The sequence below is a fragment of the Escherichia sp. KS167_9B genome (assembly GCF_030295215.1).
GTDB classification, from domain to species: Bacteria; Pseudomonadota; Gammaproteobacteria; order Enterobacterales; family Enterobacteriaceae; genus Escherichia; species Escherichia coli_F.
On the sequence record NZ_AP025754.1, the window covers coordinates 5,220,059 to 5,277,729 of the forward strand.

Below are 57,671 nucleotides of genomic sequence, written 5' to 3' on the forward strand. Positions count from 1 at the left end.
GAGTTTCTTGAGTGCCCGAAGAAAAGAGCTGATTAATGTTTGCTCGTGCCAGATGCGGCATAAACGCCTTGCGCTCCCTACAAAAGCATAAAAATTCAATATATTAGAGAGATAGTGTAAGCCTGATAAGCGTAGCGCATCAGGCAATTTGGCTTTTGTCATGAGTCTGAAAGGATACCCTCGCAAAAGGGTATCCTTTAATAACTACTTCAGAAATTAAAGTGATTTACGGCAGGCAGTTAGTTGAGCGCTGGAATCTGCGTCGCTTCCAATCCTGCCCGTCAGCATCTGCACATAGACGTGACTATTGTAATCATCCTGTTGATTGGTCCAGTAATCACCCGCGGTAAATTGCGAATCACTGGAAAACTCCCCAACGTTCCCCCACTCACCATATAGCGATCCCAACGTGCGTTTGTTTTCGCCAGACGTTAAATGTGCGACGCCAGGAAGATTATATCCATCACTTTTCGCGTTGCAGAACGCATTGGCAGTTAGCCAGATATTGGTTTGATTCCCATGATTCACCCACCAGCCTTTCAGCTTAATTAATGTCTGGTAGGTTGTACCTCCTTGTCTGGGAACAGCGCTTATTACGACTGAAGTTTGGTCGCCGGTATTTGTGAAAGAAACTTTACCTGAAGCATCGACAGACACCCAACTCTGTGAACTTGTGAACATATAATCACTAACGGTTTAGACTGGCCCCCTGAATCTCCAGACAACCAGTATCACTTAAATAAGTGATAGTCTTAATACTAGTTTTTAGACTAGTCATTGGAGAACAGATGATTGATGTCTTAGGGCCGGAGAAACGCAGACGGCGTACCACACAGGAAAAGATCGCAATTGTTCAGCAGAGCTTTGAACCGGGGATGACGGTCTCCCTCGTTGCCCGGCAACATGGTGTAGCAGCCAGCCAGTTATTTCTCTGGCGTAAGCAATACCAGGAAGGAAGTCTTACTGCTGTCGCCGCCGGAGAACAGGTTGTTCCTGCCTCTGAACTTGCTGCCGCCATGAAGCAGATTAAAGAACTCCAGCGCCTGCTCGGCAAGAAAACGATGGAAAATGAACTCCTCAAAGAAGCCGTTGAATATGGACGGGCAAAAAAGTGGATAGCGCACGCGCCCTTATTGCCCGGGGATGGGGAGTAAGCTTAGTCAGCCGTTGTCTCCGGGTGTCGCGTGCGCAGTTGCACGTCATTCTCAGACGAACCGATGACTGGATGGATGGCCGCCGCAGTCGTCACACTGATGATACGGATGTGCTTCTCCGTATACACCATGTTATCGGAGAGCTGCCCACGTATGGTTATCGTCGGGTATGGGCGCTGCTTCGCAGACAGGCAGAACTTGATGGTATGCCTGCGATCAATGCCAAACGTGTTTACCGGATCATGCGCCAGAATGCGCTGTTGCTTGAGCGAAAACCTGCTGTACCGCCATCGAAACGGGCACATACAGGCAGAGTGGCCGTGAAAGAAAGCAATCAGCGATGGTGCTCTGACGGGTTCGAGTTCTGCTGTGATAACGGAGAGAGACTGCGTGTCACGTTCGCGCTGGACTGCTGTGATCGTGAGGCACTGCACTGGGCGGTGACTACTGGCGGCTTCAACAGTGAAACAGTACAGGACGTCATGCTGGGAGCGGTGGAACGCCGCTTCGGCAACGATCTTCCGTCGTCTCCAGTGGAGTGGCTGACGGATAATGGTTCATGCTACCGGGCTAATGAAACACGCCAGTTCGCCCGGATGTTGGGACTTGAACCGAAGAACACGGCGGTGCGGAGTCCGGAGAGTAACGGAATAGCAGAGAGCTTCGTGAAAACGATAAAGCGTGACTACATCAGTATCATGCCCAAACCAGACGGGTTAACGGCAGCAAAGAACCTTGCAGAGGCGTTCGAGCATTATAACGAATGGCATCCGCATAGTGCGCTGGGTTATCGCTCGCCACGGGAATATCTGCGGCAGCGGGCTTGTAATGGGTTAAGTGATAACAGATGTCTGGAAATATAGGGGCAAATCCACGGTTTTACCCGCTTCAAAGTTGTCATCATTAAGTGTGTAGTACGCCCCTATAAAACCTTCACTGGGGAATGTAGCCGTTGTGAAGGTATGGTTGTTGACTGTTACATGACCGTGCATGTCTTTTATTGAGCGGACAAGATCCAGTGATATGCTTAAGTTTGCTTGATGAACACCGTTCAGCATAGGAATGAGAGTCGCTCTGCCCTCTACGCCGCCAGTGACAGTGACGGTGTACTCGCCATAATTTCTTTGGCTGTAATCAATATTGCTCAACTTCAGGAGGTTCACGTAGGCACCTGACTGGACAAATTCCAGATGATCAGACGTCACTATCGGGTTACCGTACTTGTCTTGCAATATTAACGTAAGTGTCGCGCTCTCCTGGAAGTCAGCCATAAAAGAGCTAACGCTAGATTTCAATGTTGATTTACTTTCATCTGCCGTACCAGGAATCAATGTAATGGCTGCGGATTTGTGGACTGTGCCAGGGACCTGAACATTGACAATTAGAGCTTCTGCCAATGTACCTGTTATTGTCGCCGTGACTTGCCCGGACTGATCGGTACGCGTAGTTGGATTATTAATCACCGGGCTGCCTTTGGTGTCTAAGCTGTAACTAACGTCGACACCTTCAACCGGGAATCCATAATCATCTTCTACTCGTGAAGTGATGGTGCTGCTATCAACCCCGTCGGCGATTATGGTGTCAGGAGAAGCCACGACACTCACAACATGTGCCGTTTTAGCATCAGCCTTAACCGCAACCGTCACCTGGCTCTGAACGGGAACGTCTTTGCCCATTGTGGCCGTAACGGTATATACATTGACTTTGTCACTGGTCAGCGTCACTTTGGCCTGACCTGACTGATCAGTCAGGATTTCCCCTGTATTGCTTAGCGTTGCACCATCAGGTGTTACGCTAAAGGTGATAATTTGCCCCGGCATCAATTCACCCTGAATATTTCTTGCCGTTGCGGTCAGTGTAATACCTTCACTGTTATGGACCGTGGTTTCTGGCTTCGATGATGTTAACTCGAGTTTGCCCTTTGCCACACTCACGTCAACTTTACGACTACTGTTATTGTCCAGCGATGCTGTCACCTGATAGACCCCAGGCTGGGTGCTGATAAGGTTAACGTACGCATAGCCGTTATTATCGGTGTAAGCCGTATCGTCTATCGTAATGTTAGCTGTTGGCTGCGCACTTAATCTGACGCGTTGACCCGATATTACATTGTTAAACGCGTCCTGGACGAGTATCCGTAGCGTGATGTTTTCGCCAACCATTATCGTTTTTTCGGCTCCGGTTATACTTATTATCTTCGCCGAACTTTCATCCGGGAGCACTGATAAACTAAACGTTTTATTATCGGATGATTGCGCTTTCCGGCTCACCACGACGTTATGTTGTCCGGCAATATTGCTGGTCATTATTACCGTCGCTTGACCCTGCGTATTGGTGGTGACTTCTGTTCCGCTTAGTGTGACATCGTTACTCTGGAAAGTGACCTGTTGGTCTTTAAGCGGATTTTGGTAAGCGTCCAGGATCGTTGCTGTCAGGGTACTCCCCGTACTGTTGCCAGCAACTATGGTATTTAATGAGGCAGTCAGCGGCTGGAGCTGCGCGCTGCTTGTATCCCCAATAAAAGTGACTAGCTGATTAGCACTGGTATTATTTCTGCTCAGTGTCGCCGTCACTGTAAACTCACCCGCTTTTGTGCCTCGCAATGTGACCACGGCATTGCCGTTTGAATCGGTGCGAGCGGTGTCACTACTTAGCGTGAAGTTCCCTGTCATAGATGCTGGCAAGGTAAATTTCACATCCTCATCCGGTAGTGAGTGTCCATAAACATCTTTCACACTGGCAGTCAGGGTAACGGTATTTGTATTGTTAGCAATCGTACTGCCCGATCCGGCATTCAAAATAATTACCGATTGTTCCCTGTTTGGGACCACGGTAACCGTAACCGACTGGTGAATATTTTTATCCGCCTCAAGCGAGGCATCGACGGTATAGTTACCTGCTTTTGAACTGGTCAGGTGCACCCGCGCAATCCCGGACTGGTCAGTTGTGGCGGTCGTGTTGTCCAGTTGCGAGTCAGTTGGTGCCACAAAATTCACTTTCATATCTTTTAACGGGTTGTTATGAAAGTCTGTGACGGTGGCGGTCAGGGTACTACCCTGGCTATTACCAGCACTAATGGTATCTGGAGCGGCAACCAGTTGTTTGAGTTTTGGCGTATTCGAATCGCTAACAAATTTCGCAGTTACCCGTTGAGTAGAACCATTTGGCAGCGTAGCGCTAATCGTATTTTCTTCCGCAACCTGACTTATCATGTTGATTGTGGCAACACCATGTGCATCAGTATTTTGCTGCGTCGGTTCTACAAATTCCGCGCTTCCTTTCTCATTCTTAAAGGTGACCTGATGATTTCTCAGGGGATTATCACTCTCATCAGTGACGTTAATAGTGATGGTATTAAACGTCTTTTTATCGGCGTAAACGTCATTATTCGTTGCGGATAATGTGGCGACGTGAGCCTTATTCTGGTTTGCTTCGATATTATAAATATGCGATTGCAGAGGAGTATTCCAGTTGTGAAGGCTAAGTTGTGCCCTCAGGGCTGCTCCTTGCTTATGGGCCGGATAATTCGCTGCATAAACGCCCGGATGCTCTTCGTGCCAGACAACCGTGGCGCCAGGTTTGCTGTTCTCGACAGTGACGGCTTTTACCAACGCGTCTTCTTGATATTCAACCGGTTTATTTTTGTCGTCTTTCAGTTCTACCCTGACTTTGATGTCGTCTCCGGCATAATACAATATGTTATCTATGGATATTGAAGAATGGTCGCGGGATGAGACAACAGGGACGATATTAACGACGATGGATTCTTTTACCGCACTCTCACCGTTAAGTTGCGGTGTCAGTGTTACTGAACCTGAAGTCGTTCCTGCAGTCAGCATCTGTGTGTAGCTACCATCCCCGTTATCTGTCCAGTCAGACAGAGTGATATCCTGAACACCTTCACTGCGGGTTTGCAGTGCCAGCCCCGGAACCGGGGTACCGTCGGAATCGTGCGCAGTCACAGTCAATGTGGTAGTCGATTTTTTATCTGCTGCCAGGGTTAGCGGATTAACGGATAACAGAGAATCTTTCTGGCTTAATGCCGGAGCCTGGATGACGACCATGCTTTGCTCACGATGTGACAGATTACCTTTTACATCCTCAGCGGTAACGTCTATCGGCCACGTATTATCGGTTTCCGGGGTGTTAGTGAAGCGGTAACCAGGCAGCGTGACCGTGATATCTTTTCCGGAAGTGCTGACTTTTCCTCCAGCAGATTCCAGCGCAGCAGCGTCGATTTTATAGCCTTTCAGGGCATATTTGGTCTGTAGCGAGGAAACCAGCGATTTTATTTCTCCCGATTTCCCTTTCACTGGGTCCAGCAGACTCAGGCGGATAAGCTCTTTCTTGCGGTATTCCAGAACGATGTTGTTGTTGCGATCAATCAGGTCATAACGACTACCGGCCAGACTGCGCCGTCCGGCCACTTCGTCCGGGTTAAGCTGTTTCTGCATTGAGCTGCTGGGTTGCCAGGTCAGATCAACGGCAAAACGTGTGTCATTTTCACCTTGCTTCCCCTGACGCTGTTCCGCACTGAGAGTCAGAAGCGGGAAGGGGGTATAGTTGAGGCCCGCGGTAATAGCATGGGGATTACTTTGACGATCATTCTTGTCAAACAGCGCCACTTCATCACCATAGTATTGTTCATAGACTAGTTTTCCACCCAGTTGTGGCCAGGCTGGTAACCAGCCTTCCGCGCGTAAATCCCAGCCGTTGGCCGGGCGGGCTTCGTAGTCATTATCCAATTCTGGTGCGCTACGCCAGCCGGTCAGGCCGATATAAGCATTGCTGCTCAACTTCAGATAGTCACGCCAGTATTCTGCGCCAAGTCCCGCGCGGGAGTGATAGCGGCTCAGGTCGTGATCAAAAAACAGGTTGATGCCTGACATCCAACTGGGGGTGAAGTAACGCCAGCCTAAACCGGTGTTGATCTGGGTGCGATCATCCGTTCGGTGAAGAGTATGCTGGCTGAAGAGCAGATAATCGGGTGTGTCATACCATGGATGCAGGAAGTCGAATTCCGAATTTTTCAGGCTAAAATCTTCATCCACGCCCAGAGAGATTTTCGCGGTGCCAAAGTTATTTAACCAATCAGTCATCGTGCCAGAGGCTTCTGAAGACGCCCAACCACGCGCCATGCTGCTCGCCTGCTCACTATTCATATCTTGTGAAAGCAGAGTGCCAACTCGCTGTGAAGTACTGGCTATTTGATTCTCCAGAGTGTTTTCGGCATTCGCCGGTGATACGGCATTTTGTAGCTCATGACTTCTCTGCGAGGTTGTTGCCGGAACATCCAGTTCTTCACCCTGACGCACGTTATCAAAGCCGCGAGCAAAAGTACGAAACTGATTAAGACGACGAAGCTCTTCCAGTGAAATACCGAACCGGTCAGCAACACTTTGCGCTGATTCCAGCGCGCCAAGCGTGTAAGGTACGGTTTTATTTTCTGTAAGAGGGGGAGGAGATGAAACTGTCATCTGGGGTTTAGCGTGTACCACATTTTGTGCCGTCGCGATGACGGGGAAAAAAATTTGTGTGAATAAACAAACTCCGGCGGCCAGGCGGCGTATTTTGTCACCCAGACCGCATAAAGAGTTTTGATCATTATTTTTTATTTGCTGCGCATTTGTCGAAGCCATAGTGACCTTCCGTGAAAAAACAGAATTAAACGTGTTTTTTCTAGCACGGAGGTATAAAACGATCCTGACTATAATATGACCAGAAATAATGAATTAGCCGTAAATTTGCTAAACCATGAATAATAGTGGCGGTGGCTGAGCACCTCCAAAGAACAAGGGTGTTTTAGTTATTTTACGTGCTGTACTGAAAAGTTAAATTCATTAAATCAACTAAGAGTAATTCGTATGTATTTTGAATATTTGCATCCCGCAGATTAACGCTGCGATAAATAGCGCAGCTGCGCCGCAGAGCGTGGCACTGGCGAGCGCCGACGTTCCGTTGCCGAGCATGCTGGTCAGCACCGGGCCAAGAATTTGCCCGATACCATAAATAAGTGTCACAAAGCCCAAAAGATTAAGATTTCCCGGCACGCTAAGCTGGCGGGCGATGGTCATCACCAGCGAGGTCGTCCCCATAAAGGTGCCGCCAAAACCAATACTGCTGATGATGAGTAATAAAGGAGAGCTACTGGCGAGGGTTAACAGCACGCAGACAGCCTGCACCAGCAAATTTGCGGTCAGGCAAGGTAATGCTCCCCACCGTTTGGCTGCCCATAGCCAGCCAAAGCAACCTGGGACAATCGACAAGCCAACCAGTGTCCAGAGGTGAGCCGTCAGCACAGGCTGGCCCGCGTCTTTCGCCATGAGCGGCAGGTACGTGGCGACGATGATATAACCAAAACCCGCCAGACCATACAGAATCGCCAGTAACCACCAGCTCATGGGTTGTTGGGCAATTTTTGCCAATGGTGCTGGTGCGATAATATGTTTCTTCGACGGAATGAGCAGCGCCAGAACAAGCAATATTATGGCAGAAAGTGCCCCGGCACCTTGCCACAACGTTTGTGAAGAGAGGGCAAAATGCAGGCCTGCCAGCACATATTCATTGCCCAGAGCGATGCCGACGCCAACGCCAGAAAATAGCGCCGCAAGAACAAAGGGATGGCGGGTGTGTTGCATGATAAGCGTCGAGCCGAAAATCAACATCCCGGCGCTGGCGACCCCTGCCAGAAAGCGAATGATGAAAACCAGAAGAAACGGCGGCAACCACGCCATCGCGAGGATTAATAATCCGGTTGCGAGGGCGGAAGTTAACAGGAATGGGCGCAGGCGTGAGGGCAAATGAAACGCGCCGAATGAAAACAGCAGGCTCCCCGCCAGATACCCGGCATAGTTACCACTGGCGATCCACGAGAGTTCGCTAAAGGAAAACTCGCCTTCCGCCAGCATGACTGGCAGCATCGGCGTATAGAGAAAGCGGCCTAAACCCATACCTAAGGTCAGAACCAGCATCCCGAATAACGCGGTGCTGAAAGAAAAACGTTCTACGGGATGCGATGTCGAATTCATGTTCTTCCTTGTTTGTATTATTTTGAGTTAACAAGTTAATAACAAAAAAGGAGAACCTGCCAGACTGTTATTGTGATTTTGTCGACGTAAAGCGATAAAAAAGATTGGGTTCGCCAACGATATAGATGTTGCCACTGGCATCCATCGCTATCCCTTCCGCCTGCTTGATATTGTGTGAAAGGCCATACCTGCCTTTGGTTAACGACATTTCGCCGATCACGTCACCTGTCACGGTCACTTCCTGCAGGGCGCGTGACTCATGTGACAACACCAGCAACGTATTTTTTTGTGGGTTAAATTCCGCGCCAGAAACATCATCCAAAGTAAACTGACGCTGCAACGCTTTATCTTTGCTGATATGCAACTCATCGCTACGCAATAGCCCGGTAACTTTGTAGACCTCTATCGGATTTTTCTCTTTAAAAAACCAGAAGGTATGGTCCTGAGAGGAATAAGCCAGCCCTTCAAATCCAGAGTTGGTTGGCGTTTCCTGCAATGGGATTTTAATTTTTTTGAGAATGCTCACTTCCGAATCAGCGTTAAGTGAAATCACATAAATGGCATAATCACGTTCATCGCTGATGACAAATTTATTATCACCAATGTATTCAATCGTCTCGAGATCCTTAACGAAATCGAGCGGAATGGTGCGGATCAGATCGCCCTCGGTCGTCATTTCAACGATGGTTGCAGGTTTGTTGATAGTGCTAAACAAGGTATTGCTCTGCGCAGACCAGGTCAGTGAGGAGATATTTTTAGTTACTCCTGTAATCTCTTTACCATCGATAGTGGCCTGATAATTCTGAAACCCTGCGACATGCTGGCTTTTACGGACGCAGGATTGCACAAAAAACAGGCTTGCCGCCACGATGGCGCAAAGAAAAACGATAAAGGTGATGCGCTTTTTCAACTTGTTGCTCCTTATTATTGCTTTTTTCTCGTCAAATTCAGTGCGACAGATAAGGAGTATACGGATGAAGCTTAATGAATTCTTAACGCGGGGCGATGAAATAGTAAACGCCGCAGGGGAGTTGCGGCGTTTGTCTTTGGATGGCAGAACATTTTCAGCTTACGTTGGCTGACAAATGCGCCTCATCCATGAATGATAGATGAGGCGGTTAACAATTTATATCCTCTGCCATACTCACTCTGTTTGGGTGATTATTGAACTATTCGTCAACTATATACGTTGGCTGATAAGACGTTAAACCCGGAATGGAAAAACTGCTATTCACTTCTTTCTTTAAACGGGCTTGATTAAAACTGTTACTGTCCTGTTGCTCGGTACTGTTCTTGGCTTTTTTATCGATATTATCATTGTAAAGATATGCACTCTTAAGAGAAACATTATTCACTTTGGCATTGAAAAAACAGGCATTTTTAAAAATCGTATCTATAAATATCGTATTGAACAACCATGCATGGTTAAATAGAATATTAGAACCTTCTGTACCAGTGAAATTAGTATTGTTAAATGTTGCAGCAGAAAAGTTTGTATTAAACAGTTTGCATTTTGTTAAATTAGCGTTTGTAAAATTGGTAAACATGCAGACAGTATCAGTAAGATCATATTCTGAAAGATCTTTATCCGATAGATCGGAATAATTTAGTATTGCTCCAGTAAGAATTACTTTAGGTGTACCAGGTATTCGAGGTGTTGCAGGTATTTTAGGTGCTCCAGGTATTTCAGGTATTTTAGAAGTATCAGATGTTGCAGATGTTGCAGATGTTGCAGATGTTTCATATAGAATGACTGATGTGAAATCTATGTGTTCAAGATAAGCCTTACTAAGGTCACTTCCAGTAAAATTAACGCCAGTGAGAACTTTTCCGCTGAAGTTACAGTTTCGTAGATTTGCGTTTTTGAAATTTACATAAGTCAAGTGGCGAACTTTACGAAAATCATTATTTTCTAATGTGGCATTTTCGAATTTTGCATTACGCAGATCACAATCTGTAAAATCCACGCCTTCACAGATCGTACCGGAGAAATCCGCTTTTCTAAAAATGCTGCCATTAAAATTGACATTCCTTAGAGCCATTTTAGACAAGTCTATGCCGGTTAAATCCATTCCCGCTAAATTCAACCCTTTGATACACCGTTGACCCGATTCATCTTTAGGAATAGCAGTGCTAATAGTATTGATGACAATATCACCTATCTTGAAGGTCATTGTAATTCCTGCATCAGAGACAGAGAGTTTTCGCGTAAGACGTTCACTCTTATCTCCAGTGATACTCTTCTGAGCAACGTAAAAGCGCTCACATGTATGACAAAATCTTTTCCAGCTCTCATTTGGTGTCAGATTATTGTCCGGGAGGAAATTAGCAATGCTATAAAGATCGTTCAGGACGCTACTTTTTATTTCAGGAGAGGCGCACTCTATAATTTCAGAGGTGTATATTGTATTTTTTATTTTATTTCTATTATCCGTGAGATTTCGTGATCCTGATATATTTGGCTGCTGGTGATTTTCTCTGTAGTATTGCAGCACATTTTCCCATTGTAAGTTTGTCAACGAGATAGTTTCAGTCTCGTTATTGTTATCCCGTATTGTTAATTGACTTTCTACTGGGTCAAAAGAAATCATGAAGTTATTCAGATGTCGATATTGATGAGTGGCATCTAATTTCACTTCAAATGAATTTGAACTTTTGCAGGCATGTTTTAAAAACTTATCATAGGGAAGGTATTGATCTTTATCTGCATGTTGTGGGTCATTGTGCAAAACAGAGCAAATACTCTCTTTCAAATTGTTCTTGTCAATATAGATTGGTAGTTGCGCTTTTTGTTCCATTATTTTAATAAACTGCTGCAGTTGCTCGGTTTTAACATTGCAACTATGACTTATATCTTTGTGGTAAACAGTTAATACGCTTTCATTATCATCTTGTCGATTAAATATTATTTTTAGATCGTTAATTTCAAACTCATTTAAACCATTTCTTTTGGTTTTGGCGATGATTTGTTCTGTTGTTGATGAATATCGATTTAAGGTTAATTCGAGATTGTCGGGATTAGAGATAAGGTGAATAAAAAGATTCAGTACCCGCTTAATAAAACCATCATTCAAATGATTTATATCATAATTAATTTGTTTTTGTATGGTTTCAATTTCCGTGTTAATGTCAAATGGTTGGTTGCTTTTTTTATGGCAAGGTTTTAGTCCCGAATACATGTCGAGTGTTGGAAGAATATCGCCGTATATGTTAAATGTGGAGCCCATATTTTTATCCTTGAATTGTGAAATGTTCTTCTAAATCTAAATAATCATGGGGGGTAAAGATAAGCTTCACACTGAAATTTATCTTTATCATTACCACACCCGGTAATCATTTTATTTCTCTATGCATAATTATGTTTTAAGTATAATATAATGTTTATTGTATTTTAGACGCGCAATAGCAAGGTGCTATCAAAAATCGCTCATTTTGTGGACGGGAAATATTTCACGGCAGGCGAGATATTTAATACAACTTCCTTCATGCAGGATTATGTGCAGCCAAATATCCGGGCGTTATATTTAAAGATCTTATTGCCTGGTTGACGCTTCTGAGTCGTAATGCACCACGCACTGCCAGTTGCTGCCCTGCTGGCAATATATCGCTTCGGTCTGCCCAGGGATCACCCATTGTATTTCCTCGCCGGGCAGACAGGTCAGCCAAATGCATAACCCGCAGCCGCCGCGTAAATCACGGGGAATATCGCTGACGCGAAAAGTCATGCCCGCTGCCTGCAACGCCTTGCGGGTATGTATGACGCCGACCGTGGAGTGAAATAAAAATAAAAACTCTTTCATCGGCGTTTTCTCACTCGTTGACCAATTACCGCTGCGCCAATTGCGCCAGCAAATTGCGCATCAGGATGGGTATTTACCGGCATTCCCAGGTGAGTTTCCAACATCCGGGCAAACGTCTGGCAATGACTAACGCCACCAGTAAACAGAATCGGCGCTTCACAGGAGAGACGAGCAATGAAATTGGCACTCCGCCGCGCCATCGCGTTAATCACTCCGGCGAGAATCGCTTCTGGCGCGACGCCCGCTGAGCGCAGGCTGATCACTTCCGATTCGGCAAACACTGTGCACATACTCGTGATGGCGTGCGGCGTGATATTTTCGGTAATGCTGTCGAGTTGCTCGACGCTGGTGCCAAGCGTGCGCGAGATCACCTCCAGGAAACGTCCGGTGCCCGCCGCGCATTTGTCATTCATCAGGAAATCGCACAGGTTACCGTCGTCATCAAGCTGAATCACTTTGCTGTCCTGACCGCCGATGTCAATTACCCCGCGCGTTGCTGGCGCAAGAAACCGTGCGCCCAGCCCGTGACAGGAGATTTCCGTCACCTGTTTATCGGCAAAATCCACCAGTTGCCGCCCGTAGCCGGTGAGCGTCAGAAACGGCGTTGTTTCTAACCCTTCGCGCAGAGTTTCCCAGGCTTCAGTAATTGCTGTTGCCGGGCGAAAGGGGGTTGGAACGAGGAAACGGCGCGTAATCACGCCGTCTGCCAGTAAGATCCCTTTGGTGGCGGTTGAGCCGGAATCAATGCCAATCGAATATGCCACTGCCACTCCTTACAGCATCTCAATAAAGGCCGCGACACGGGTGCTGAGCTGCCCGACATCTGAGGTGGAGTAGTCTGTTTCAATAGCGATATAAGGAATGTTGTGCTGCTGACGCACATGACGTTTAATCGCCAGCGATTCCACCGCATAGGTATGGCACGCCTGCAAAATCACATCAACTACGCCATCGACCTGATATTCTTCCACCATCTGGCTGAGCATTTTCAGGCGCTGATCGTTCGGCGAAACACAGGAGCAGCCAATCGCCAGATATTTATCCGCCAGCGCGTCGTAGACATCGCCCGTTTCTGCCACGCATTGCTCGGTCGCTTTCGCCCCGGTGCAGTTTTCATAACCGACAACCCAGCCGCCATTCTCTTCAATCGCGCGCACCACTTTCTCTGCTGCGCCGCCAATTGGGCAGCCGGTGATTAAAATGCGTGGACGCGGGTCCAGTCGCTGGCCTTCTTCCCACTGCTGACGAACGCGGGCGGTCATTGCATCCAGTTCGTCAACCAACGCCTCTTTATCGAACCGGAAGGTTGCGCCGTAGACCACTTTCAGAATGTCGCTGCCGCTAAGCGCTGGAGGATTTAACTGCCCAAGATGATAAAAATTGGCCAGTGCGCGACGTTCGCGGTTTTTCAGCGCAATGGCATCGCGCAGAGCATCTTCGCTAATCTCGTGCCCAAAACGTTCTTCTACCGTTTTTTGCAAGCGCAGCATTTCTGCTTTCCATAACGCGCGTGAGGCATCGTCATCAACGCTGTTTGGCAACTGCATCACATGAACGGGCTTAAACTCCGCCATGTATTCATACATTTTCTTTTTGCCGTCGCAGGTGGTTTCACCGACCACCAGATCAGAAAAGTAGAAATAGGGGCATTTATCGGTTTTGCCGAAGCCATAGCTGCTTTTAATCAGCGGGCAGAGGTTGCGCGGCAGATCTTTCTCGGCTTCTTCAATGGTTTCATCAGAGGTGGAACAGAGCGAAACCACAACCGCGCCGGCTGCCATCGGGATCTCTTGCGGCATAAAGGTGCAGTAGGTGCCAACCAGCGGAATGCCGCGCTCCTTGAGATCCATGACGGTGAGAAAGCCTTTCTGGCGAGCTTCAGAGAACTGATCGAAAATAGCGGGTAGATCGGTGACAAGTGACATGATTTTCCTTCCCCGTACCACGGGAGATAATGAAAAGAGGCCACATTATTACCATTCTTTTAGTGTGGTTTATTTGATCTCTCTCGCGGTTAGCCACTTAGTTTTTCATGGATTTCTAAAAATTGCCGAGGGGAAACAAGGCCGGGAGCTGCGACAGCAAATATAAAATCAGCCCAATACATCCGCCAACCAGCGTACCGTTAACACGAATAAACTGCAGATCTTTGCCGATATTTAACTCGATTTGCCGCGACATATCCCTGGCATCCCAGCTTTTTACCGTATCGCTGATGTGGCGCGTCAGGAATGCGGAAAACTCAGGCGCAACGCGGTGCGCGGCTTGTTCCAGATGACTATTTAACGACGCCCGCAAGGCATCATCGGCAATTAACGTTTCGCCAAACCATTGACCCGCTCGTGCGATACGTTCTTTCACACGAGAATCTTCACTGTTGATATCCGCTTTCAGCCATTCCCGTAAATCCCCCCACAATTCACTGAGATAGCGGTTAAAAGCTTCATCTTCTTTCAGATAGCTTTTTACGGCATCGGCTCGCGCTGCCATTTCCGGATCGTTTTTCAGCTTGTCGATCAGGGCGAAGGTGGCGCGATCAAACGCATGGCGGATCTGATGCGCACGATCGCGACTAATATCATCAAGCAAAGAATTCACCGCGTCAGAAACTAACTCCGCGCTATGTTCGCCCAGCCATTCAGTGGGCAAAATTTTGGCTTTTAGCGGATGCTCGCTCTCCAGCCAGCGAACAATTTGCTGGGCGATAAACTTGCGCGATTTATCGCGCTGAAGCAGGGCGATCAACTGTGCGATCAGCGTATCCAGCAGCACCTGATGGCGATCGTTTTTGGTCATACTCTCCAGCATCAACGCACTGGTGCCGGAGAGATCGACCTTATCAATCGCCCGATGGACTGCGCGCTTAAGCAGGCGCTGAATGCGCGCATCATCGGTCAGTTCAAGAAAACCGCTCATGATCTGCAACAGATGCTGACCAACGCGGCGGGCGTTTTCCGGCTGACTAAACCAGTTGCCAATCAACAACGCCGGTTCGTGACGCCGAATCAATGCCACCAGCGACTGGGTATCGAGAAATTTTTCCTGCACGAACTGGCCGAGATTTTCACCAATCCTGTCTTTATTACGCGGGATAATCGCCGTATGACGAGAAATGATCGGAATCGGCACGCGGCGAAATAGCGCCACCACCGCAAACCAGTCAGCCAGCGCGCCGACCATCGCCGCTTCAGCAATCGCCTTCACGCCGCTCACCCAAAAATTGGGCGGCAAAAACAGCGTAACGACAAAGGTAGCAGCGGCGATAAGCAGTAAAGAGAGCGCCAACCTTTTGGCGCGTCTGAGTTCGATGAGTTTATTCATAACGTTAAGAATAGAGCCTGACGGCAGGATCGCGCAAAAATCACCGCTCCTCCACCAGCTCGGCAGCCTGATGTTGGCGCACGCGATTGAGCAATCCCGCCAGGGTGAAAACGACGATAACGCCCGCCACAACGGCTAACAGATGAAACGGCAAGCGACCGCCGTTAAACCACAGCCAGCGGCCGATTTCGACCGAGACCGACATCACCATCAGGATCACCATATTTAGCGATGCGGAGACGGTCCCTTTCGGTAAGTTATTGGAAAACAGCGTAAAGCGGAATAAGGTCGGGAAAATCAAACCAATCCCGAAAGCATACAGACTGGTGCCCAGCACCGACCACAGCCAGACATGCGGCGACAGCAGATTGCCGACAATCAACAGAGCGAGGCCGACCAGTTGAATAGGTACGGCACGCCAGATAAACCGCGGTTCGGTCGGATCTTTAACAAAACGCGCCACGATGGCATTCGCGACAATCACCGCACCGAACACCGGAACCTGTGTCCAGGCGAACTGCGAAGTTGTTAAGCCGCCTGCATCGATAAGGATCACCGGCGAGACAGCCACCCAACTCATCATCGGGATATAGCTTAAAGAGATGGTTGCTGCGCCAAAGAGGAACAGACGGTTGCAAAAAACGTTACGAAAATCGCGCAGTACGCTTTTGGCGCTAAACGGAACCGCGCCGCGCTTTACTGTCTCTGGCATCGCCAGCAGTAAGCCAACAAATGAGATAAAACCCATAACCGCAATGATGGCAAAAAGGACTTTCCAGTGCACAAAGTGCATCAGAGCTGCGCCGGAAAGCGGGCCAATAATCGGCGCAATCAGTACGATGGAGGTGATAATCGCCATCAACTTGATCCCTTTTGTCTGTCCGAACGCTTCCTGCACCGTGACATAACCAACGGTAGCAATAAAACAGATACTGGTGCCCTGAATTGCACGCGCGATAAGAAACTGTGTCATAGACGTGGTGAACATTGTCGCAGCGCAGGCAAGGGTAAATATTAGCGCTCCGGTAATCAGCACCGGCCTGCGGCCAATCCTGTCGGAAAGCGGCCCCAGCAGCCACTGTAACGCCATACCGCCAGCAAGATAGAGACTGACGGCAGCCGGGGCCAGACTGACATCGGCGTTAAAATCACGGACCACATTAATGATCCCAGGCTGGATCAGATCCGTCGACAGATACGCAGTAAAGTCATACAAAATCAACGCCATCGGGAAAAACAGCGTGGCGGCATGGCGGGCAAAAAAACGTGGCATAACAAACAACTCCTTGTCCGGAGAACCCCAACGGGGAAAACGAAATTCAATACCGTCGGTAATGACGAAAGGCAGGTGAGAAGGGCAACGAGACTGCAAATGTACTGAATTTCATGTAATCAACCACACTGCCTGTGCTTATACAGACAGAGAAATACTTTCTGAGTTCTGGTCAGAATGTATAACGATTACAAATAGTCATCAGCACATTACACCTCTTGAATTGATGGGTTGCATAGAAAATATACACCTTAAGTGTAATTAAAATTTGCGGTTAATCAAAAGAGCGCGGTGGAAAGGGGAATATCTGCCGGGTACAGGACATGTAAAAACACGAGCCTGTTTCCGGAAAAATGTATCGTTTGCAGAAGAATAAAAATAGCCTGGAAAGCCACTCGGGGAATGGGAAATTGCCGGGTGAGAATGGTTTTGTTAGTCGCTAAAGTCAGGCCATCTTTTTCAACAGGTGATGGATCGCCATGACAAACTTCACGACCAGCACGCCGCATGATGCATTATTTAAAACCTTTCTCACGCACCCTGACACTGCGCGGGATTTTATGGAGATTCACTTACCTAAAGATTTACGTGAACTGTGCGATCTCGATAGCTTAAAACTGGAATCCGCCAGCTTTGTCGATGAAAAATTGCGGGCGCTACATTCCGATATTCTGTGGTCGGTAAAGACCCGTAAAGGAGATGGCTATATCTATGTGGTGATTGAACATCAGAGCCGTGAGGATATTCACATGGCTTTTCGCCTGATGCGATATGCCATGGCGGTGATGCAGCGCCATATAGAGCATGATAAACGCCGACCGCTACCGCTGGTCATTCCGATGCTGTTTTATCACGGTAGCCGTAGTCCTTATCCCTGGTCTTTGTGCTGGCTGGACGAATTTGCCGACCCGACTATCGCACGGAAGCTTTATACCGCCGCGTTCCCGCTGGTGGATATCACTGTCGTGCCAGACGACGAGATTGTGCAACACCGCAGAGTCGCCCTGTTGGAGTTGATCCAAAAGCATATTCGCCAGCGCGATCTAATGGGGCTTATTGATCAACTGGCAGTATTACTGGTTACAGGGTGCGCTAATGACAGCCAGATAACTGCGCTGTTAAATTACATTTTACTGACTGGCGATGAAGCGCGTTTTAAGGCGTTTATCAGCGAACTTACCAGGCGAATGCCACACCACAGGGAGCGAATAATGACAATTGCAGAGCGAATTCATAATGATGGATGGCTGTTGGGAAGGGAGAGGGGGAGGAAAGAAGGGAAAGTAGAAGGGGAACGGAGCCTCCTCCGATTGTTGTTGCAGAATGGGGCCGATCCTGAATGGATACAACGATATACCGGACTTTCGGCAGAGCAAATGCAGGCATTAGATCAGCCCTTGCCTGAAAGCAAGCGTGATCCATGGATCGAGTACTAATCAGAGACGGATGACAAACGCAAAGCTGCCTGATGCGCTATGCTTATCAGACCTACATTTTCTCTACAATCTATTGAATTTGCGCGGTTTGTTGGCAGGATAAGGCGTTCACGCCGCATCCGGCATGAACAAAGCGTACTTTGCTTAATTCAGGCTGGAACGTGACGATGACCCTGCAAAGATAAAACGAGTCACACGCGATTCGTGAGAGGAAATCAGGCGCTTCGCCACTATTTCGAATTCATTCCATTGCCCGATACACGGCCTCGCCAATTTGCTTCAGTGCTTCGCGATAGGTTTCGCTGAGCGGTAAAGCGCAGTTGATGCGTAGACAATTACGGTATTTGCCGGAAGCCGAGAAAATCGAGCCTGCCGCCACCTGGATTTTCATGCGGTACAGCTGTCGCGCAACGCAGACCATATCGACCTGTTCAGGCAATTCTATCCACAGTAAAAATCCGCCTTTCGGGCGCGTAATACAGATTTCGCAGGGAAAATATTCCCGTATCCAGCAGGTATAAAGCGCCAAATTGCGCTGATAATTCTGCCGCATCCGCCGAATATGGCGATGATAGTGACCTTCCAGCACAAACGTTGCCGCCGCCATTTGCGTGGACGGCACATTAAAGCTGCTGATGGCGTATTTCATATGCAGCAGTTTATCGTGATAGCGCCCCGGTGCGACCCAACCCACGCGCAGGCCTGGAGCAATACTTTTACTGAACGAGCTGCACAACAGCACTCGCCCGTCGATATCCCAGGAATGAATGGTCCGCGGGCGCGGATACTCCGTCGCCAGTTCGCCGTAGACATCATCTTCAAAAATCACAATATCATGACGCTGGGCGAGAGAGAGAACGGCCCGTTTGCGTGCGTCCGGCATAATAAATCCCAGCGGATTATTACAGTTTGGCACCAGAATGATGCCTTTAATCGGCCACTGTTCCAGCGCCAGCTCCAGCGCTTCAACGCTGATGCCAGTTTCTGGATCGGTTGGGATTTCAATCACTTTCACGCCCATGCCGCGCAGCATCTGCATCGAACCGTAATAACAGGGGGATTCGACCGCGACAATATCGCCCGGTTTACACACCGCCATTAACGCCATCGACATCGAATTATGGCAGCCGCTGGTGATGATGATGTCATCGGCGGTGACCACCGAGCCGCTGTCGAGCATCAGGCGGGCAATCTGCTCGCGCAATACTCGCTGACCGGCTAACAAGTCATAACCGAGAACGGTTTGCAGATTATGCTGTACCACCCGGCTTAGCTCCCGCCAGAGTGGTTTCAGGCTGGGCGTTTCGACATCCGGCGTGCTTTTGCTTAACGGAACAATGGAACTGTCGCTATGCGCTTCCAGCATATCCAGCACCTGATCCCACTGGGTAATTTCCACCGGGCGCTGCACCGGACGCGTCATTGGTGGCACTGGCGGCTGGGCTTTACGTTGTGCGACAAAATAACCCGAACGCGGCTGCGGAGTGATGAGCTTCATCGTCTCCAGCGTCTGATACGCCTGCTGCACGGTGCTGATACTGACGCCGTGCTCCTGACTTAAGCTGCGCACCGACGGCAATTTCTCCCCGTGACGATACAGCCCTTGCTCAATCCGTTCGGCCAGTCTAGCCAGATGTTGATAACGCGTCATGCTGTACTCCTTATTTGGACCATACAGAGAGAAAAACCGGTACAGATGAGGCTAAAAAACCGGATGCAGATGTTGTTTTAACCTGTCTGTATGTTAAATAAAACTGATATTTGCATCTGTATTGTGAACTGCCAGAAGGCGGATGATGAAGCCTCTGAAAGATGAGGAGGCAGCAGATGGAATTTCACGAAAACAGAGCTAAACCGCCGTTTATCGGCCTGGTGCAACTCTGGCAGGCGGTGAGGCGTTGGCGGCGGCAAATGCAGACCCGACGCGTGTTACAGCAGATGAGTGATGAGCGGTTGAGAGATATTGGGTTACGCAGGGAGGATGTGGAGTGAGGGGGCAATTCCCCTTCCCGTGCAGGGAAGGGGGGAGCTTAGCGTGGCGTTTTGCAGCAAATTATTCATTTTTTGGTGATAATCTGGATATAGTGTGAATGAAATCATAATGTAAATCCTGTAATTTACTGCTGAGGTATTTTTGATTGTCTATTAATTGTTCTATTTCTGGTATTTCTGTTTCTTCTTTAAAATATAATGCTGCTGACAAGTTATAATCATTATCAGCAATTTCTGATTTTGTAACAATCTTCGATAACTTATTATTTTCACGTTCAGTAAATAAATGAATTATAAGATCGTTGTTGAAGGTTGTTTTATCTCTTGCATCAATGAATAGGATGTCGTCATAGTCATTTTGCTTGCGTAGTAGCAAAATGCTTGTTGGTACATAAGTGTTTTTAAAAATACCTTTCGGTAAAAAAATAATGGTGGAAATATGCCCTTTCTCAATAAATGATTTACGTATTTCTTGTTCTTTTCCACTTCTAAATAAAATGCTGTCCGGCATGATGATAGCAGCGCATCCATTATTTTTTAGTTTGTAAATGCAGAATTGTAAAAATATAAAATCAGCATTTGAAACAGGTGGTTCTCCATAAATGCAAATTTTTTTTTGCATATTTTCAGGTATTTTTAGAGAGAAAGGGGGGTTGGATAAAATAATATCAAATTTTTCAGGTAGATTATTATCGTTAAAATATGGCGTCGTAATATTTAAAGGATTATTTCCGGTTGCGAGCATTTTTAATTTTGATATTTTAGCTCTTTCTATGATGCTTTCAGTACCATATATCATGACATTTTTATTAAACATTGCAGAAATGAACTCACCTGAACCACATGCAGGATCATAAAAAATATCACCATCTTGGATATTGACTATTTTACTCATTAATTCAACCAACTCATTAGGAGTATGATGCCTTTGAGATAGAGGTCTTAGTTGCTCAATATTCGAGGTGATTATATTAATAATATCTATTTTAGAGAATTTTTTGTGATGATAATCGTAACAAAGGTGTTGAAATATATTTGATATATATTTATTGACATCCATGTTAGAGGACTTTATATGAAAGATTATATCTGAAAAAATATAAGAAAACTCATCCCATGTTACTTTGTTTTTATTTAATGACGGCGAGTGTCTGTAAATATGTTCAATATCCATTTCACTTACTGATATAATTTTCTTGGCAGAGTCCTTATGTAAATAAGTTAGTACAGTAGCTTCAAAACAAATAAGCATTTTCTGGTATTTATCCAGGGAATTGCAGGGGATAGATTGTAATATGCTTATAAATTCTTGTATTTTCATATTTACTCTCCTTTGTAGATTAACTTATTGATTGTTGCATGACACAATGCAGAACCATTTTCTATTAAACTACATAAGGTCTCTTTTTGTTTTGTCCACATGTTATGAAGGTTAATAACTTCATATTGAATATCCAATGATGGAATCGGTAATGTTAATGTTGTAAGTTTTTTTATGCTAAGGTTTGTAACCAATCCGTTACCTTGTAGTTCATTTATCAGATTAATACCTTTCGGTGCATTTAGAAAATATAACAAATACTCTGGAGTGATCAAATTGCTATTAATTCTTATAATGGCAATTTGATTCGTTGTAGTAACTGCAACATTATTTTCGTTATCTATCATCATTGCTGCTATCCTTTCGCCTCTTAAAGGTAAAAGAATATCATTTGTTTTTAGGTTGAATTTTAGTTTTTCTTCTGAAAGATCTGCAAAAGGAAGTGACGAGAAATCACCAAATATGCCTGCCTGTATATCTTTTATCTGAATAAGTTTGATGCAACCTGTTGCAGCTTCAGCTTTGGTACGAAATGAGTGTCCACCAAAAACATATGCTATCTCTGATAGATTTTTCATAATCATTTGGTCTCATGTTTGAAATCAACGGAAAGATGAATACCCATAGAGGTATTTGCTTTTGACAGATCCTCTAACTGAAATAATAGGATATCATCATCAGACACTAAATGTGATAAAATTGTTATCAAAAACAAGCAAATAACTCGGTTTAACCCTTTCTTTTTCCTCATGGTGTGGCTCCTTCTAACTTTCAGTATCGTATTAAGTAATTTTTCAGTAAGGTAGCGTACTGCTATGGGGTTGTCACCCTGCACTGCTTAATTTTTTTGGAGAGCATCAGATTAATGTTATGTGTTATGTTTGAAAATTTTATAACTAATTGATTTTTTTTATTTTTTTTAATGGTGTGATATCTGGAAAAGTAGTTAATACATGATGACTTTACAGTCATGATTTTTTCCGCTAAAGATCAGACGACCAATTTTGTGCGTTATATGTTTTAAATTTATTAACTTAAGTTAAGTTGATGTAATGCGATGTGATGCGATGTGATGTGATGCGATGTGATGTGATGTGATGTGATGTGATGTGATGTGATGTGATGGTTGTGTTGTGTTTTGGTTGTGCTGCGATAAATGAAATTATGCACGGATCTGTTATGAATGGATAGAGTCTGTATTTGTTAAGCTCAAAAGGAGAATGGTATTTTTACCCATAATGTGAAAATACTTATATTTTTAATGAGTTAGCGTGATTTTTTTAACTATGATTTATAGATATTGTTATGATGTTTTTACCATATTTATAAATGAGTAAGCCGAATAATTATTGAATTATCCGGCCTTCATAATTAATTTAAAGCACTCATATGGTGTTCTTTAAAATTCTCTGCCTGTGCCAGCACACCCATATAAACATCATCATTCGCTACTGGCGGGAACTTATGCTTGTGTAGAAGCAGAATAAGTTCAACTTTCAGTTTCGCTTTAATATCATCGCGTTTACTCCAGTCAGGATATTTCGATGTGTTGTCAACCACGCTTTTCATCTCTTTTGCCAGTGACAGCATTTTTTCATCGTCATAGGTGAACTGATATTTATCGCGCATATGAGCAAGAATGTCGAAAAAGGCTTTTTCTTCAATATCAATGCCTAAGTCGGCCCAGGTACCCATTTCGGTTTTAATATCATAGATAATATCGGTCATTTCCTGACTGAATGTATCGAATTCTTCACCGTTGAGTACATCATCTTCTCGCCGCTCATTATAACGATCTATAATCGCCTGGAAGCGGCGGGTGAAGTTAATCCCTTGCAACTGGTTCACTTTCTTGAAGTCGCTGATTGCTTTTTCCAGTAATTTTTGTAATAACTGGATCTTCGTTGCCGGAAGTTTGATCTTGTTAATTCGCGCCAGATAATCTTCGTCAAAAATATCGATGGATTCCGCTTTTTTATCGCCAAGAAAATAAATCTCTTCTACGCCATCAGCTTTTAACGCTTCTGCAATCATTTCGCGAACGCGTGCATTCATCTGGGTAACATCCGGTGCGTCACCTTTCGTCAGTTTGAAAACAATTGAACGAACAGCAAGATAATAGTGAATATAGTCACGTTCTGTCTGTGATAATGCTTCGCTGCCGCAGCAGACGTCGTAGGCGGCTTTCATGCGTTTAACCAGTCCCATAAAACGACGTTCAACTTTCTGGGTACTCAGAACGAATTCCGCCGCGCGGTTGAGGCAGGATAATTGCGCTTGTGGCTCACCACTAAAATAATCCCGACTGTCAAATTCGTAAAAGACTTGCCCCAACAAATCGAGATGGTTTTTAACTTCGATTACCGATTGCTGAATATCTTCAAAGTTGGTGGCATCAATGCGGGAATACATTGCCAGTGCCTGGTTCATCTGACTTTTAATGCCGATGTAGTCCACCACTAACCCTTTACTTTTGCCTTCCAGTTTACGGTTAACGCGAGAAATGGTCTGGATAAGGTTATGTTTTTGTAAGGGCTTATCAATATAGATGGTATCCAGTTCAGGAACGTCAAAACCGGTCAGCCACATATCAACAACAATGGCAATTTTGAAATTCGATTTAGCGTTTTTGAACTGCTTATCCAGCTCTTTACGATATTCTTTTGTGCCCAGTAAATCATAAAGCGCCTCGTCGTCATCTTTACCGCGCGTCATGACCATCTTCACCATTTCAGAAGGCGGTAACTCTTTTTGCTCCTGTTCTGTCAGGACGACGCCATCGGGGGCTTGCTTCACTTCATACCAGGCAGGGCGAATAGCTTTAAGCTGACGGTAGAAATCCCAGGCAATTTCACGGCTGGCACAAACAAACATGGCTTTGCCTTTTACGGTGGAACCTTCGGCTACGCGTTTTTCATAATGTTTAGCAAAATCTTCCGCGAGGGCTTTTAACCGATCTTCATCACCCAGTACCGCATTCATGGTTGCGGTGGCTTTTTTGCTTTCGTCGATTTGCCACTCATTGGTGCCTGCGTTTGCGCACTCTTCGTAATACTTTTCGACTTCTTCCAGTTTGCTGGAGTCCAGGATCACTTTAGCCGCACGGCCTTCGTACACGATGCGTACAGTGATTTCATCCTGAACGGATTCGGTCATGGTGTAACTGTCGATCACCTCACCGAAGACATCGAGTGTTGCGTCAATCGGAGTTCCGGTAAAGCCAACATAGGTGGCGTTTGGCAGTGAATCGTGCAGGTATTTCGCAAAGCCATAAGTTTTGCGCACTTTTCCGCTTTCTTTATCGACGATGACTTTCTGGTCGAGGTTAACCTGGCTGCGATGTGCTTCGTCCGAGATGCAAATGATATTGCTGCGTTCAGAAAGGAGTTCGGTGTCTTCGGTGAATTTATGGATCGTTGTCAGGAATACACCGCCACTATTGCGTCCCGCCAGTTGATTACGCAAATCTTCACGGCTGGTAACAGGAACGATGGTGTCGTCGCCAATGTAATTTTTGGCATTGCACATTTGCGCAGAAAGCTGATCGTCCAGATCGGTGCGGTCGGTGATCAAAACAATGGTCGGGCTGGCAAACTCCACGCTCTTCATCAAAAGACGCGTTAAAAATTGCATGGTGTAACTTTTGCCACAGCCCGTTGCGCCAAAGTAGGTGCCGCCTTTACCGCTACCGAAAGGTTTACGCGCTTGCTTGATGCTGTAATAGAGTTTGCGGGCGGCATAGTACTGCGGATAACGGCAGCAAATTTTTACTTCGTGCTTGGCTTTATCCGGGAAGCAGATAAAGTTTTTAATCACATCCAGCAGACGTACCGGATGAAACAGCCCCTGAATCATTGAGTGCAATGACGGAATTCCGTCCTGTTCACGGTTTTCATTACCGGTGACTTTGCGCCATGAGTAAAAATATTCATAGGGCGCAAACAGGTTGCCCATCCGGTTATTAACGCCATCGCTAATAATGCAGAGCGCGTTGTAGATAAACAGTTGCGGAATATCCCGGCGATAGCGTTTACAGAGCTGCTTCCAGGCATCGCCAATACTGGCATCCTGCTCGCGCACCGCACTTTTAAATTCAAAGACGACCAGTGGCAGACCGTTGATATAGAGAATGCCGTCAGGAATACGAGTCTGATTATCTTTACCAGAGATTTTAAGCTGGTTAACAATCTTAATCCGGTTAAGCGGCGGATTAATATAGGAGGGCGGGAGTTCCGCCGCCTGTTGCAACGGGACATCTTCGGCGTCAAATATCTGGCGCAGTGCGGCAGGTAGATGCCGGGTGTCGAGCAATTCAATATAGAGATCTTTTTGTTGCCGATCGTCGCGTTTGAACAGAAAACCATTTGCCAGCCAGCGACAAAATGTTTTGTTGCTTTCATAAAGATCGGAAGCGGGGAGCGTGGTGAACTGTTTGATCAGTCGCTGAATCTCTTCTTCAGTAATGCCATCAGGCTGGTAGCGTGCCGCTAAATAATGACGGAGATCGTCTTCGATAATGACCTGATCGAGACTTGAACGTGGGACATTATCGCCGATCAGGTGTTGATATCCCTGATCCTGTAACAGTTCAATGATCGCTTGTTCTAATTTTGCTTCACTGAAAGAGAGACTCATATCGCGCTCCAACCCTGGCTAATTTCTGGTAAGCATTCCCGTATCAGTAGAAAACCTTACCAGAAAGCCCCTGATTTTACAGGGGCAAAATGCGTTATGCGGCTTCTGTATCGGTGGTGAGATCCGGAAGATCTTCCAGGGATAGCTCGCCGGAGATGAGTTTCGGGAGCAGGGTGTCGCGGAGGGCTGTCAGGGATTTGTTTTCCAAATTACAGAAATACATTTTATCAAAGTAACTACTGACTTTTCCTGAAAATAAGCTCATTACAGCAGGTGTTGGTATTGCAATATAAAAGCTATCAAAGCAGCTATTCTGTACCCGTTGGCGGCCGGATGAACCGATCATGTTTTGTATTGCATGTAACCTGAAATTACTTTCTCGGGCTAAACAAGCCACATACAAATAATGTACTTGAGGAGTACCTCGCATCACTATAAATTCAGTAGAGCCAAACGCAGTCTCTTTTTCATCTAAAAAATCAACAAATCCTGTTTTACCATTTTCTAGGCATGGAGTTATCCGAGCGAATAAAGTATCGTTATTTTGGAATTTCGCTCCCCCTGAATATGGCTTTTCAATAATATCTGATATTGAATATCCTTGAGTAGGTAAAGATTTCATATCAACATACTTTGCGATTTTATTTTTTGGTAATTTTAGACTAGGATTTATATTTATGGATTTTGCTACAGACTTCAGCGTCCAGCCCTTTGGCACCCAACCCAACTCCGTTTCTTCAAATTCACTTGGGAAAAGCGAGCGAATTTCCGCCGGAAGCGGTTTAAAATCTGTACTATTACGTACTTTTTGACGCAATTCGGTACGAGATTGCAGGGTTTCCGGGATTGGATTTCCTGCATCCAGAGCGTTATCAATCACCGGATCAAAATCCACAAACCAGGATTTGAACAGGGTTTGGGACATTTTTTCCAGGGTTTGATTTATTTTATCATTAGTACTTATCCTATTATCAATAACTCTTAATTTTTTAGAAATAATATTTCTTATATTTAACTCTGGGTACGGAATTTTTAAATTTTTAATGCTTTTTAAACTAATTGTTTTTTGTACAGCACCGACAGCCATGTCGTTAATTTGTTGTTGTACAAAAGGAGATATTAAAGCATAATATAGATAGCTATTTTTTTCATTTGGGATAATAAATGCAGTGTTTTGCCCTAGGCAAAATTTTTCATTTTTTGAAACGTAGGATATGTTCCCATATGAGCCTACTCGGGAAATAATGAGATCTCCAATCTGTGGAGATCGTCCTTTTGAAAAGTCCTCGTATATATCCTTTGTGACTCTCTTTGTATTCTTTAAATCTAATTCACCATTTTTAATATCGACAACACGAACCATTGGGTAGCCGGTTTCTGTGTAATTGGGGGTTTTATGTCTAGAGTCGATTACCTCGGCCACATTATCTAATAAAATTAGTTGAAACTTACTCCCCATAACCCAGCGCCTCCAGATTCTGGCGAATCGCACGATCCAGTTCTTCCGCCTGCTTCATCTGCTCAAACAACGTCTTCGACAATTCATGCATTTTCGTCTCAAATGCCACGCCGTCTTCTTCCTGCTCGGCTGCACCCACATAGCGGCCCGGTGTCAGAACGTAGTCGTTATCTTTAATATCTTGCAGGGTCGCAACTTTGCAGAAGCCTGCCTGGTCTTCATATTTTTCCAGCTTGCTGTCACCACGCGCAATCCGCGCAGCCAGTTCTTCCGGCGTGCTGCGCCAGGCATGGTAGGTATCGGCGATTGTGGCAATATCTTCCGTCGTTAACTCTTTAGTTGTGCGGCTAACCATGGTGCCGAGGTTACGCGCATCAATAAACAGCGTCTCGCCCTGACGATCACGATAACCTTTGGCCGGATCGGCAGCCTTCGATTTGGTCATAAACCATAAACACACCGGGATCTGCGTGGTGTAAAACAACTGTCCAGGTAGGGCGATCATGCAGTCAATCAGATCATTTTCGATCATCTGTGCACGGATCTCGCCTTCGCCGCTGGTGTTAGAACTCATCGATCCGTTTGCCAACACAAAACCTGCTGTGCCGTTAGCCGACAGCTTGGAGAGCATATGCAAAATCCAGCCGTAGTTGGCGTTACCGGTTGGCGGCATACGATAACCGGCAAAACGTGGATCTTTGGTTAATTCGGCTTCATTACGCCAGTCTTTCAGGTTGAACGGCGGGTTCGCTAGAATGTAGTCGGCTTTCAGGTTCGGGTGCTGGTCGCTAAAGAAAGTGTTTGCCGGGCGTTCGCCGAGGTTAGCTGAAAGACCGCGAATAGCGAGGTTCATTTTTGCCAGTTTATACGTCGTGGCTGTCAGTTCCTGACCATACAGCGCGATATCACGACTTTTACCCTGATGGCTCTCGACAAACTTCACTGACTGCACAAACATCCCCGCCGAGCCGCAGCACGGGTCATAAATTTTGCCCTGGAAGGGTTCGAGCATTTCTGTTAACAGTGTAACCACACATTTTGGCGTGTAGAACTCACCACCGCCTTTGCCTTCAGTTGCGGCAAACTTACCGAGGAAGTATTCGTAAACGCGTCCGACCAGGTCTTCTTTCGATAACGTTTCAACGTCAGTTTCGTGTGCCAGCGTTTCGATGTTGTCGATGGTATCAATCAGTGACGCCAGTTTTTTGGTTTCCAGATTCTGACGGCTGAAGTAGTTGTCTGGCAGCGCGCCTTTCAGGGTTGGGTTACGTTTCTCAATGGTCGAGAGGGCGGTGTCAATACGAACCGCAATATCGTCCTGTTTGGCATTTTGTTTGATAAATGACCAGCGCGCCTCTTCCGGCAGGTAGAAAATGTTGTCCTGCTGGTAGAACACTTCCATCTCAAGGAAGTCAGCTTGCCCATCGGCAATCATTTTTTTGCGGCGTGCTTCAAACTTATCGCTGATGAATTTCAGGAACACGAGGCTCAACACCACGTGCTTGTATTCGGAAGACTCAACGCTACCGCGAAGTTGGTTTGCGGTATCCCATAATGTTTCTTCAAAGCCTTTCTTTGCTTTGGCTTTTTTAGTTGGTGCTTTGGCCATGATGAACTCTGTTCAGATAAATTGGGTCGCTATTGTAATGGTAGAGACGGCAGATTTCGCCCTTTAATCCATCTCCAGCTCATCAAACAACTGCAAATCTACATCCAGCAATTCCACTGCATTGCTGCGGCGAATGCCGACGTTATTTTCGATTAACAGTTCCAGTAAGCGATCGCCGTCGATAAGCGTAATGGGCGCTGCCCCCGGAAAGAGCGCCGCTTCTGCACATTTCGCCGCAAATTTCCCGGTGGTGATGAGCGTACCGCGAATGGCTTTGTGGTAAGGCAACGCCCCGCGCAACTGGTCGATATACGGGCGAGTGATAGTGTTCTGCATTCTTTTGACCTGCACCACTTCTGTAATGGTGGTGATGCCGACCTGCACCTGACCAATCACGTCCACGCCTTTATCGCCTGAGGCTTTGGTCACTTCGACCTGCTCGTAGCCCATTGCTTCCAGTAATTGACCGACCAGTTGCTCAAATTTGTACGGGTTCATCGTGCTGATTTGCTCGCGCAGCAGCTCTTTTTGCTGCTCGTTGTAGCGTTTCACCGCTTCCAGCAGCTCTTTACGCGGATCGCTTTTTCGTGCCGGCAACGCTTTTCCAAGCCAGGCGCGCCCGGTATCGGTGATGCGATAGCTCATACCTTCGCGAGTAACCATGTCACGGTCGATAAGATTATAGAGTCGGGAGTAGAGTGTGCTTTTCACCGAACTGGCAGACGCGAATTTTGAATGTTGATGCAAAAAGGCCTGCCATTCCGGCAATAAATCGGCGCGGCGCGACATTTCACGGCCTGCCAACAGTTCAAGAAGTTGCAGAATGCCTTCCTGATCGTCCAGTGAACGCAGCGTTTTTTCGTCATCTTGCAGGAATTTTTGCCCGCGCGAGGTGGGCTGCCAGGTATCGTCTGGCGTGCTTTCCATCAGCTCAAACTGGGGATAGTTAAGGAATAAGTAGCAGCCGTAGCTGTGGCGCGGGTTCAATATGTGATTATCGGTATCCCAAATACGACGGGCGATGTCGGCATCTTCACCCGTTAAGCGTTCGCTGATCCACAGGTCAGGTTCCGACCAGTCAACGGGTTTTTGCGGCGTTCCGGTTTGCTCGTGAATGGCAGTAATCATATTGCGCACCGCTTTCAGGGAATAGCCTGATACGGCTTTCATCATAGCCTTAACTTGCGCATAGGTAGGAAAAAGCGGAGTAATAACTTTGTAGTTTTTCACGGTAATCCCTTAACGACAGCGAGGTGCTTAGTGTGCCATGTCAGGCGAGAAATTCTATTGGATGAATCAAGTCCAACTCACACATTGTCAATTTCATGGTTGATTATCCAAAACGTGATGCTATTTCCAACATCAACGCTATAATTGCAGAATGATTGTAGATACATTTTTGTATATACAATTAGGGATGGCAACTATGCCAATGGAGTTTAAATGGGATGCAAACAAGGCCAAAGGTAATCGGGTGAAACATGGCATCCGCTTTGAAGATGCGGTGTTAGTGTTTGATGATCCACAACATTTGTCACAGCAAGATCGCATAGAAAACGGTGAGTATCGCTGGCAGACAATCGGCCTGGTTTACGGCATCGTGGTTATTCTGGTTGCGCATACCATCCGTTTCGAAAGCGGAAATGAAATTATTCGAATCATCAGAGCACGAAAAGCAGATCGTAAAGAGAGGAATCGCTATGAGCATGGTTAAACATAAACGAGGGACCTCCTCTACACTCGATGTGCAGCATGAGGCCGAACTGAAGGCGCTGGCGAATAAATCCGACGAAGATATTGATTACAGTGATATCCCACCTTCCAGCGATGAGCAATGGTCTAACGCAGAACGCGGTAAGTTTTATCGGCCATTGAAAACTCAGGCTTCGGTGCGTATTGATGCTGATGTGATGGAATGGTTGAAGCGACCAGGTAAAGGCTATCAAACTCGCCTGAACGCAATTTTACGTGAAGCGATGCTGCGCGATCAGAATAAAAAATAATTCAGGCCGCCACATGGCGGCCATCATCTAAAATTACTTCCTCAACCCCGCAAACGCTGCCCGAATCTCATCCTCCGGCAGCTGGATCCCGATAAACACCATTGTGCTATGCGGTTTTTCATCGCCCCACGGGCGGTCCCAGTCGGCGCTGTAGAGGCGCTGGACGCCCTGGAACAGCAGGCGATTTGGTTCGCCGTCAATCCACAGCATCCCTTTGTAACGCAGCAGTTTATCCGCCGACTCCAGCAGCAGGTTTTCCATCACGCGGGAAACTTCGCTGATATCTACTGGGTAATCCAGTTCTACCACAATCGACGAAATATCGTTTTGTTTATCCGCGATAAAGTGGAAACGCGGTTTGGTGCTGACGACGTTTTCTTCCAGCATAAAACCGTTGGTGTTGAACAGCAGGCCCAGATCGATGTCGCCGTGGGTGACGGTGTAGACCGGTGCGCGGGCGTTGATGCGCGCCAGGCGTTCACGCAGTTTTTCTGCTTCGCCTGCGACGTCGGTTTTGGTCAGCAGAATGCGGTCGGCGTAGCCAACCTGTGACTGGGCGATGGTGAACTGGTTCATCTGCTCATCGGCATGTACCGCATCCACCAGCGCAATCACGCCGTCCAGCAGGTAACGCTGGCATAAAATCTCATGGGAGAAAAAGGTCTGAATAATCGGGCCGGGATCGGCCATGCCGGTGCATTCAATGACCAGACGGTCGAACTGAATATTGCCCTTGTCGAGATTATCCAGCAGGTCGAGTAGCGCGTCCTCCAGCTCGTTGGAGCGCGAACAACAGATGCAGCCGTTGGTCAGCGTTTTGATCTGTGTGGCGCGGTCGCCAATCAGTTGATCATCAACGGAGACTTCGCCGAATTCGTTTTCAATCACGGCAATCTTGTAGCCGTGTTGTTCATTAAGAATATGGCGCAGCAGGGTGGTTTTGCCTGCGCCTAAAAAACCGGTGAGTAGGGTAACTGCAATCGGGTTCATGCTCTCTCCATTAACAACAGCGCATACCGCCTTTACCATCGCCGCCGTAGCGTGCGTTCTGGCGTTCGCGGAAGAATTCTTCATAGCTCATGTACGGCTTGTCGGGATGGTTGGTCTTCATATGCTCGACGTAGTTGTCGTAGTCTGGAATGCCAATCAACATCTTCGCCGCCTGGCCGAGATATTTTTTTGCCTGTCCTAAGTTACCAAACATAGTTCACTCTGATAAGAACAAAGCCCCGCCGAAGCGGGGCTAAACACGGTTAGTGGTGCGAAGATATCTTCACGCCGCCTTCCGGGATTGGAACGTACGGTGTTTCTTTGTCAGTACGTTTGTCGCTGTTACGCACCTTCAGCCAGGTTTTGAAACCGTAGAAGATGATGCTGTACACCACAATCAGGAACAGAATACTCAGACCCGCGTTGGTGTAGTTGTTCACAACGATGTGGTTCATGTTGGCAATCTGCTGTGCCGTCAGGTCAGTACCGTTAGCAATCTTCTCTTTGTACTGGCTTGCCATGTAGAAGAAGCCTTCCATCTGCGGGTTGGTGCTGAACAGTTTCAGGCCCAGCGCCCAGGTGGTGCAGATAAGCAGCCATACAGCCGGAACAACAGTCACCCAGATGTATTGGGTGCGCTTCATCTTAATCAGCACAACGGTGCCCAGTACCAGCGCTACGGCTGCCAGCATCTGGTTGGAGATACCGAACAGCGGCCACAGGCTCTTAACGCCGCCCAGCGGATCGACCACGCCCTGATACAGCAGGTAGCCCCACAGACCCACACAGCCCGCAGTACCGATGATACCGGCAACCAGAGAATCGGTTTTTTTCAGGAACGGGATGAAGTTACCCAGCAGGTCTTGCAGCATAAAGCGACCAGAACGGGTACCCGCATCCAGCGCGGTCAGGATGAACAGGGCTTCGAACAGAATGCCGAAGTGATACCAGAAGCCCATGTCAGCCATCGGCAGCACTTTATGGAACACGTGAGCGATACCTACCGCCAGCGTCGGCGCACCACCTGCACGGTTCAGGACAGAAGGCTCACCAATGTCTTTCGCGGTTTGCAGGATCTGCTCTGGCGAAATAACGAAGCCCCAGGAGCTGACAGTCGCTGCCGCGTGTGCGGTAACGTCTTTCAGCTGCGCCATGATGATCGGCGCGTTCTCGCCACCCATTTCATGCAGGTTAGGCATGGTGATGCCAAGGCCCGCAGGCGGGGTATTCATCGCGAAGTAAAGACCCGGTTCGATGATGGACGCAGCAACCAGCGCCATAATCGCCACGAAGGACTCCATCAGCATTGCGCCGTAGCCAATGAAACGCGCGTCGGTTTCGTTAGCCAGCAGTTTCGGCGTCGTACCGGAAGAGATCAGCGCGTGGAAGCCAGATACCGCACCACAGGCGATGGTGATGAACAGGAACGGGAACAGAGCGCCTTTCCACAGCGGGCCAGTACCGTCAATGTACTGGGTCATCGCAGGCATTTTCAGTTCCGGGTTCAGCACCACGATACCCAGCGCCAGGCCGACGATAACGCCGATTTTCAGGAAGGTTGCCAGATAGTCGCGCGGTGCGAGGATCAGCCACACCGGCAGCAGTGCGGAAACAAACGCATAGCCAATCAGTGCGAAGGTAATGGTGGTGTCTTTAAAGGTCAGTGCCGGACCCCAGTACGGATCGTGAGCAATCACGCCACCGAAGTAGATAGAGGCAACCAGCAGCACGATACCAATAACAGAGACTTCACCTACACGCCCCGGACGGATAAAGCGCATGTAGATACCCATAAACAGCGCAATTGGTACGGTTGAGCAAACGGTGAAGACACCCCACGGACTTTCGGCCAGGGCTTTAACCACAATCAGCGCCAGAACGGCGAGGATGATGATCATGATTAAGAAACAGCCAAACAGCGCGATAGTTCCCGGTACTGGCCCCATCTCTTCTTTGATCATCTCACCGAGAGATGCGCCGTTACGGCGAGAGGAGATAAACAGCACCATAAAGTCCTGTACCGCACCGGCCAGCACTACCCCCGCCAGCAGCCACAGCGTACCAGGCAGGTAGCCCATCTGCGCGGCGAGAACCGGACCAACCAGCGGACCCGCACCGGCGATAGCAGCGAAGTGGTGACCAAACAACACGTAACGGTTGGTCGGAACATAGTTCAGACCGTCGTTGTTAATAACCGCAGGCGTCGCGCGCGTGGGGTCGAGTTTCATCACTTTCTGGGCGATGTACAGACTGTAGTAGCGATAAGCCACCAGATACACTGACACAGAGGCGACCACGATCCACAGGGCGCTGACGTGCTCCCCCCGACGTAATGCAACTACCGCGAGGCAGAATGCACCGATGATTCCAAGAATCACCCAGGGTATGTGCTTGAATATCTTTTTAGTATCCATAGTAAAACCTGGCATGTATTGATTAATAGTTGGCCGAAGCCGTTCTAGGTTTGCGTTGCGTTTGAGGAGGTAAATTGACCGCTATCCTGCAGTGATGTTGCCAGAGTTACGCGCGCGTAAAGTAAGGTAAATAACTGAGTGGTTATATTTGGGACGTAAGCGGTCAGGAATGGCGGTGAGCGGTTGGGCAAGAATTATTCGTCGGGTGGATATGTGATTGAGATCACAATAAAAATGCCCCTTCGATAATTAACCGAAGGGGTATTCTTAGAAGAGAGTGTCTAATTCTGCCAGTACGTTGTAGTCGTCATCAGCCAATAACAACGTTTTCCATTTGTCGAAGGTCAGGCACGGATGCGATGTGCCAAACACCAGAATATCCCCCACTTGCACGTCGCTATTAGCTGACAGTTGCAACATGCAGTGCTGATCCATAATGCCTGTACTGCGAATCGCCTGTGGATCAAATGCCAGTGATTTGCCGTTGCGATAGTGGGCGACTGGTTGCGGCAGTCCGGCGTCGAAGGCGCAATCACGCTTACCAAAATTTACCACCGCACGATCAGCTTCCGGCACCGATTGCACCATGGCGACCAGTTCCAGCGCAGATGTGAGATCGCCTGCCAGATCACAGGCCACAGGATCACGGGCAAGCAACTGTTGTTGTGCCGCGTCGTAGATCCCGGTGTCGTGAGTGATGTAGCAGCCAGGGCGAATAACAATGCGGCAGTTATCAGGCTTTTCTGCCGCCAGCCAGATATTGCACACCACGTCATACCAGACCGTGCCTGCTCCGGTGAGAATAAACTCGCCATCAACCAGACTTGCCATATCACAGGCCAGTTGTGCGGCATCCCGCAGCAGTGCTTCTACCTGCGGTTGTGGATCGTCACCGTGTAAAACACCTTCATATAACTCAAGCCCGCGCAGACGTAGCCCTGGTAATTGGGCCGCCTGTTTAGCCAGTGCCAGTGCGGCATCCGTTGAGCGGCAGCCACAGCGTCCGCCGGGGACACCCAACTCAATCATCACGTTCAGTGTCTGTTGCTGACTGGCAAAAAAGGCAGACAAAGCGCGGGCGTTCTCAATGCTGTCGATACAGCAGATAAAATCGACCGTCGGGTAATGTCGTTGCAACTGGGCAATCAACTGCATATTCGCCTTGCCGACCAGCTGGTTAACCATCAGCACTCGCTGAATACCGCTCGCCATTGCCGCACCAGCCTGCCATGCGCTACCGACACCTATTGCCCAGGCACCAGCCGCCTGCTGCGCCTGAAAAATCCACGGCGTCATGGTGGTTTTACCGTGCGGTGCCAGCGAAACGCCGCGCGCGTCAGCATAACGCTGCATCCACGCAATGTTGTTCTCCAGGGCCTGCTTTTTAATGATCGCGGCAGGTAAACAGACATCTTCGGCAAGGAGATTTGCGGGCATTTGCATCAGGGCCGATTTATGGGGAACCAGAGGTTCTGAGTGGTATTTCATAACATTTACCTTTTAAGTTTTTCACCGTATCGGATGTGAGTATCATTTGTAACTAAATGAAATATAAATATTTAGTTTATTTATCTTATAGTTTATGAATAAAAGTATCATAAAATCATCTGGGTTTTGCGTAGTTTTCCACTGTTTTTCATCCTTGTAAATGGTTAACTTGTCACCATTGCAGAAATGGAGTGACGAACAGCAGGTTGACTGGTTAATCAAAAATGTGACCGTTATCGACGGTAGCGGCGGCCCTGAATTTCGCGGTGACGTGGCAATAACAGGTGATCGGATTGTCGATATTGCCCCTGCGCTTAACGTTACGGCGCAGCAGGTCATTGACGGGGAAGGGCGGGTGCTGGCACCAGGGTTTATCGACGTTCATACCCATGACGATATCAACGTTATTCGCATCCCGGAATATCTGCCAAAGATCAGTCAGGGGATCACTACGGTGATTGTCGGTAACTGCGGGATCAGTGCGGCGTCGGCGAAAATGAAAGGTGAAGTTCCTGACCCGATGAATCTGTTGGGGGAAGCAGAGCACTTTATTTATCCTACCGTTGAAAGCTATGCCCAGGCAGTGGAAGCAGCAAGGCCGTCACTGAACGTTGGCACGCTGATTGGTCATACGGCGCTGCGTAATAACCATATGGACGACCTGTTTCGCCCGGCGACGGTGGATGAAATTGCCGCTATGCGTGCCGACTTACGTCTGGCGTTGAGTCAGGGGGCGCTGGGGTTAAGTTCCGGGCTGGCCTATGCAACGGCATTTCAGGCGACTACCGAAGAAGTCATGGCGCTGGCGGAAGAATTAGCAGGTGAGAAGGGCGTTTATACCACCCATCTGCGTTCTGAATTTGAACCGATTCTCGATGCCCTGGATGAGGCGTTTCGTATTGGGCGTCATGGCAAAGTGCCTGTCGTGGTTTCCCACCATAAATGCGCCGGGGCGAAAAACTGGGGGCGGACAAAAGAAACGTTGGCCTTTTTTGACCAAATGCGTCAACACCAGGAAATTGGCTGCGATGTCTACCCATACTCAGCCAGCTCTTCAACGCTGGATCTCAAACAAGTCACCGACGAATTCGATATTGTGATCACCTGGTCACAAACGCATCCGCAGCAGGCCGGGAAAACACTGGCACAAATCGCCATCGACTGGCAGATGAGTATGCTGGAGGCCGCGAAGCTGCTAATGCCTGCCGGGGCTATCTATTACAACATGGACGAGCGCGACGTCCGCAGAGTGTTGAGTTATCCGGTCAGTATGATTGGCTCTGACGGCCTGCCCAATGATCCCATGCCGCATCCACGTTTATGGGGCGCCTTCCCTCGCGTGCTGGGCCACTATTGCCGTGATGAAGGCTTATTCCCACTGACCACGGCTATCCACAAAATGACCGGGCTTTCTGCCAGCCGTTTTCGCTTGCCCCAGCGAGGACTGGTGAAAGTCGGTTATTTTGCGGACCTGGTGTTGTTCGATCCACAAACCATTCGTGATGTTGCCAGCTTTTCTGATCCCAAACGCCCGGCAGATGGCATTGAGGCGGTGATGGTGAACGGCGTTATGAGCTATGGTCGCGATAAACATATTACAGGCCGTGCGGGACGCTTCCTGCGCCGGCAGACCTCACATTAAGGAGTGAATATGAGCATTAAACGTTACGGTACGGAAGGTGGAACAGGCACTGGCGGGCAGCATTTGCCTTTTGCCAGGGCGGTTGAGGCGGGCGGCTGGCTGTACGTCTCCGGGCAAACACCCATGAAAAACGGTGAAGTGGTAGAAGGCGGAATCGTTGAACAGTCACGACTGGCGATCCAAAACTGTGTCGACATCATGACTGAAGCCGGTTATAGCCTGGCGGATGTGGTTCACGTGAAAGTGATCCTGACCGACGCCCGCTATTTCCAGTCATTTAATAAAGTATTCAGAGAATTTTTTGGCGAGAATCCGCCTGCACGTATTTGTTGTGTGGCTGATCTGGTTGTCGATTGTAAAGTCGAAGTCGATGTGACCTGTTATAACGCGACCCGCTAATAAATTTAAGAATTAAAAAACAGACCGCAATTGAGTGCTGAATACATTCAGCACTCCGGGAACTCTTACATTATTCTCTCTCTACTGGCAGGATGTGAATTATGAACAGTCATATCTTTTTAGTCGGCTTTATTATTTATGCCATCGCCATGATTTGGCTTGGTTGGTTTGTTTCTCGTAATCAGAAAAACGGAGAAGATTTTCTGCTGGGCGGGCGTTCGCTGCCGCTGTTTCTGACGCTGGGGTCAACCGTTGCCACGATGGTTGGCACTGGTTCCAGTATGGGCGCAGTGGGCTTTGGCTACAGCAATGGCTGGGCCGGAATGCTTTATGGCGTCGGTGGGGCCGTAGGTATATTACTGGTGGCGTGGCTGTTTGCACCGGTACGTAAATTACGTTTTATGACCATGAGTGAAGAAATATCTTATTATACTGGCGGCAGCCATTTAATTAAAAATATTGTCGGCCTGATGATATTTATTGCCTCTATTGGCTGGCTGGGGGCGCATATATTAGGTGGGAGTATGTATCTTGCCTGGGCAACAGGTATTGATCTTACGGTGGCAAAATTAATTATTGCCTTAGCTTTTGCGATTTACGTTATTATCGGTGGTTATTCGGCGGTAGTGTGGACAGATACTATTCAGGCCCTAATTCTGTTCTTTGGCTTTATATTAATGGCTATTCTTGCCGTTGTTCACGTTGGCGGCTGGAGTGCGATTGAACAGGCGATGGACCCAAAAGCGATGAGCCTGTTTGCGATTGATAAAATGGGCGTGCTGCCTGCGCTTTCGCTGGCGCTGGTTATTGGTGTCGGCGTACTGGCCACACCATCTTATCGCCAGCGTATTTACTCGGGAAAAGACGTTCCCTCTGTACGGCGTTCATTTGTTATTACTGGCGTGTTGTATCTGTTCTTCTCGATTCTGCCTGCCATTATCGGCATGGCGGCGTTCACCATGAACCCGAATCTGGAAAACAGTAACTATGCCTTCTTGTTCGCGACCAGCTTCTTACCCGCCATTCTTGGGCTGGTGGTACTGATTGCCGGGCTTTCTGCCACCATGTCTTCTGCCAGCTCCGATGCCATTGCGGCAGTGGCGATTATGATGCGCGACGTCTACACCATGATTACCGGCAGAATGCCGCCGGAGGACAAGGCCATTACTTACTCACGCTGGATGTTGACCTTTGTTATTGGCCTGGCGCTGGCCTTTGCTCTGACCTCTAATGACATCATCAGCTACATTACCAAAATGATTTCGATGCTGATGTCCGGGCTGTTTATCTGCTCAATCCTCGGTCGCTTCTGGCTACGCTTTAACTGGCAGGGCGCGCTGGCGGCGTTAGTGAGCGGTATGGTGATGTCCATTGTGGTGCTGATGAATGCCGACTGGCTGGCTTACTGGGGTAATCCGTGTATTCCGTCAGTGCTGGGCAGCCTGGTCGCTGGCGTACTGGTGACGTTGGTAACGCCAGCTAGTCAGGTCAGCCGGGAAGAAGCTTTGGCGATTATCACCAATGAGCGTGAAAACCAGAGTGTCGTGATCACCAAACCTGAAGAAGCATAACCGACAGTGCTAATCGCCAAGTGGCTGGCGGTTAGCGCCCCCACGGTGGCTGTCTAACACCAGTTTTATCCGCCGCAGGCGATCTTTCGCCTGCGCTTTATTTGCCATTGCCAGTTCTGTTGCCAGTACATCGACCATGGCTAACATCGCGTAGCGGGAAGGGGTGGGCTTAAAGATGTAATCACTTTCCTGAACCAGTAACGGCAATACCAGATCCACCTGTTCCGCCAGCGGTGTTTGTGCTGGCGTAATGGCAATAACACGCGCGCCATACTGACGGGCGATTGCCGCACTTTCGATGATTTCCGGTGTATAACCGCCCAGCGACAGCACAATCACCACATCCTGCGGCATCACTGCCGAGCACATCATTCTCATCATCAGGGCATCATTCTGACTGACCACTGGTAGCCCCAGACGGAATAAACGGTACTGAATCTCCTGTGAACAGATAGTGGAACCGCCGCCAGTTCCCAATGCAAGAATTTGCCGCGCCTGACTTAACCAGCTTACAGCCTGGCTGATGGCATTCATATCCAGCGAACGACGATGCGTTTCCAGCACGCTAATAATCGCTTCGTAGATCCCCTGAACACCGTCAAGATCCGGTACATCGAGAATAAACCGCTGCCCGACAGCCAGTGACTGCGCCAGTTTTACTTTCAACTCGCGGACATCTTTGCACCCCAGTGCACGGGCAAAACGCGTCACCGACGCCTGACTGGTTTGCGTTAACCGTGCCAGCTCAGCAATTGGCAACTCTACTGCGGCAGAGACGTCATCAAGAATAAATTGTGCGATACGCTTTTCAGTGGCTGTTAACGCCATAAACCGTTCGGTAATGCAGGAGATGATATCGATGCTATAAGCCATAGGAGTATCACTGATTCGAAGAAGATTGATACTTTGTACCATAAACTGCCGCTATAGAGTGTGACCCTCACAAAAAACGCAAGTTTGCTGCAACAAAAGCAGTGCCGACGCTTTTCCACAGCATAAAGTTTTCCACCACCAGGCCGACAACCAGTGTATCTGTCTAGTGGAAAGAGAAACCATGTTAAAACGTATCAAGATCGTGACCAGCTTACTGCTGGTTTTGGCCGTTTTTGGCCTTTTACAACTGACATCAGGCGGTCTGTTCTTTAATGCCTTAAAGAATGACAAAGAAAATTTCACTGTTTTACAAACCATTCGCCAGCAGCAATCCACGCTGAATGGCAGCTGGGTCGCGTTGTTGCAGACGCGTAACACCCTCAACCGCGCGGGTATCCGCTACATGATGGATCAGAACAATATTGGTAGCGGTTCAACCGTTGCCGAGCTGATGCAGAGTGCCAGTATTTCGCTGAAACAGGCGGAAAAAAACTGGGCGGATTACGAAGCATTGCCGCGTGACCCGCGTCAGAGCACCGCCGCAGCGGCAGAGATCAAACGTAATTACGATATTTATCACAATGCGCTGGCGGAACTGATCCAACTGTTAGGTGCAGGCAAAATCAACGAATTCTTTGATCAGCCGACTCAGGGATATCAGGACGGTTTCGAGAAGCAGTATGTGGCTTACATGGAGCAAAACGATCGGCTCTATGATATCGCCGTCAGCGATAATAATGCCTCCTACAGCCAGGCGATGTGGATTCTGGTGGGCGTGATGATCGTCGTACTGGCGGTCATCTTCGCCGTCTGGTTCGGTATTAAAGCCTCGTTGGTAGCGCCAATGAATCGCCTGATTGACAGCATTCGTCATATTGCAGGTGGCGATCTGGTGAAACCGATTGAGGTGGATGGTTCTAATGAGATGGGGCAACTGGCAGAGAGTTTGCGCCATATGCAGGGAGAGCTGATGCGTACCGTCGGTGATGTGCGCAACGGGGCCAATGCTATCTATAGCGGTGCCAGCGAAATCGCCACCGGCAATAACGATCTTTCTTCGCGCACCGAGCAACAGGCCGCTTCGCTGGAAGAGACGGCAGCCAGCATGGAGCAACTGACCGCAACGGTGAAACAGAACGCCGAGAATGCGCGTCAGGCTAGCCATCTGGCATTAAGTGCTTCCGAAACGGCGCAACGTGGCGGCAAAGTGGTTGATAACGTGGTGCAGACCATGCGCGATATCTCCACCAGCTCGCAGAAAATCGCCGATATTATCAGCGTAATTGACGGCATTGCCTTCCAGACCAATATTCTTGCTTTGAACGCGGCGGTTGAAGCAGCGCGTGCGGGTGAGCAAGGGCGCGGTTTTGCGGTGGTTGCGGGAGAAGTGCGTAATCTGGCCCAGCGTAGCGCTCAGGCGGCTCGCGAAATTAAAAGCCTGATTGAAGACTCGGTGGGCAAAGTGGATGTTGGCTCTACGCTGGTCGAAAGCGCCGGGGAAACCATGGCAGAGATTGTCAGCGCTGTGACCCGCGTGACGGACATTATGGGCGAAATTGCTTCGGCTTCTGATGAGCAGAGCCGTGGTATCGATCAGGTTGGCTTAGCAGTAGCTGAGATGGACAGAGTAACCCAACAGAACGCTGCGCTGGTGGAAGAATCTGCCGCCGCCGCCGCCGCGCTGGAGGAGCAGGCCAGTCGCCTGACCGAAGCTGTGGCAGTGTTCCGGATTCAGCAAGAGCAGCAACGCCAGCGCGAAGCATCGGCAGTAGTAAAAACTGTGACGCCAGTAGCGCCGCGCAAAGTGACAGTGGCAGATAGCGGAGAGAACTGGGAAACGTTTTAATCGCCATAAAATGCCCGATAAGCAAAATGTTATCGGGCATAGGGAGATTAATCTTTACGTGGGTCGTTGATCGGCTGACGAACCAGGAAGATGTATGCCAGTGCACCCGCCGCGGTGACGCAACCGCAGATGATTAGCGCCAGACGGAATGAGTGGGTGGTATCGACAATAAAACCAGTAATGATCGGCGCGAAAGAAGCGCAGATGAAGCTGGCAAAGTTTTGGATACTGCCCACCGACGCAGTCATGCGAGAAGCAACTGCGACGTGGATCAAGCCCCAGCAGGATGTTCCGGCAAAGTGAATACAGAACAGTGCCATGCCAATCAGCAGAACCGCTGTCATGGATGTTGTCGCTTGCGGTACGACCAGCGTAAAGGCGGCAGAACAGAACATCCCGGCAATAATGCAGATCTTACGGCTTTTAATCGGAGCCATTCCCCCTTTGACCAGCCAGTCGGTAACGTAACCGTTGACCAGCATCCCGGCAGCCCCAAACAGGAAAGGGATAGCCGCCATCAATCCTGTGCTTTTTAAATCCAGGTTATAGGCTGTTTGCAGGTAACCAGGAAGCCAGGCCAGATACAGCCACGCAGTGTAATTGATGCCACTGAATCCGAGCATCATTCCCCACATTGTGCGGTTACGGAACAGGCTGCGCCATTCAGCAAAACTGAGTGGATCACGGCGGGCATTGACGCTACCGGCATTGAGATAAGCTTGTTCAACGGCAGTCAGTTCTACGTGCTCGCGGTTGCGATAGAGCATATACCAACCGATGGCGAGAAAAATACCCAACACACCAATGGTAATAAACATCCCGCGCCAGCCCATCACCAGCATCATCGCCGCCAGAATCGGTGGGCTTACGGCAACGCCAATGGTAGAAGCTGCGTTGAAGAAGCCCATCGGGCGTCCGCGCTCTTTGATGTTGAACCAGTCGTTAATGACTTTTACACCGCATGGGTTCATTGGTGCTTCACCAATTCCCATACCGATACGCACCAACACGAACTGCGTAAAGCTGTGCACCATGCCAGACATTGCCTGGAACAGTGACCAGAAGAACATCCCCAGTCCCAGCATCAGGCGCGGGCCTTTACGATCCAATAGTGGGCCGCAAGGAAGTTGCGCAATCCCGTAAGCGAGTGAAAACACGGAGAGCAAAGCGCCGATTTCGGTGGCACTTAATCCCAATTCTTCACGAATCGTTAAATTTGCTACCGACAGTGAACTGCGGTCGAGATAATTGATTACCGCCGCAAAAAATAATAACAACATGGCGGTGGTTTGAATGCGTTTAATTCGGGTACTGCGTTGAACTAATCCATCTGGTGGCACGGGAATATCTGCCGACGAAGATGGAGTAAATGAAGAACGCGGATCGAGGGTGATATTTTCTTTTTCCACGCCGGACTCCTGTATTTATAATTTTAATTGTTTACGTAATTGTGCATTACGCAAGGTTGACATTAACGGCAGGTAAAAGTTTTAGGACTTTACTACCGCTCACAAAAACATTTTTAGTCGACTGATTGTGAGCATAGGTAAGCGGGAATTTTCCGGTATTTATCTTTTGATAAAACCGTGCACCCGCTAATAGTTTGCTGTTTTTAATCCGTACTTAATGAGCATAACGCGTGTTCTCATTAATGGATCGAATCATTGATTGTTTAGCTGAATTCAAATGGTTACGGAGCGCAAGGGTGGCATCCAGGTCACTGCGGCAAATCAGAGCGCTGAGAATGGTCATATGCTCATCGACGGCAATGATATTGCGCTGTTTAAGATCGCTTTCGTCCCATTGATAGTGAAAATGAAAGATGACTGAGATGATCTCAAGCGATTGATAAAAAAAGATATTATCGGCAGCTGAAAGCAGTAAGGAGTGAAAATCTCTGTCAAGTTGCGAGAACATGCGAAAGCTATTGCCGATGTTGTCACGCAGTAGCCGATGACGTTCGAGCATGGTTTTCGCCTGCAGCCAGCGGGGATCGTGATCAGGCAGGTTGAGAAAGTGCTGAAGTGAATGTGTTTCGAGCATTTCGCGTAGCTCAAACAGCTGCTCGGCGTAGGATTGATCGAATTGCTTCATGCTCCACTGGCCGCGCTTTTCGCTTTGAATAAGATTATAACGGCCGAATTTTAAAAGATATTCTCTTACAACCACCGGGCTGACACCCGCGGCCCGCGCCAGTTGCAGTTCAGAAAAAGTTTCCCCTGGGCGTAACTGGCGCTGGTTTATCATCGTAAAAAAAGCCTGCTCAAACACTTTGTTTTGTTCACTCATTGAAGCGGTTGTACAGGCGAAACCGTCATCATGGTCAGGTTTACGCGCAATAACATAGTCGTTTCCAACCTGCGTCAAGACGCCGCATTCGCGTAAGTGGCTGAGAATATGACGCACTGTGGTGCGGCTGATGTTGTACATTTCCGCCAGCGCACTTTGCGATGGAAGTGGGGAAGGGATGTGACCCCGCGACATATCATCAATGACCTGGTTAATCACATTGTGGCGTAAATTTTGTGAGCGACTCATATTTTCCTCCTTGTGAGTCCATTAAAACCCGATTTAAAACATTTTTATGCGTGTGTTTTCACAAAACAGATTTTCCGTTCCGCTGCCATTTTTCATTTTCATTGATATCTAAGGCAACAAAAAATGGAGAGCCGAATCATGTCTACGATGAATGTTTTAATTTGCCAGCAGCCGAAAGAATTAGTCTGGAAACAACGCGAGATACCTATTCCGGGTGACAATGAAGCATTAATAAAAATTAAGTCTGTCGGGATTTGTGGTACCGATATTCATGCCTGGGGTGGGAATCAACCATTTTTTAGTTATCCACGCGTTTTAGGCCATGAAATATGTGGGGAGATTGTTGGGCTGGGTAAAAATATTGCAAATCTTAAAAATGGTCAGCAAGTTGCGGTGATCCCTTATGTTGCCTGTCAGCAATGCCCGGCATGTAAAAGCGGTCGCACCAATTGCTGTGAAAAAATTTCAGTTATTGGTGTGCATCAGGATGGTGGTTTTAGTGAGTATTTGAGCGTGCCGGTGGCGAACATTTTGCCCGCAGACGGTATTGACCCGCAGGCGGCAGCATTGATTGAACCTTTCGCTATTAGCGCACATGCGGTGCGTCGTGCAGCCATTGCTCCCGGCGAGCAGGTGCTGGTGGTCGGGGCGGGGCCAATCGGTCTGGGCGCGGCGGCAATCGCTAAAGCTGATGGCGCACAGGTGGTGGTGGCGGATACCAGTCCGGCACGCCGAGAACATGTGGCAACGCGTCTGGAGTTGCCCGTGCTGGACCCGTCAGCCGAAGATTTTGACGCGCAGCTGCGGGCGCAGTTTGGTGGTTCGCTGGCGCAGAAAGTGATCGACGCGACAGGTAATCAACATGCGATGAATAACACCGTAAATCTGATTCGTCACGGCGGCACGGTGGTATTTGTCGGTCTGTTTAAAGGTGAGTTGCAGTTCTCCGATCCGGAATTCCATAAAAAAGAAACGACGATGATGGGCAGCCGCAACGCCACGCCGGAAGATTTCGCTAAAGTCGGTCGACTGATGGCGGAAGGAAAAATCACTGCCGACATGATGTTAACCCATCGCTATCCGTTCGCCACGCTGGCAGAAACCTATGAGCGCGATGTGATTAACAACCGTGAGTTGATTAAGGGTGTAATTACTTTCTTATAAGGCGAGATTATTAAAGTTGCCATGCAGCGTCCGGGGAAGTGTTGGGCGCTGTTTTTTTTGTTTCTTAATAATGTGTTGTGAGCCGGAGAAGGTGTGTAGGTCGCACCTTATGCGACCTACAAATCAGTCAGGAATTACCCTTCACGTTCCACCACTTTAATTTCCACCATGCCGATACCAAGCTTACGCGGCGAGTGTCCGAGGATATTCCCTTCATTGGTTGAGACGGGTTCAGGTGGCACAATCACCAGCGTGTCAGCATCGGTTGGGTTATCGAAATGCAGCGTGGTGGTGGTTACTTCATTGCCTAGCACAAGGGTTTGTTCTTCATTGCCAACGCGTACCGGAATAGGACGGCTGGCGTTATTGCCGTATGCTTTGGCGGTAATCACCAGGTCAAATTTCTTCGGCAGCGGATGCTTGTACTCGATTTTTACTTCGTCGCCCAGCTGTGCGTTGGACCAGCGGCCCCACGACTCCGGACGAGAAATCCCGCTAAACTGTTTCACCTCTTCTGGCGCACCGGCGACGTTAAAGATGAAACTGTCGGCTTTGTAGCGAATATCGTTATCAACAATCTTCAGCGTATCGACATTGCCTTTGTAACGCGCCATGTCGATGACCGTATCTTTAAATGCCGTTTTGCCCTTCCATGTTGTTTTATCAACATGCTGGACAATTTGCTGACCGCCAAGCTGCCCTTGCGAGACACACCAGTCGGTGGAAAGTGCCAGTTCCGGAGCCCAGAGTTGTGCCATCTTATAGCAACGGTCAACCCAGACGAAATTGTCGCGTGGAGCAAAATCGGCCAGCTGAAAACGCAGCGGTGCTGAGTATTCACTTTCCGGCAGCGGTTCTACGCGCTTGTCTGAAACCCGCAACAGCAGCGGCAAACGGAAATGGCTACCCGAGAAGGCAATCATGTTTTTCTGCTGGTCGATGGTGAACTCTTTCATCTCTTTAGGGAATTTCCACAGGCGGATGATATCTGGCTTCCACGCCAATGTTTTCTCTTTGATATTGAGGAAGATTTCCGACATCGACTGCCCGGATAAACTGCTACGACCAAGTCCGAGATAGTTATCGCCACCGAGAATGTCCAGCACCGTCGCGCCGTTATCCATCGTGTTACGCTTCACCGCCAGCGTCTCTTGCTGCGGCTTGTCGCCACGGATGACAAAAAACAGGTTATTGCGATCCTGTTTATTAAGGTATTTCCACGCCGTGTTGTTCATCGCTAAATGGTCAGAAGAGACGACGATAACAGTATCTTTAAACCACGGTGACGCTTTGATTTTGTTGATAAACGTTGCGATGTTCTCCTGGCTGCAACTTACCGCACTGAATGACTGATTTGGCTTACCGTCAAAATCATATTTTTTGCGGTTACAGGTGCGCGAGATAAAACCATCCGGGTGATGGGTATCGACCGTCAGGGTAAACAGTGAGAATCGCTGGCCAGAGCGGGAAAGCTCTTCAAACTTTTTCCACGCTTCATCCAGCACGGTATCGTCGTAGAATCCCCAGTCGTTGCGATAGTGTGGGTCTGCCACCACGCTTTTCAGCTCTTCTGAGCCATATAAATGGTCGAAGCCGTGCGACTTCAGAAACACATCTTTACCGGCAAAACGCAGATTCGCGCCCTGCACGAAATAGTTCTGATAACCCGAGTTCTTCAGGATATCGCCCAGACAGATGTTCTGTGGGAAGAAGCTGGAAACAGAAGCGGAGGCGTTGCCTTCAAAGGGAGCAAACAGCGGTATGCCGCACTGAGAAGCCACCATGCCCGCAATCGTGTAATCCGTTCCTGGCAGCTGCTGCGTGTGGCTGAAATCCAGGCCTTCATTTTTCAACGCGCCCAGTTCAGGCGTGAGATCCGGGAAAGCTTCGTTATCAAAATAGGTTCGCTCGAGACTTTCGCCGTAGATATAAACCAGGTTGAGTTTCGGGTCAGGGATAGTTTTCGACGGCTCTTTATAATAAGCCGCAAAGTCCGGGTCGCCGTCGCGTGACTGGGATTTCACCAGTTCCGTTATCTGACGAAATGCCGGGCTGGCATCCACTGAACCCAGCGCCAGTAAGAGTGCCAGCAGGCTGTAACCAAAATGGTGCGGATGATGACGACGACGGCGCAGGATCCAGCCCAGAGCACCGAACACCGCCGTCAGCCCCAGCACAATGCCGATACCCGGAAGAATGTATTTGCTGACGCCAGCACCGGTCAGGCTGTTGGTTAAGGTATAGAGAACCGCGTCGTTAATACCATCACCAGTAAAATAGTCGCTGGCAAACAGGGTGATATTTAAAACGACAAATAGCCCCAGCACCGTTAACGTGGCTGCAAACCACCAGGTGTTACGTCCCGCTTTCCATGCGTAAATCAGCACAGAGGCGAGAAAAAGGGCGAAAGAGAGTAGTTCTGACAACGGGCGATCCTCACTAAACCGGGCCGTTTAGCCAACGTTTAAGCTTTTTGAGAAGCACAATGTAATGGCGTCGCCATATTGCTGCAATTCTAGTGTCAAAAAAATGCGATGTTGTTAGGAATTAGTTTATAAACAGACTTTTTTGATTACGGTCGCTTCCCGTGTAACAGGGGGAAAACCGTACAGGAGCAGGGAAAAGGGCAGGAGAGAGCCGCGTCAGCCGGGTAACAGCTAAAACGCGGCGTTTCGCGGATCAGGAAATGAAGTTTAGCCCCTGCTTTATCACCAGATCGCAGGCTTTGGTTTTCACCTTTTCTGCCAGCGGAGTCGTTCCGATGTTATCCAGATTGAGTTGCTGACCATCTTTGGTTTTCAGCAAACCCTGAATGCCATCCAGATAGTTGGTGTCTTCTTTTTGCTCTTCACTGTTCAGGCCCAGCTTTTCCAGCACCTGGTTCTTGATGTTTTCGGCATCGGTTACCGAAGCCAACTTCTGCTTCGCGCAGTATTGCAGTATGCCTGCGGCATTGTTCATGTTATCTGCGCTTAAGGCCTGGTTCCCGCTGCTAAGCAAGCTAGTTAATGAAGCGAGCGACCAACCGCCTTCTTGTGTCGTGCTGTTTTGGTTGCCAAGTTCGCTGGCGGCGCTGGAGAGCGCATCTTTCCAGGATGCAGCATGCACCCCGGTGGAAATTAATGCGCTGGCGGCAAGGGCACAGCACAGAAAGTGTTTAACAGTTTTCATCATTATTACTCAATGTGGAATTGTGTCGCAGTATACCGCCAGAAACGGGGATTAATACTCTTTACCCGTTACCCGGCTACGGTAGCTATCCCAGTTGAAGATCACCCACAAACTGTTACCCAGGCGCATACGATCCATCACGCGTTCGCCCAGCAACTTGGTCATCTCTTCCATATTACTGTTAGTCAGCATCCCGGTTGGGCGTTTGGAAGAAGAGCGGCGATCGACGATCTGGTTGATGATCACTTTTTCGTATTTCGATTCGGTCTGCACGCCGATCTCATCGATCACCAGCAGATCAACGTTGCTCAGATCGTTAAGCAGTTGTTCTTCGCTGGTACCGCTATTCCTGAAGGTATCTTTCATCGCCGACATAATATCGGCCACGGTGATGATCAATACGGATTTACCGCGTAGCAGTAGCTCGTTGCAGATTGCCGCCGCCAGATGGTTTTTGCCGGTTCCTGGCTTGCCAGAAAAGATGAAGCTGGCGATGTTGCCGTCAAACTCTTCGACATACTGGCGCGCTTTGCTTAACGCATTCATCTGCCCTTCACACTCAACGCGATAGTTCTCAAAGGAGCAGTTCTGATGCAGTGGACGAATACCGGAGCGGTTAAAGGTGCGCTGCATTTTCATCGCCCGATTTTCACGTTCGAGAGCGGCGGAGCGGATCGCCCCTTGTTCTTTCTGCCAGGCCAGTAGTTCTTCACCCGTTTTAAACGCAGGTTTGATATGGGCAGGCATCATTTTTTGCAGGCGTTGCATCAGGTCGCCAACGTTTTTCATCGTTACCCTCTGAATCCTGGTGGAATTTGGCTGTCAGGTTCGCTGACCGTATTCACATCTCGTTTCGGCAGTCCGCCGTTGCTGGCACGGCCGATTTGCAGGCTGCGCGCCAGTTTTTGTTGCCACTGTACATGGTGAAAGACTTTACCTTCCGCCTGCCAGTAGGCAATGAATGAGGCCAGTTCTTCGGTGGTCACCGGCTCTTTTAGCGCCACGCCCCATAGCGCCGCCAGGCGGATAAAGTCGGCATCGGGTTGCCAGTCCGGATACATGGCGAATTTCCCCATGGGTACAGCAACGGGAGCGGCTTGCGGTTCCTGATAGAGTTGATCGTCCAGAGCGACATCGCTTCCTGGACGCGCCAGCTTTTCTTCCAGCGCCAGCAGTTCAGCCAGGCGCGCAGGCGTGACGGCATAAAACGCCGGGGCATTGTTAGCAAATACGGCAACCACACCGCCTTCAGCTTTTGCCAGAACGGTTTGGTGATCGTGTACCAGGGCGTCAATACCAACGACGTCCGGGGTCAAAACTCTGGAAGACATACTGTTTCTCAAATATGGAACGATGAACGAGAAGGGAGATAACTTTTATAGTAACACACGGAGGAGAGGAGGCTGTCTCTCATCCGCGTGCTTTAAGTGAGGCAATTTTATACGCGAGGGCGTTTGCGATACAACCATAATCCAGGAATGGAAAGGCCGATGGATAATGCACCAACAATCGATGAAGCTGTAAGAAAGTTGGTTAACAGGGTAATCATCAACGGTTCGCTGTAACCTAGCTGGCTGATTTTTACCGCCGAAATCATTGCAGTATAAGCAGAGATGCCCGGAAACATGGGGATAACAGCCGCCACGGTAAACACTTTCGGATGTGCCAGATACCAGCGCGACCATTGAATACCAATGGTGCCGACCAGCATAGAGGCCATAAAGGTTGACCATTCAATATTCAGCCCGCTGGTCATTAAGATCATTCGGGAACCATGACCTATCGCACCAAGCAGCGCACACCAGCGTAACGCCCGAACGGGAACGTTGAACACCATCGCAAAGCCGACCGCTGGAATGGCGGCGAGGATCATATCCTGCGCCAATGCTAACAGAAATTCGATCACACCCATCCGCGTAGCCCCCAAATCGTCAGTGCCATCACCACGCCGACGCAGGTAGCCAGTGTCAGCAGACTGGCGATCGCCCAGCGTGCCAGTCCGGTATTGATGTGGCCTTTAAACATATCGGCGACGGCATTAATCAACGGAAAGCCCGGCACCAGCAGCAGAACGCTGGCGGCCATCGCGATGGTGGGTGTATTGCTGAAAGTGGGAAGTTGCAAAAGCAAACCGGAAATGGTGGTGGCGGCGAAAGCGGTGAGGCAAAAGTTGATCTGTGGATGAAGATGACGTTGTGCCAGCAGCTGGCGGATATACATTGCGACCGTACTGGCAAAGAAGGTGATGACGGCACCGTCCCAGCCACCGTTATTGAGTTTACAGAAACAGGCGCAAGAAAGGCCGACCATCAAGGCTACCAGCCATCGCGGGTAACGTAATGGCTGAATTTGGCTAAATCTTTTCTCTACGCCTTTGTAATCCAGCAGATGATGCTCCGCCAGAATCACAATGTGCTGGACTTCAGTCACCACATGCATATTAATGCCGCGATCGTGATTTTTACGTGTCGATGTCAGGCATTGCCCATCTTTAATGGTTGTCAGCACGATGGCGTTCGAAGAGATAGAACTTTCGACGCTGTCCATTCCCAACGCCCGACCCAGTCGTGAGGAAAGTTCATCAACCAACGCGCTTTCCGCACCATGTTGCAAAAGAAATAATCCGCACTGGATACAAAGCCGTGTTACGGCTCGCTGTTGCTCAGTTTGCATAACTCGCCCTTTGTCATAGACGTGTTGCGTATTGTTCAGATAATGAGAATCCATTTGTATCATGAAGCGCGGTTGTTTTGCGGCAGGTTAAGATCAAAATTGCGCTGATTAATCCTGGTTATCGGGAGAAGCTCGGTGTTAAAAAGCGAATTATCTCTCGCCGCAAACAAATTATCGCATGAATATTATCACTATAATGAATTTATTGTTTAGCCCTTACGAATCAGGATAAAAGATAACTGGGCGCGTTTTTTAATTTTAACAAGTTAAAACTATCAGATTTTATTGAATAAATATTGATTGTGTGATTTTGCATCCTGCGGGAAGGGATATCAGTTAATTATAAATTAAATGAATGAGGATTCTGTTTTTCATTAAGTATTTCTAACAACTTAATGTAGATATTTTAAATGTCTCCAGGCTATTTCACCAGGTTATCATTTGATGCTAACCTTCTGACACATGCAGTGGAGTTATTGTGCAGCAGGAGTATGCTGATATGAAAGTGAATGCAAAGGATAATTTATTCGCTTAATCTATTAATTTGCTGGAAACATTTAAGGAATGAATATCCTGAATAGACCATCATGATTTTTAGACAGTGGATGTGGAGGAAATATGTTGCCAGGATGCTGCAAAAATGGAATTGTTATCAGTAAAATACCTGTTATGCAAGCAGGGTTAAAAGAGGTCATGAGGACTCACTTCCCTGAATATAAAATAATATCCAGCGCCTCTGCGGAGGACCTTACCTTATTACAATTACGTCGTTCCGGATTAGTTATTGCAGATTTAGCCGGTGAAAGTGAAGATCCTCGTTCTGTTTGTGAGCATTATTATTCTTTAATCTCACAATATCGGGAAATTCACTGGGTTTTCATGGTGTCACGCTCCTGGTATTCCCAGGCGGTAGAACTGCTCATGTGCCCTACGGCGACATTATTGTCTGATGTTGAACCCATTGAGAATCTGGTCAAGACCGTGCGTTCTGGCAATACGCACGCAGAGCGTATCAGTGCCATGCTGACCTCTCCGGCAATGACTGAAACGCATGATTTTAGCTATCGCTCCGTTATTCTCACTCTTTCAGAGCGCAAAGTACTGCGGCTATTAGGTAAAGGATGGGGCATCAACCAGATAGCTTCATTGCTTAAGAAAAGTAATAAAACTATCAGCGCCCAAAAAAACAGTGCGATGCGTCGACTGGCAATTCACAGCAACGCTGAAATGTATGCATGGATAAATAGCGCGCAGGGTGCAAGAGAACTTAACTTGCCTTCTGTTTATGGAGATGCCGCAGAATGGAACACAGCCGAATTAAGAAGAGAAATGTCGCACTCATAGAAAAATGCGTCATGAGCAGTATCGGTATTGAGAGTTTATTCAGAAAGTTTGCAGGTAACCCTTATAAGCTCCATATCTATACCAGTCAGGAGTCATTTCAGGATGCCATGTCGCGGATCTCGTTTGCGGCGGTCATTTTTTCTTTTTCTGCCATGAGAAGTAAACGCAGAGAGGGATTATCTTGCCTGACTGAACTGGCGATTAAGTTTCCGCGTACCCGACGTTTAGTTATTGCGGATGATGATATTGAAGCTCGGCTGATTGGTTCATTGTCGCCATCACCGCTGGACGGTGTATTAAGTAAAGCGTCGACGCTGGAGATTTTTCATCAGGAACTCTTTTTGTCATTAAATGGTGTGCGTCAGGCGACCGACCGATTGAACAATCAGTGGTACATTAACCAAAGCCGGACGCTAAGCCCGACGGAGAGAGAAATATTGCGCTTTATGTCGCGTGGCTACTCAATGACACAAATTGCCGAGCAGCTTAAACGCAATATCAAAACGATCCGCGCGCATAAATTTAATGTAATGTCGAAACTGGGCGTCAGTTCTGATGCAGGGTTGTTGGAGGCCGCAGACATTCTGTTATTTATGCGTCATTGCGAAGCAAGTAACGTGTTGCACCCCTATTAATACGCTTAATGCCGGGTTTACTTCCCCGGCAAATTTTTCTATTTCAGCGTACAGTCACCACATTGCTGCACATCCGGCAAGCGATAACGCTGGCAGCAAGTGCGGCGCACCAGCAGGCCGTCGCGCAGCACCACGGTACGCCAGAGTGGATTATCTTCACCGGTAGTGAGCGTTTTCTCAAAAAAGAGGGCATGGCGCAGCGATTCAACTGTCGCCTCGCCGAGCAACTGTTTCATCTCAGTCAGATACCAGTTGATCAAATAACCGGTATTACTCCAGATAAGTTTACCGTTAATTTCTCCAGTCGCTTCTAATGCTTGCACAACCGGAACAAGCGCCTTGCTAATTAACGTTTCCATTCGCTGCTGCGGTGAATGTGGTGTTGCGTTTTTATCTTCATACACATCGACCCAGAAACAGGCGGCGCGTCCGGTTTCGTGAAACTCAACGTGGAAATGTTCCGGCGACACATCTAATGCTTTTTCCTGCGTTAACAGGGCCAGCATTAATGGCGGCACCATCAGGCCGATGTACCATTGCGCCCACAGGGAGATCAGCGGCTTATTCTCGCGGATCATCGTTGGTTGATTGCGGTAGATATGATCGGAATAAACAGCTAACAGAGAACTTAACGCATTCGGTGATGACCATTGCGCCAGCGTCAGGGCACTAAATGGGGCGGGTTCATCCAGGCGGATAAACTCCAGCAAATGTTCACGATTTTCTGCGATCGTCGACCGTACTGCTTCTGCAAGTCCAGGATCCTGCGGCTGGAGATGCGTTCGCCAGATAACATCTTCATAGAGCGGTGCGGAACGATAGGCCATAATCGGGATAGTAATCTAAATGATAATGATTGCTAATCCTAACGATAGGTTTACCCGATAGCAAGGGATTTCTCTGGCTTGCAAATGATAAAAATTATCATATGATATTGGTTATCATTATCAATGAAAGAGATGAAACCATGTTGCAACGTATGCTGGGCAGTGGTTGGGGAGTGTTGCTGCCAGGATTGCTGATTGCAGGGCTGACGTATGTGGATATATCGCCGGATCAGTGGCGGATTGTTATTCTGATGGGATTGGTGTTGACGCCAGCGATGTTGTATCACAAACAGTTACGGCATTACATTTTGCTACCATCGTGCCTGGCGCTTATTGCTGGCGTTATGCTGATGATAATGAACTGGAATCAGGGATGAAAAAACAAGGAAGAAACAAGAAAGGAAGTAAAGATAATTGGTGCGAGGGGGGGGACTTGAACCCCCACGTCCGTAAGGACACTAACACCTGAAGCTAGCGCGTCTACCAATTCCGCCACCTTCGCACAGTCATCTTACTTTTTTGATATCGCCTCGTTTGGTGCGAGGGGGGGGACTTGAACCCCCACGTCCGTAAGAACACTAACACCTGAAGCTAGCGCGTCTACCAATTCCGCCACCTTCGCCCAGTGCGAGCAATATCAACGTGGTTTTTGGTGCGAGGGGGGGGACTTGAACCCCCACGTCCGTAAGGACACTAACACCTGAAGCTAGCGCGTCTACCAATTCCGCCACCTTCGCATACCATCAATTCTTAAAAAGAATTGCTACCACGGAGGCGCATTCTAGTGGTTTTCAGCTTTTCGTCAATAGTTAATTATCGACGGAGGTGTAATTGCTGGAAAAATGTCCATCAGGAAACTAACGTGCAGGTTTTGTAGGTCGGATAAGGCGTTCACGCCGCATCCGACACGGTATTTGGGTGCAGATGCCAGATGCGACGCGGGCGCGTCTTATCTGGCCTACGAAGGGCTAACTTGCAGGTTTTGTAGGTTGTATAAGGCGAGCACGCCGCATCCAACAAGGCTTGCGGCGGGATACTTAACCTTTCTTCGCCTGGCGGGTCATAATGGCGCGATACACCTTGAAGCGCCCGGTTTGCGCGATCACTTCGTGGAAGCCAAATGTCTCATCCAGCACGTCCGGGTAAGGCAGGAAGGCGTTCGCTACAATTCGCAGCTCGCCGCCGCTGTTAAGATGACGCACCGCGCCGCGAATCAGCGTTTGTGCTGCATCCAGACTGGTTTGCATCCCATCGTGGAACGGCGGATTGGAGATGATCATATCAAAACGACCTTTCACCTCAGAAAAGACGTTGCTGGCAAAGACTTCACCTTCAATACCGTTGGCCGCAAGTGTTGCACGGCTGGCTTCAACCGCTGGCGCAGAAACATCGCACAACGTGAGACGAATCTTCGGTGAGTGGCGTGCAAAGGCAACTGAAAGAACGCCTGCACCGCAGCCGACATCCAGCACTTTACCTTTCGTGTGCGGAGTTAACGTCGAGAGCAGCAACTGGCTACCGACATCCAGACCGTCGCGGCTAAACACGCCAGGCAGCGTTTTCACCGTCAGGCCATCGACGCTGTATTCGCCCCAGAATTTATCGGCATCAAATACCGGCTGTTTTTCCAGACGACCAAAATAGAGGCCACAGCGACGGGCGCTGTCGACTTTATTCAACGGCGCATAATCTGCAAGCATCTGCTCGGCGCTGCGCACGCCGCTGCGGTTCTCGCCAACAACAAAAATATCCGTCCCCACCGGCAGCAGAGAAAGTAAATTCATTAACTGAAACTGGGCTTCCGGTTTGTTCTTCGGCCAGTAGTAAATCAGCGTATCGCAATCTGCGACGTCATCCGCCGTTGCCACCAGGCTAAAACGGGCGTTATCACCCATTTGGCGGCTTAACACCTGCCAGTGGTGGAATTGCTGGGTATGAGCACGGCTGGCCGCGGTATCTAAACGCGCGGGCAGGTCATCCTGTAAGTCTCCGGCAAAAAGAATACGGCTTTGTTCGAAATCATCACTGTGACGCAGCAAGACTTCACTTGCCGGGGTAAATGCAGACATGGAATGCTCCTCAATTGATACTGGCGGCGATTATAGCCATATGTTGGCGCGGTATCGACGAATTTGCTATATTTGCGCCCCTGACAACAGGAGCGATTCGCTATGACATCCCGACGAGACTGGCAGTTACAGCAACTGGGCATTACCCAGTGGTCGCTGCGTCGCCCTGGCGCGTTGCAGGGGGAGATTGCCATTGCGATCCCGGCACACGTCCGTCTGGTGATGGTGGCAAACGATCTTCCCGCCCTGACCGATCCTCTGGTGAGCGATGTTCTGCGTGCATTAACCGTCAGCCCCGATCAAGTGCTGCAACTGACGCCAGAAAAAATCGCGATGCTGCCGCAAGGCAGTCGCTGCAACAGCTGGCGGTTGGGTACTGACGAACCGCTATCACTGGAAGGCGCTCAGGTGGCATCACCGGCGCTCACCGAATTACGGGCAAACCCAACGGCACGCGCCGCGTTATGGCAACAAATTTGCACATATGAACACGATTTCTTCCCTCGAAACGACTGATTTACCAACGGCTTTCCACATTGAACAACGCGCCCACGCCTTTCCGTGGAGTGAAAAAACCTTTGCCAGTAATCAGGGCGAGCGTTATCTCAACTTTCAGTTAACGCAAAACGGCAAAATGGCGGCGTTTGCGATTACGCAAGTGGTACTGGATGAAGCTACATTGTTCAATATTGCGGTCGATCCTGACTATCAGCGTCAGGGACTGGGAAGGGCGCTGCTGGAACATCTGATCGACGAACTGGAAAAACGCGGTGTGGCGACGCTATGGCTGGAAGTCCGTGCCTCAAACGCTGCCGCCATTGCCCTGTACGAAAGTTTAGGCTTTAACGAGGCGACGATTCGCCGCAATTACTACCCCACCAAGGACGGTCGCGAAGACGCCATCATCATGGCGTTGCCAATCAGTATGTAAGACAAGGTGGAATAATGAAGTGGGACTGGATTTTCTTTGATGCCGATGAAACGCTGTTTACCTTT

General features: G+C 48.4%; 46 protein-coding genes, 3 tRNA genes and 3 pseudogenes (2 of these 52 running past the window's edge). 17 read left to right on the forward strand and 35 right to left on the reverse strand.

What is annotated here, in order from left to right; translation table 11 throughout:
- Nucleotides 1–36 (forward strand): annotated as a pseudogene (gene kptA, locus QUE34_RS25900) (RNA 2'-phosphotransferase); it begins 537 nt to the left of the window's first position.
- A 180-nt stretch (nt 37–216) separates the two neighbouring features.
- On the opposite strand, the pseudogene QUE34_RS25905 reads toward kptA, so the two are convergent.
- Nucleotides 217–696 (reverse strand): annotated as a pseudogene (locus QUE34_RS25905) (hypothetical protein); the annotation flags it as partial.
- Nucleotides 697–788: 92 nt separating this feature from the next.
- Here QUE34_RS25905 and QUE34_RS25910 point away from each other — a divergent pair.
- Nucleotides 789–2,017 (forward strand): IS3-like element IS2 family transposase gene (locus tag QUE34_RS25910; RefSeq protein ID WP_088895425.1). Its coding sequence is split into 2 segments (ribosomal slippage): nt 789–1,104 and nt 1,104–2,017, totalling 1,230 coding nucleotides; the frame shifts between segments, so codons are not numbered across the junction.
- Nucleotides 2,018–2,023: 6 nt separating this feature from the next.
- Here QUE34_RS25910 and QUE34_RS25915 read toward each other — a convergent pair.
- The 9 genes and pseudogenes from QUE34_RS25915 to mdtM form a co-directional block, all read right to left on the reverse strand.
- Nucleotides 2,024–6,793 (reverse strand): annotated as a pseudogene (locus QUE34_RS25915) (Ig-like domain-containing protein); the annotation flags it as partial.
- Nucleotides 6,794–7,003: 210 nt separating this feature from the next.
- Complete coding sequence (locus QUE34_RS25920) at nt 7,004–8,182, reverse strand: MFS transporter (protein ID WP_103253460.1); 1,179 nt, start codon at nt 8,180–8,182, stop codon at nt 7,004–7,006.
- A gap of 67 nt (nt 8,183–8,249) precedes the next feature.
- A complete protein-coding gene (locus QUE34_RS25925; protein WP_123059882.1) occupies nt 8,250–9,092 on the reverse strand; it encodes an SdiA-regulated domain-containing protein in 843 nt (280 codons plus the stop codon).
- Nucleotides 9,093–9,351: 259 nt separating this feature from the next.
- Nucleotides 9,352–11,409, reverse strand: a complete 2,058-nt coding sequence (locus tag QUE34_RS25930) for a pentapeptide repeat-containing protein (RefSeq protein ID WP_286338898.1) — start codon at nt 11,407–11,409, stop codon at nt 9,352–9,354.
- A gap of 306 nt (nt 11,410–11,715) precedes the next feature.
- The gene (locus QUE34_RS25935) at nt 11,716–11,982 is read right to left on the reverse strand and encodes a putative Se/S carrier protein (protein ID WP_103253462.1); all 267 of its coding nucleotides are present in this window, start codon (nt 11,980–11,982) and stop codon (nt 11,716–11,718) included.
- Entirely contained in the window at nt 11,979–12,746 is a 768-nt protein-coding gene (gene yjiL / locus QUE34_RS25940) for a putative 2-hydroxyacyl-CoA dehydratase activator YjiL (RefSeq protein ID WP_103253463.1), read from the reverse strand. Before yjiL ends, QUE34_RS25935 begins: the two co-directional genes overlap by 4 nt.
- A gap of 9 nt (nt 12,747–12,755) precedes the next feature.
- Complete coding sequence (locus QUE34_RS25945; RefSeq protein WP_103253464.1) at nt 12,756–13,907, reverse strand: double-cubane-cluster-containing anaerobic reductase; 1,152 nt, start codon at nt 13,905–13,907, stop codon at nt 12,756–12,758.
- 115 nt (nt 13,908–14,022) lie between these two features.
- Nucleotides 14,023–15,303 carry a DUF445 domain-containing protein gene (locus QUE34_RS25950; protein ID WP_001037418.1) on the reverse strand — a complete coding sequence of 427 codons (1,281 nt, stop codon included), beginning with the start codon at nt 15,301–15,303 and terminating at the stop codon, nt 14,023–14,025.
- 40 nt (nt 15,304–15,343) lie between these two features.
- Nucleotides 15,344–16,576: a multidrug efflux MFS transporter MdtM gene (gene mdtM, locus QUE34_RS25955; RefSeq protein ID WP_103253465.1), complete on the reverse strand. Its 1,233-nt coding sequence runs from the start codon at nt 16,574–16,576 to the stop codon at nt 15,344–15,346.
- Between the two features lie 479 nt (nt 16,577–17,055).
- On the opposite strand from mdtM, the gene QUE34_RS25960 reads away from it, so the two are divergent.
- Nucleotides 17,056–18,012: an Rpn family recombination-promoting nuclease/putative transposase gene (locus QUE34_RS25960; RefSeq protein ID WP_105268513.1), complete on the forward strand. Its 957-nt coding sequence runs from the start codon at nt 17,056–17,058 to the stop codon at nt 18,010–18,012.
- Nucleotides 18,013–18,253: 241 nt separating this feature from the next.
- Here the strand turns inward: QUE34_RS25960 and QUE34_RS25965 are convergent, their stop codons facing one another.
- Nucleotides 18,254–19,663, reverse strand: coding sequence for an aminotransferase-like domain-containing protein (locus QUE34_RS25965; RefSeq protein WP_105268514.1), 1,410 nt, complete (start codon nt 19,661–19,663; stop codon nt 18,254–18,256).
- 176 nt (nt 19,664–19,839) lie between these two features.
- On the opposite strand from QUE34_RS25965, the gene QUE34_RS25970 reads away from it, so the two are divergent.
- Nucleotides 19,840–20,004 (forward strand): DUF1127 domain-containing protein, encoded by a 165-nt coding sequence (locus tag QUE34_RS25970; protein WP_103253468.1) that lies wholly within the window; start codon nt 19,840–19,842, stop codon nt 20,002–20,004.
- Nucleotides 20,005–20,065: 61 nt separating this feature from the next.
- Here QUE34_RS25970 and QUE34_RS25975 read toward each other — a convergent pair whose 3' ends face one another.
- From QUE34_RS25975 to QUE34_RS26000, 6 genes are all read right to left on the reverse strand, one after another.
- Nucleotides 20,066–21,325 (reverse strand): N-6 DNA methylase, encoded by a 1,260-nt coding sequence (locus QUE34_RS25975; protein ID WP_241232062.1) that lies wholly within the window; start codon nt 21,323–21,325, stop codon nt 20,066–20,068.
- Nucleotides 21,326–21,327: 2 nt separating this feature from the next.
- Nucleotides 21,328–21,906: a restriction endonuclease subunit S gene (locus tag QUE34_RS25980; RefSeq protein WP_046081324.1), complete on the reverse strand. Its 579-nt coding sequence runs from the start codon at nt 21,904–21,906 to the stop codon at nt 21,328–21,330.
- A gap of 790 nt (nt 21,907–22,696) precedes the next feature.
- Nucleotides 22,697–25,960 carry a type I restriction endonuclease subunit R gene (locus tag QUE34_RS25985; protein ID WP_103253469.1) on the reverse strand — a complete coding sequence of 1,088 codons (3,264 nt, stop codon included), beginning with the start codon at nt 25,958–25,960 and terminating at the stop codon, nt 22,697–22,699.
- 94 nt (nt 25,961–26,054) lie between these two features.
- Nucleotides 26,055–27,419: a restriction endonuclease subunit S gene (locus tag QUE34_RS25990; RefSeq protein ID WP_103253470.1), complete on the reverse strand. Its 1,365-nt coding sequence runs from the start codon at nt 27,417–27,419 to the stop codon at nt 26,055–26,057.
- On the reverse strand, nt 27,409–29,028 hold the full coding sequence (locus tag QUE34_RS25995; protein WP_103253471.1) for a type I restriction-modification system subunit M: 1,620 nt from the start codon (nt 29,026–29,028) through the stop codon (nt 27,409–27,411). Before QUE34_RS25995 ends, QUE34_RS25990 begins: the two co-directional genes overlap by 11 nt.
- A 63-nt stretch (nt 29,029–29,091) precedes the next feature.
- On the reverse strand, nt 29,092–30,258 hold the full coding sequence (locus QUE34_RS26000; RefSeq protein ID WP_103253472.1) for a restriction endonuclease: 1,167 nt from the start codon (nt 30,256–30,258) through the stop codon (nt 29,092–29,094).
- 196 nt (nt 30,259–30,454) lie between these two features.
- On the opposite strand from QUE34_RS26000, the gene QUE34_RS26005 reads away from it, so the two are divergent.
- Both QUE34_RS26005 and QUE34_RS26010 read left to right on the forward strand, forming a co-directional pair.
- Complete coding sequence (locus QUE34_RS26005; protein WP_103253473.1) at nt 30,455–30,742, forward strand: BrnT family toxin; 288 nt, start codon at nt 30,455–30,457, stop codon at nt 30,740–30,742.
- Nucleotides 30,729–31,031, forward strand: coding sequence for a BrnA antitoxin family protein (locus QUE34_RS26010; protein WP_000063156.1), 303 nt, complete (start codon nt 30,729–30,731; stop codon nt 31,029–31,031). The genes QUE34_RS26005 and QUE34_RS26010 overlap by 14 nt, the downstream gene beginning before the upstream one ends.
- Before the next feature lie 33 nt (nt 31,032–31,064).
- On the opposite strand, the gene yjiA is transcribed toward QUE34_RS26010, so the two are convergent.
- From yjiA to QUE34_RS26030, 4 genes are all read right to left on the reverse strand, one after another.
- Entirely contained in the window at nt 31,065–32,021 is a 957-nt protein-coding gene (gene yjiA, locus QUE34_RS26015; protein ID WP_001295525.1) for a GTPase, read from the reverse strand.
- 10 nt (nt 32,022–32,031) lie between these two features.
- A complete protein-coding gene (locus tag QUE34_RS26020; protein WP_000467859.1) occupies nt 32,032–32,235 on the reverse strand; it encodes a YbdD/YjiX family protein in 204 nt (67 codons plus the stop codon).
- Between the two features lie 49 nt (nt 32,236–32,284).
- Nucleotides 32,285–34,435: a pyruvate/proton symporter BtsT gene (gene btsT, locus QUE34_RS26025; RefSeq protein ID WP_001314407.1), complete on the reverse strand. Its 2,151-nt coding sequence runs from the start codon at nt 34,433–34,435 to the stop codon at nt 32,285–32,287.
- Between the two features lie 267 nt (nt 34,436–34,702).
- Nucleotides 34,703–35,923 (reverse strand): amino acid deaminase, encoded by a 1,221-nt coding sequence (locus QUE34_RS26030; RefSeq protein WP_000873752.1) that lies wholly within the window; start codon nt 35,921–35,923, stop codon nt 34,703–34,705.
- Nucleotides 35,924–36,083: 160 nt separating this feature from the next.
- Here QUE34_RS26030 and QUE34_RS26035 point away from each other — a divergent pair, with 160 nt between their 5' ends.
- From QUE34_RS26035 to QUE34_RS26045, 3 genes are all read left to right on the forward strand, one after another.
- Nucleotides 36,084–37,565, forward strand: coding sequence for an N-acyl-D-amino-acid deacylase family protein (locus tag QUE34_RS26035; protein WP_502877146.1), 1,482 nt, complete (start codon nt 36,084–36,086; stop codon nt 37,563–37,565).
- 9 nt (nt 37,566–37,574) lie between these two features.
- Entirely contained in the window at nt 37,575–37,964 is a 390-nt protein-coding gene (locus tag QUE34_RS26040; RefSeq protein ID WP_000023754.1) for a RidA family protein, read from the forward strand.
- Nucleotides 37,965–38,065: 101 nt separating this feature from the next.
- Nucleotides 38,066–39,535 carry a sodium:solute symporter family protein gene (locus QUE34_RS26045; protein WP_103253474.1) on the forward strand — a complete coding sequence of 490 codons (1,470 nt, stop codon included), beginning with the start codon at nt 38,066–38,068 and terminating at the stop codon, nt 39,533–39,535.
- A gap of 9 nt (nt 39,536–39,544) precedes the next feature.
- On the opposite strand, the gene QUE34_RS26050 is transcribed toward QUE34_RS26045, so the two are convergent.
- A complete protein-coding gene (locus tag QUE34_RS26050) occupies nt 39,545–40,408 on the reverse strand; it encodes a MurR/RpiR family transcriptional regulator (protein WP_000331734.1) in 864 nt (287 codons plus the stop codon).
- A gap of 181 nt (nt 40,409–40,589) precedes the next feature.
- Here QUE34_RS26050 and tsr point away from each other — a divergent pair, with 181 nt between their 5' ends.
- Nucleotides 40,590–42,254: a methyl-accepting chemotaxis protein gene (tsr, locus tag QUE34_RS26055; protein WP_103253475.1), complete on the forward strand. Its 1,665-nt coding sequence runs from the start codon at nt 40,590–40,592 to the stop codon at nt 42,252–42,254.
- 47 nt (nt 42,255–42,301) lie between these two features.
- On the opposite strand, the gene QUE34_RS26060 is transcribed toward tsr, so the two are convergent.
- Entirely contained in the window at nt 42,302–43,663 is a 1,362-nt protein-coding gene (locus tag QUE34_RS26060) for an MFS transporter (protein ID WP_000410144.1), read from the reverse strand.
- A gap of 214 nt (nt 43,664–43,877) precedes the next feature.
- A complete protein-coding gene (locus QUE34_RS26065; protein WP_103253476.1) occupies nt 43,878–44,792 on the reverse strand; it encodes a GntR family transcriptional regulator in 915 nt (304 codons plus the stop codon).
- A 138-nt stretch (nt 44,793–44,930) separates the two neighbouring features.
- Between QUE34_RS26065 and lgoD the strand changes: the two genes are divergently transcribed.
- The gene (gene lgoD, locus QUE34_RS26070) at nt 44,931–45,956 is read left to right on the forward strand and encodes an L-galactonate oxidoreductase (RefSeq protein WP_103253477.1); all 1,026 of its coding nucleotides are present in this window, start codon (nt 44,931–44,933) and stop codon (nt 45,954–45,956) included.
- Nucleotides 45,957–46,090: 134 nt separating this feature from the next.
- Here lgoD and opgB read toward each other — a convergent pair whose 3' ends face one another.
- The 6 genes from opgB to QUE34_RS26100 all read right to left on the reverse strand — a co-directional run bounded on the left by opgB (nt 46,091) and on the right by QUE34_RS26100 (nt 51,800).
- Nucleotides 46,091–48,382 carry a phosphatidylglycerol--membrane-oligosaccharide glycerophosphotransferase gene (gene opgB / locus QUE34_RS26075; protein ID WP_001292674.1) on the reverse strand — a complete coding sequence of 764 codons (2,292 nt, stop codon included), beginning with the start codon at nt 48,380–48,382 and terminating at the stop codon, nt 46,091–46,093.
- A 253-nt stretch (nt 48,383–48,635) separates the two neighbouring features.
- Nucleotides 48,636–49,130 carry a DUF2501 domain-containing protein YjjA gene (gene yjjA / locus QUE34_RS26080; protein WP_103253478.1) on the reverse strand — a complete coding sequence of 165 codons (495 nt, stop codon included), beginning with the start codon at nt 49,128–49,130 and terminating at the stop codon, nt 48,636–48,638.
- A gap of 48 nt (nt 49,131–49,178) precedes the next feature.
- The gene (gene dnaC, locus QUE34_RS26085; RefSeq protein ID WP_000799911.1) at nt 49,179–49,916 is read right to left on the reverse strand and encodes a replicative helicase loader DnaC; all 738 of its coding nucleotides are present in this window, start codon (nt 49,914–49,916) and stop codon (nt 49,179–49,181) included.
- Nucleotides 49,917–49,918: 2 nt separating this feature from the next.
- Nucleotides 49,919–50,458: a primosomal protein DnaT gene (gene dnaT / locus QUE34_RS26090; RefSeq protein WP_000098814.1), complete on the reverse strand. Its 540-nt coding sequence runs from the start codon at nt 50,456–50,458 to the stop codon at nt 49,919–49,921.
- A 107-nt stretch (nt 50,459–50,565) separates the two neighbouring features.
- Entirely contained in the window at nt 50,566–51,039 is a 474-nt protein-coding gene (locus QUE34_RS26095; RefSeq protein WP_000538188.1) for a threonine/serine exporter, read from the reverse strand.
- Nucleotides 51,030–51,800, reverse strand: a complete 771-nt coding sequence (locus tag QUE34_RS26100; protein WP_039020425.1) for a threonine/serine exporter family protein — start codon at nt 51,798–51,800, stop codon at nt 51,030–51,032. The genes QUE34_RS26095 and QUE34_RS26100 overlap by 10 nt, the downstream gene beginning before the upstream one ends.
- A gap of 618 nt (nt 51,801–52,418) precedes the next feature.
- Here QUE34_RS26100 and QUE34_RS26105 point away from each other — a divergent pair.
- Nucleotides 52,419–53,144, forward strand: a complete 726-nt coding sequence (locus QUE34_RS26105) for a helix-turn-helix domain-containing protein (RefSeq protein ID WP_097505658.1) — start codon at nt 52,419–52,421, stop codon at nt 53,142–53,144.
- Nucleotides 53,102–53,779 (forward strand): DNA-binding transcriptional activator BglJ, encoded by a 678-nt coding sequence (bglJ, locus tag QUE34_RS26110; RefSeq protein WP_105268516.1) that lies wholly within the window; start codon nt 53,102–53,104, stop codon nt 53,777–53,779. The genes QUE34_RS26105 and bglJ overlap by 43 nt, the downstream gene beginning before the upstream one ends.
- Before the next feature lie 38 nt (nt 53,780–53,817).
- On the opposite strand, the gene fhuF is transcribed toward bglJ, so the two are convergent.
- The gene (fhuF, locus tag QUE34_RS26115) at nt 53,818–54,606 is read right to left on the reverse strand and encodes a siderophore-iron reductase FhuF (RefSeq protein ID WP_088541478.1); all 789 of its coding nucleotides are present in this window, start codon (nt 54,604–54,606) and stop codon (nt 53,818–53,820) included.
- A 140-nt stretch (nt 54,607–54,746) separates the two neighbouring features.
- Here fhuF and QUE34_RS26120 point away from each other — a divergent pair, with 140 nt between their 5' ends.
- Nucleotides 54,747–54,983, forward strand: coding sequence for a DUF1435 domain-containing protein (locus tag QUE34_RS26120; protein ID WP_123059901.1), 237 nt, complete (start codon nt 54,747–54,749; stop codon nt 54,981–54,983).
- A gap of 38 nt (nt 54,984–55,021) precedes the next feature.
- Here the strand turns inward: QUE34_RS26120 and QUE34_RS26125 are convergent.
- The 4 genes from QUE34_RS26125 to rsmC all read right to left on the reverse strand — a co-directional run bounded on the left by QUE34_RS26125 (nt 55,022) and on the right by rsmC (nt 56,675).
- Nucleotides 55,022–55,108, reverse strand: a tRNA-Leu gene (locus QUE34_RS26125).
- A gap of 33 nt (nt 55,109–55,141) precedes the next feature.
- Nucleotides 55,142–55,228: transfer RNA gene (locus QUE34_RS26130), tRNA-Leu, on the reverse strand.
- A 28-nt stretch (nt 55,229–55,256) separates the two neighbouring features.
- Nucleotides 55,257–55,343, reverse strand: a tRNA-Leu gene (locus tag QUE34_RS26135).
- A 300-nt stretch (nt 55,344–55,643) separates the two neighbouring features.
- Nucleotides 55,644–56,675 carry a 16S rRNA (guanine(1207)-N(2))-methyltransferase RsmC gene (gene rsmC / locus QUE34_RS26140; protein WP_001272320.1) on the reverse strand — a complete coding sequence of 344 codons (1,032 nt, stop codon included), beginning with the start codon at nt 56,673–56,675 and terminating at the stop codon, nt 55,644–55,646.
- A 102-nt stretch (nt 56,676–56,777) separates the two neighbouring features.
- Here rsmC and holD point away from each other — a divergent pair, with 102 nt between their 5' ends.
- The 3 genes in view from holD to yjjG are tightly spaced (at most 14 nt apart) and all read left to right on the forward strand, a layout consistent with a single transcriptional unit that may run on beyond the window.
- Nucleotides 56,778–57,191 carry a DNA polymerase III subunit psi gene (holD, locus tag QUE34_RS26145; RefSeq protein ID WP_000204018.1) on the forward strand — a complete coding sequence of 138 codons (414 nt, stop codon included), beginning with the start codon at nt 56,778–56,780 and terminating at the stop codon, nt 57,189–57,191.
- Nucleotides 57,160–57,606, forward strand: a complete 447-nt coding sequence (gene rimI / locus QUE34_RS26150; RefSeq protein ID WP_001092471.1) for a ribosomal protein S18-alanine N-acetyltransferase — start codon at nt 57,160–57,162, stop codon at nt 57,604–57,606. The genes holD and rimI overlap by 32 nt, the downstream gene beginning before the upstream one ends.
- Before the next feature lie 14 nt (nt 57,607–57,620).
- Nucleotides 57,621–57,671 carry the beginning of a pyrimidine 5'-nucleotidase gene (gene yjjG, locus QUE34_RS26155; protein WP_000870712.1) on the forward strand. It continues 627 nt past the right edge of the window, so 51 of the gene's 678 nt are visible here — the first part of the coding sequence; it begins with the start codon at nt 57,621–57,623; its stop codon lies beyond the right edge, outside the window.

Excerpts from the sequence above, each read along its gene's own strand:
- QUE34_RS25920 (WP_103253460.1), bottom strand. The coding sequence starts at position 8,182 with ATGAATTCGACATCGCATCCCGTAGAACGTTTTTCTTTCAGCACCGCG.
- QUE34_RS25930 (WP_286338898.1), bottom strand. The coding sequence starts at position 11,409 with ATGGGCTCCACATTTAACATATACGGCGATATTCTTCCAACACTCGAC.
- QUE34_RS25935 (WP_103253462.1), bottom strand. The coding sequence starts at position 11,982 with ATGAAAGAGTTTTTATTTTTATTTCACTCCACGGTCGGCGTCATACAT.
- QUE34_RS25945 (WP_103253464.1), bottom strand. The coding sequence starts at position 13,907 with ATGTCACTTGTCACCGATCTACCCGCTATTTTCGATCAGTTCTCTGAA.
- QUE34_RS25950 (WP_001037418.1), bottom strand. The coding sequence starts at position 15,303 with ATGAATAAACTCATCGAACTCAGACGCGCCAAAAGGTTGGCGCTCTCT.
- mdtM (WP_103253465.1), bottom strand. The coding sequence starts at position 16,576 with ATGCCACGTTTTTTTGCCCGCCATGCCGCCACGCTGTTTTTCCCGATG.
- QUE34_RS25960 (WP_105268513.1), top strand. The coding sequence starts at position 17,056 with ATGACAAACTTCACGACCAGCACGCCGCATGATGCATTATTTAAAACC.
- QUE34_RS25965 (WP_105268514.1), bottom strand. The coding sequence starts at position 19,663 with ATGACGCGTTATCAACATCTGGCTAGACTGGCCGAACGGATTGAGCAA.
- QUE34_RS25970 (WP_103253468.1), top strand. The coding sequence starts at position 19,840 with ATGGAATTTCACGAAAACAGAGCTAAACCGCCGTTTATCGGCCTGGTG.
- QUE34_RS25975 (WP_241232062.1), bottom strand. The coding sequence starts at position 21,325 with ATGAAAATACAAGAATTTATAAGCATATTACAATCTATCCCCTGCAAT.
- QUE34_RS25985 (WP_103253469.1), bottom strand. The coding sequence starts at position 25,960 with ATGAGTCTCTCTTTCAGTGAAGCAAAATTAGAACAAGCGATCATTGAA.
- QUE34_RS25990 (WP_103253470.1), bottom strand. The coding sequence starts at position 27,419 with ATGGGGAGTAAGTTTCAACTAATTTTATTAGATAATGTGGCCGAGGTA.
- QUE34_RS25995 (WP_103253471.1), bottom strand. The coding sequence starts at position 29,028 with ATGGCCAAAGCACCAACTAAAAAAGCCAAAGCAAAGAAAGGCTTTGAA.
- QUE34_RS26005 (WP_103253473.1), top strand. The coding sequence starts at position 30,455 with ATGCCAATGGAGTTTAAATGGGATGCAAACAAGGCCAAAGGTAATCGG.
- QUE34_RS26010 (WP_000063156.1), top strand. The coding sequence starts at position 30,729 with ATGAGCATGGTTAAACATAAACGAGGGACCTCCTCTACACTCGATGTG.
- yjiA (WP_001295525.1), bottom strand. The coding sequence starts at position 32,021 with ATGAACCCGATTGCAGTTACCCTACTCACCGGTTTTTTAGGCGCAGGC.
- QUE34_RS26020 (WP_000467859.1), bottom strand. The coding sequence starts at position 32,235 with ATGTTTGGTAACTTAGGACAGGCAAAAAAATATCTCGGCCAGGCGGCG.
- btsT (WP_001314407.1), bottom strand. The coding sequence starts at position 34,435 with ATGGATACTAAAAAGATATTCAAGCACATACCCTGGGTGATTCTTGGA.
- QUE34_RS26030 (WP_000873752.1), bottom strand. The coding sequence starts at position 35,923 with ATGAAATACCACTCAGAACCTCTGGTTCCCCATAAATCGGCCCTGATG.
- QUE34_RS26035 (WP_502877146.1), top strand. The coding sequence starts at position 36,084 with ATGGTTAACTTGTCACCATTGCAGAAATGGAGTGACGAACAGCAGGTT.
- QUE34_RS26040 (WP_000023754.1), top strand. The coding sequence starts at position 37,575 with ATGAGCATTAAACGTTACGGTACGGAAGGTGGAACAGGCACTGGCGGG.
- QUE34_RS26045 (WP_103253474.1), top strand. The coding sequence starts at position 38,066 with ATGAACAGTCATATCTTTTTAGTCGGCTTTATTATTTATGCCATCGCC.
- QUE34_RS26050 (WP_000331734.1), bottom strand. The coding sequence starts at position 40,408 with ATGGCTTATAGCATCGATATCATCTCCTGCATTACCGAACGGTTTATG.
- tsr (WP_103253475.1), top strand. The coding sequence starts at position 40,590 with ATGTTAAAACGTATCAAGATCGTGACCAGCTTACTGCTGGTTTTGGCC.
- QUE34_RS26065 (WP_103253476.1), bottom strand. The coding sequence starts at position 44,792 with ATGAGTCGCTCACAAAATTTACGCCACAATGTGATTAACCAGGTCATT.
- lgoD (WP_103253477.1), top strand. The coding sequence starts at position 44,931 with ATGTCTACGATGAATGTTTTAATTTGCCAGCAGCCGAAAGAATTAGTC.
- yjjA (WP_103253478.1), bottom strand. The coding sequence starts at position 49,130 with ATGATGAAAACTGTTAAACACTTTCTGTGCTGTGCCCTTGCCGCCAGC.
- dnaC (WP_000799911.1), bottom strand. The coding sequence starts at position 49,916 with ATGAAAAACGTTGGCGACCTGATGCAACGCCTGCAAAAAATGATGCCT.
- dnaT (WP_000098814.1), bottom strand. The coding sequence starts at position 50,458 with ATGTCTTCCAGAGTTTTGACCCCGGACGTCGTTGGTATTGACGCCCTG.
- QUE34_RS26095 (WP_000538188.1), bottom strand. The coding sequence starts at position 51,039 with ATGGGTGTGATCGAATTTCTGTTAGCATTGGCGCAGGATATGATCCTC.
- QUE34_RS26100 (WP_039020425.1), bottom strand. The coding sequence starts at position 51,800 with ATGCAAACTGAGCAACAGCGAGCCGTAACACGGCTTTGTATCCAGTGC.
- QUE34_RS26105 (WP_097505658.1), top strand. The coding sequence starts at position 52,419 with ATGTTGCCAGGATGCTGCAAAAATGGAATTGTTATCAGTAAAATACCT.
- bglJ (WP_105268516.1), top strand. The coding sequence starts at position 53,102 with ATGGAACACAGCCGAATTAAGAAGAGAAATGTCGCACTCATAGAAAAA.
- fhuF (WP_088541478.1), bottom strand. The coding sequence starts at position 54,606 with ATGGCCTATCGTTCCGCACCGCTCTATGAAGATGTTATCTGGCGAACG.
- QUE34_RS26120 (WP_123059901.1), top strand. The coding sequence starts at position 54,747 with ATGTTGCAACGTATGCTGGGCAGTGGTTGGGGAGTGTTGCTGCCAGGA.
- rsmC (WP_001272320.1), bottom strand. The coding sequence starts at position 56,675 with ATGTCTGCATTTACCCCGGCAAGTGAAGTCTTGCTGCGTCACAGTGAT.
- holD (WP_000204018.1), top strand. The coding sequence starts at position 56,778 with ATGACATCCCGACGAGACTGGCAGTTACAGCAACTGGGCATTACCCAG.
- rimI (WP_001092471.1), top strand. The coding sequence starts at position 57,160 with ATGAACACGATTTCTTCCCTCGAAACGACTGATTTACCAACGGCTTTC.